Here is a 57,671-nt window from a genome sequence, read left to right as displayed (position 1 = left end):
TTAATCGGAATAAAGAATCTTTCCAGGCCAACCTAAAAGACCCACAAGATCTTGCTTTAGTTAAAAAGCTTATCCTACAAGCTGATGTTATAACCCATAACTTTAGACCTGGAATCATGGATCGGTTGGGTTTGGATTACGAAACCGTGAAAACACTAAATCCGAAACTAATTTATGCCGAAGTCAGTGGGTATGGTACTCAAGGTCCTTGGCGCGATAAACCAGGCCAAGACCTATTAGCGCAAGCCATGTCAGGCTTAACTTGGCTTAGTGGAAATAGCGGTGATGATCCCATTCCATTTGGCGCAGCTGTCGCAGATATGGTATGCGGTTCCAATCTGGCTCAAGCTATTTTAGCGTGTCTGATACGCAAGAGAAAAACCGGCAAAGGCGCAAAAATTGAAGTCAATTTAATCACCTCAATTTTGGACTTCCAATTTGAAGGTCTAACCGCCTACATCAATAACCCTGAACTAAAACCGCGGAGAAGTAGCATTGCAAATGCCCATGCTTATCTTGGCGCTCCTTACGGTATTTACTCAACTCAGAACGGCTACCTAGCCATAGCTATGGGCTCACTGAGTACATTGGCGAGGCTGATAGATTGCAATGCTCTCGCGGATTTTGATCAAGACAATCTCTATTTTTCTAAGCGTGACGAAGCGAAGGCATTGATCGCTGAAGTCATTGCAAAAAACACCAGCCAGCATTGGTTAGATATACTGGAGCCGGCAGGCTACTGGTGCTCAGATGTATACGACTATCATTCTTTAACCCAAAGTAGCGGTTATAAAGCACTCGATATGGAAATGACAATCACCAGAGGTGAGGACGTCAATCTTCGCACAACCCGCTGCCCTATTCGTCTAAACGCAGAGCGTATCTTTTCAGAGCGAGCAGCACCGGTTCTAGGTAGTGCCAATGTTCATATTACCAAGGAGTTTGGCTTATGATTCATCCTTTAGAAGGGTATACCGTTTTGGATTTTACCCAATTACTATCAGGTCCTTGTGCAAGCCTTAGACTTGCAGATCTTGGTGCTCGGGTGATTAAACTTGAGCATCATGAAAAAGGTGACTTATCGCGGACACTTTATGGTGAGTCAATCGATCTTTGTGGTGATTCAGCATTCTTTCAGGCAATAAACCGAAACAAAGAGAGCATCGCGATTGATTTAAAATCTAAAACCGGGAAAGCTTGGGTAAGAGAACTGGTAGCTAAGGTTGATATTGTTGTTCACAATTTTAGACCCGGCGTTATGGAGCGTTTAGGATTTGACTATGCGAGCCTAAAACTACTCAATTCGGATATCGTTTATGGTTGTATATCAGGTTACGGACAAGATGGTCCATGGTCGACTAAGTCAGGTCAAGATTTACTGGTACAAGCATTATCAGGATTTGTGTGGCAAAGCGGTAATGATAAACACGGTCCCCTTCCTGTGGGACTAGCCTTAGCTGATATGTTTGCAGGATCCCAACTCGTACAAGGCATACTGGCAACGTTAGTTAGCGGTGAAAGTGGTTCAGTAGAAGTCAGCATGTTAGAAGCGATGCTCGATTTTCAATTCGAACCGCTAACGCTTTATTATCAAGATTCTGAGTCTGTTGAAAGAGGCAAGGTAAACGGTGCTCATCCGCTTGTAGGTGCACCTTACGGGCTTTACAAAACGAGTTCGGGTTATCTGGTACTAGCGATGGGGTCTATCATCAAACTCGGTGATTTATTAGAAAATGATCAGCTACTAAGCTATAGCGATCCAAAGCAGTGGTATCCCAAACGAGACGAAATAAAACAAATATTATCCGATCAATTGGCAACCGCCAGCTCCCAGCACTGGCTTGATATTCTTGAACCGGCTGATATTTGGTGTGCTGAAGTTCTCGATTGGAAACACATGCTTGAACATGACGGGTTTAAAGTATTAGACATGCTACAAACCGTGCGTTGTGGAAATGGACAAACATATACCACAACAAGTTGTCCAATTCGCATCGATGGAGAGCTATTTAAGTCACCGCAAGGCGCGCCCTTACTAGGGCAACACAATGCTAGTCTTGAGCAAGAGTTTTCACTTGGTTCAGTCTAATAATGTGAGCATAAAGTAATTCGCACTCTAAAGTAGGTGGGCATCGCTAGGCTGCGGGTAGGCTCAACGCCTGCTGCCATTGTTCACCAAACACGACCTTAAGATCATCTCCCCAATCTTCAACGTTGGATTGGGGTCTGATTTAGCATTGTTCACCTTAGAATGTTACATCACCCCAAACTTCTTAAATGCATCAACAGTTGTCATTCCCTGTTGCAACGCTTTTAAGACCAAGCTTTCGGTAGCAGCTTTTTCAAATGCACCTTGAAACGCTTCAATCTCTACCGCTTTGGGAACGATCAGTATTCCATCTCTGTCACCAAATATAATGTCTCCGTTGTTGACTCGCACGCCATCAACTTCAATCGGAATTCTCCAGTCTAGGACTTTACCTCGCACCCCTTGATCTTGAGCGTAACTGCCTATTGAAGCGACCGGAAACCCTAACTTTTCAATTTCGTTACTATCGCGGTGAAACCCGTGAAGCACAGCGCCAGCTGCACCACAATGCATCGCACGAGTTGACATCAAACCTCCCCACAAGGCATACCGATGTGAACTACCGGAGCATATATAGACTTCATCTTGTTTGAGATCGTCCAAAGCTTCAAACATTCGCCCAAAAGGTTGCTCGCTAATCTCAGAATGAGCCGTAAAGTCGCCATAAAAGTCAGCTTCGAGTACCGTCATAGCTCTGCCTATAATTCGCATATCATTTCGCATGGGCTTAAGCTTTGGTGACAAAAATTGATGTTGATAACCTAACTTATCAAGAATATCTCCGACTAAGGCCACAAATAGTTTTTCCTTGGCAAGCGCGAAAAGTTGCTGGTCGTTCTCCCACACAATGGTCATTTTAGTTCCTCACTGAATCGACGATATTGTAGTAGCAGTTTGAATTATTCGATTTTGAGTAAAGCAAAACAACACTAAACGGCAACGACTTTGATATTCGCACAAGCAAAGGTCAAATTTCTGGGGGAGAGTGAACCTTTGTACATCATTCGCTAGCTCTGATAACCATTACAAAATCTCTACACCCATTGCATTTAGCATAATTTGAGATTCAAACTCTGCACAGTATGTATCGCCACAAACCCTAGATACTGCGGCTAAACACCATATATTTGATTAAGTCACAAATGGACATATGTATTCGTAGCTTACTCGGTAAAGCCGCCAAAATTCTTGAATGCTACAAGTAAGAATCTATTGAATATCACGACTTTAGATCTATAAATTTATTTTATGATAACGATGAAAATTGATAATTTCCCACCTTGAGTGTTCGACTGTACTTTGTACCCAACAACATCATTCATTAGCAGTGCACGGCTGAACATCATTGCACGCAAAAACAGTACTGAGGGCATTCCATGAAGTTTCTACATACCATGTTGCGGGTTGTGAACCTTGAACAATCCATTGAGTTCTATACCAACGTTCTGGGTATGACCGTTCTCGAGAAAAGTGAAAACCAGGAATACCGTTACACCTTAGTATTTGTAGGCTACGAAGATAAGGGTACGGCAATTGAGTTGACCTACAACTGGGATACCGACCAATACCAGCTTGGCAACGCTTTTGGCCATATAGCCCTCGGTGTCGATGATATTTATGAAACCTGCGATCGTATCAAAACCTGCGGTGGCAATGTAACTAGAGAACCTGGACCGGTGAAAGGTGGCCGAACTGAAATAGCTTTTGTTACCGACCCAGATGGTTACCAAATTGAACTCATTCAAGTTAACAGTTAAGAGGAATTCCAAATGAAAGACGCATTATTTCAAAGCATTCAGCTCGGTAAGATTTCTCTAAAAAACCGTATTGTTATGCCACCAATGACACGCTCGCGTGCCAGCCAACCTGGTAATGTCGCAAACGCAATGATGGCTCAGTACTATGCACAACGCGCCAGTGCAGGATTGATTGTGGCTGAAGGAACTCAAATCTCAGCAATGGGACAAGGCTATGCTTGGACACCAGGTATTTATTCCCAAGAGCAAATCGCTGGATGGAAGTTAACAACTGACGCAGTTCACGCCAAAGGTGGCACTATTTTCGCCCAGCTTTGGCATGTTGGTCGAGTGACGCATCCAGATAACATTGGAGGCCAACAAGCCATTTCCTCGTCTGCGATTAAAGCTGATGGCGTCAAGGTATTCGTTGACAACGGTAGCGACCAACCCGGTTTTGTTGAGGTTACTCAACCTCGTGAGATGACTAAAGAGGATATTACTCAAGTCATTGGTGAGTACCGACAAGCTGCATTAAACGCCATAGAAGCAGGTTTTGATGGTATTGAACTTCACGCCGCAAATGGGTACTTGATTAATCAATTTATAGATTCTCAAGCAAACAATCGTAGCGACGAATACGGTGGTTCTATCGAGAATAGACTTCGTTTCCTAGGAGAAGTAGTCGCGGCGATGGCAGGTGCTATCGGCGCTGACCGCATTGGTGTTCGTCTTGCCCCATTTACATCGCTCAATGGTACGATTGATGCAACGCCAGTAGAAACCTATACCGCAGCAGCTGCGCTACTGAACACCCTAGATGTGGCGTATATTCACATTGCTGAAGTTGATTGGGAAGATGCCCCTGAAACGCCACAATCGTTTAAAGATGCAGTTCGTCAAGTATATCAAGGTGTACTGATCTATGCGGGTCGCTACGATGCACGCAAAGGGGCTCAAGCAGTTGAAGATGGCGACACCGATATGGTAGGTTTCGGTCGCCCATTTGTAGCAAATCCGGATTTACCAGCGCGGATAAAAAACGACTATCCCTTGGCGAAGCACAATCCAGAAACATTATTCGGTGGTACCGCAGAAGGACTCACTGATTACCCTGAGTTTCTAACACAATAAACCTCAAACGCTTAGCGCCTAGACTAGTTATCTATGATGCTAAGCGATACTCTAGCAGCTTGCACATACAGACCCTAGCTAGATACATTGCGCGTCAAAGTTTGAATGGTCTTTTGTTTAAAGATTTACAACTCAGGACAGATCAAAATGGACCAAGTCAAGGGCCGCGCAGAATTGTATTTACTGCTGGCAACTATGCTCGCTGCTGTAGGTTGGATTGCTTCAAAACTAGTAATACAAGAAATGCCAAGTGACGTATTTATCGCTGCTCGTTTTTTGCTAGCTAGCTTGGTTCTTTTACCGTTTTGCTACCGAGATATTATTAAGCTAAGACTTACACAAATAGCAGCAGTTTCAGCTGTGGGTGTTTTTCTGGCTGGTTCCCTATTAACTTGGATACATGCAGTCTCAATTTCAACCAGCCTTTCTGAAGGTGCTTTCATCATGAGTCTTGCCATGATTATTGCACCAATAACCGCATGGCTGCTATTTCAAAACAAACCCAAAAAAGCATTTTGGATCGCACTTCCCTTGTCCGTTTTAGGAATGGCACTATTGGCTTTGAGTAATGGCTGGCAAGTTGACCTAAGTCAGTGGTACTTCCTTTTGGCCTCAAGTTTGCTTTCAGTGCATTTTGTGCTTAATAAACGCGTCATTCGCAACATCAAACCCTTAAGCTCTATCTGCATTCAACTTTTCATCGTTGGTATCGCCGGTGTTATCGCTGCTTCATTCGTGACAAACGAGCCTTTTGAAATAACGTCACACCTCATCTTTTGGTTTAGCGTTTCCACGCTTGTTGCAACAGCTTTACGCTATCTACTGCAAACATTAGGGCAACATAGTGTAAACATGGAAACGGCTTCTCTCATTATGATACTGGAACCGATTTGGACGCTGCTACTAAGTGTTGTTGTGCTTGCAGAAGTAATACAGCTGCAAAAACTCATCGGCGGCGGGATAATATTATTATCCTTGACTGTGTATATAAAACTTTCAAAACGTTCCGCCAAACTCAATTAGCTGGCAACAGAACCTATCTGTAGCTAGCTAAACTACTACTCCCCATAACATTCCACACGATTGCGACCACGGGACTTAGCCAAATACATCGCTTTATCAGCGTGCTCAATAAGCAGTTCAATTGCTTCATGTTTGGATAATTCAGCCATACCTATACTCACCGTCATTTTGATAGTTTTGGCGTCTTTTGCGAAAGGTGATTCCATTAATTCCTGCCTAACTCGCTCGGCAACTTGTAAGGATTTTTCATAGCTAGTATTAGGCAGAACCACTGCAAATTCTTCGCCGCCGAGTCTGCCAAACAAGTCATGTTCGCGCAGAACATTGCTACATATGTCTGCCATATGCATTAAAGCCGAGTCGCCAAAACTATGCCCATAACTGTCGTTGATATTTTTGAAATGATCAATATCTATCATCAATACACAAAACGGCCGATGATAGCGTTTAGAGACCGAGAATTCTTTGCGAGCCATCTCCATAAAGTATTTTCGATTATGGATCTGCGTAAGTGGATCTCGAGTCGCTTCAAAAAATATTTTGTTCTCGTAGGCTTCTCTATTAGCTTGCTCAAGCGTCAGAATATAGCGACTTACGATAATGGTCCCAAGTAGGAATAAAGACAGCACCATTACGATACTAGGTAATACATCTTTACTAGGAACTTTAGGTGTCCAGCGTACAGAGGCAAGAGTCTCAAGCGGTGAATTTAGGTTTAAGCTACTTTGACTTGGTTTCGAAACCGTATTTATCAATAGTTCAAGGGCTTGAAGCTGGTAGTTTTTGGTAAGCCCTTCCAAATATTCACTATCAATTTTACGCCCAAAAAGTAAAAAAGTATCCGGTCTAATGTCTCCATTATCCTCTTCTATAAAAGGCCCTCCAACCACCAGATAGATTGCGTCTCCAATCCGTAAATAGGTACTTGCAACTTGAGTCTTAGATTCAAGTTCATTAGATAAGAGAACCAATTGATTGATTTCTTTACCTAGAATATCAGAAGCTTGTATTTCCGGCTCAGTCTCTGAACTCGCAAAGAATTTAACTTGATTGTCTTTGCCAAGGGCCAAACTAAAATCAATACCATATGTTTCGAAAAGATAGCTTCCAACGTTTTCGTCAGCCCATACTTTCTCGTCGTCAAAAAAAGTTCCATTATAAGCTTCATCCCAATAGGTGTATTCCACCAATATAGCCAATTCTTGGCGGTTCTCATTCACAAGCGCAAGGCTGACCCGCTCGTGTAATTCCTTTGCTGAAAGTTGATCCAAAGAGCTTAAAAAGTAAATTAGAACCGAAAGCACAACCACAATCATAGAGAAATACAGCCAAGAAATAATAGACATGGCAGAACGAATGGAAATAAATTGCTGCTGGAAAAACTTCCCCATAAAACCCCCAGGGTGCGAACGGATTTAGGAACCTTGTCAGCTGATTACCATTGGTAAAAAATGCGGGTGCTGAATCATCACTATAAATCAATTCGCCAAAACAACAAAAATAACCCTATCAGAACTAAGTGTTAGTTCACTTTTGACAGATCTAAAGCAAGCTACGTTTTTGGGGTTTGGCAGGCACAAAAGAAAAAACCCTAATAAACTAGGGTTTCATATGACGGTTAGCAAAAGCGGGTTAGCTAGGCTCTGGGGAACCAGACTCCCATATCTTGCTCCACTCGGTTTGCCCAAGCGAAGTATGGGATCATCCGCACTTCAACGTCTGACTCTGTAGAACTTTGTGAACGCGAATACAAAGCTGAGCTATGCGGACGTCGTTTAAACTTAGTTCTTAAACCAACCATCTTATATGGGAAGTCCGCCATCACTTCTTCCTCAAAGCTCGCTTGTTCGGGCAAGACCAATTCATCAATTTTTGCTCCTGCACTTATATCCTGGCCTTCAACACAATAAACCACAGGTCCGCGTTTAACCGCAAACATGCCATTAGATTGCTCTAGCATAGGGTGTGAAATATAAAGTTCAGCCTGCATTGGCAATTCGATTGCCAATTGCTGCCCTTGTTTCACTTGCAAGGTGTACACACCGCTTTCACTTCTTTTACCATTGATCGTAGCTTCACTGCACCAGGCGGGAATGCGTAAGCTTAGTTCCATACCATTTTGGGGCGCTTCGATAATTTGAATTGAAACCGATTGGTCCCAAGGGTAATTCGTTTGCATTGACACTTTTACTTGGTCGCCATTATCTAGTTTGGTATCAAGGTCAGCACCCGCAAATAGGTTAATCGATACTCCCTTGTCACTCGTAGAATAAATCCACTTTGGCATTCCAGTAAAAGTACGCAGTAATTGCGGCGGACAACACCAACAATCAAAGGTAAAGAAACGCTCGTTTGGAACATGAGAATACTGACCAAAACTAGGCTCAATATGGTGTTCACAGCGGTGAGCAAGGGGGTTAGCGTAGAAATAACGAGTCATATCTAAGTTAGCACCAGAGATCCCAGCATTAAATAGAATGTTCTCCATCCAATCCCCATATTCAGCTTTAGCCGTTAATTGGTACATGCGTTTAGCCCACATCGCGACAGCGATATTTGCGCAGGTTTCATTATAGGTAACGCGATGCGGTAAGTTGTACTCAGATGCAAAGGCTTCATACAAAGGGTCCCCTCTATCCGAGTAGCCAACATACTGCGGGCCAACGCCACCGGTGATATAAATACGGCGTCGTATTAAGTCGTTCCAAATGCGCTCTAAGGCATCTTTTAAGCTTTGTTCGCCAGTATGAGCATAGACATCGGCTGCGCCCGCATATAAATATGCTCCAGTCACAGCGTGGCCAACCGGTTGTGTTTCATCACGTAGCGGCATCCGGTTTTGATTACAGTCACCACCAATCTCGGGAGATTGTCCGCGCATCGTAACGAAAATATCTGCAAGTTCGAGATATCTTGGCTCATTGGTTAATTGATGTAGTTCAACAAGCCCCATAATTTGACTGGGATTGAAGCCAAAATGTAGTAAAGCTTTAGGCTTAGGCGAAAAGGTAATCCATAAGTAATCCGCACAACGTTTAGCAACATTTAGCAGTCGTTCGTCACCAGTGACTTCATAGTGCACGCAAGCAGCTGTAAATAGATGTCCCATGTTATATAGCTCATGGTATTCGATATCATCCCATCGTTTTCGCTCCGTCAATAGGGTTTGCGTTCCGATGTAACCATCGTCCTCTTGTGAGGCTTCTATCCACGGAATATATTTGTTGATGACATCTAGAATTTTTTGATCTTGTGTGACTGCGTACTGATTAATACAGCCTTCAATGAACTTGTAACAGTCTCCATCAGACCATTCATTCATATGAAATTCACCTTCAACTTCCCCGGCGGCAATACCAAAGTTAAGCATTCGCGCCGCATTTTCTTCGGAAAGTAGAGCGCCTTCTAGATTATCTATAATACTAAGATAGTCATCGACACGGTTGGCCCAAAATCCTTGATTCAGTTTTGCTTCACCAGTTTTGATTGCTTTGAATTGGCTATACTTCGTCATTTATCAATCTACCTTCACCTAATTGGAATATTCGAAAATCGTTTCTCAGATGCGCTCATATTACGGTTTGGAGAAAATAGAATTGTGACGCCCGACAAACTTCCATTTCTGGGACGAATAATCCCACGTTGTGGTACGAGTAAAAAAAAGCCCATGCAGATTGCATGGGCAAAAGTTTGAAAGGAATTCTAGGACTAATTTCGTTTCATGGCCACTGTCATTGCAAAGATGATGATGGCTCCCTTACTCACCAATTGATAGAAGTACGGAACCCCCAACATGTTTTGTCCATTCAGTACTAAGGCAACGATTAAAGTGCCTAGCAAAGTGCCTGCCAGGCGCCCTTCTCCACCTTTCAAGCTGGTACCGCCTAAAATAACGGCAGTTAGTGCGTCGAGCTCATAACCATTGCCTGCGGCAGGGATCCCCGCATAAGTTTGAGCTGCCAGCAATATGCCAGCCAGTCCCGCTAATAGACCCATAATGCAATACACCAAGATCCGCGTTTTGATGACATTGATTCCTGATAGACGAGCTGTTTCTTGGTTATTGCCTATCGCGTAGACATTGCGACCAAATTGGGTGTACTTCATCATAAATGACAAACCGACGAGTACTATAAGCATGACATAGATAGGAATGGGAACGCCTAAAAACGAGCCCGAACCTACAAAGCGGATGATGTCGGAATCAAATGGTTTGGGTTGTCCACCGATAATAATATACGCAATTCCGCGCACCAAACTCATACTACCAAGGGTGATGATAAATGGATTAATGTTCAATACGGAAACAAAAAAACCGTTAAACAAGCCAACCGTAATAGCGCCAACAAAGGTCAAAGCCAAGGCCATGGGTAATCCAAATCCTGCGTTCAAACTGACACACAAAATAACGCTACAAAAAGCAACCACCGAGCCAACGGACAGATCTATGCCATCGCTGATTAACACCATCGTCATGCCGAAGGATATGATCCCAATAACCGCGGTGCCTAGCAAAATGTCCTTAAAGTTAGTGAACGTAAAAAAGTAAGGGCTTGCAAACGATAAAACCGCTATCAGTGCCATGCAGGCAATCGTCAATTTAACCAGATAACTAGAGCTGACTAACCCTATGAGTTTGGATACAAGACTACTGCTTGCACCAGCCTGTTTTAGTGAAATAGCTTTGTCACTAGTGTTCATCGTTAACTCCTGATTGTTCTTCAATTCCGTTCATCGCGAGATAAATCTGATTATGATCGTATTGTGATCTCGAAAATTCTTTAAACATTTGGCCTTGATAAACAACAATAATTCGGTCTGATACATGCATAAGCTCCGTGATATAGGACGAGGTATAAAGGATCCCTTTGCCCTCTTCAGCTATTTGCTGAATCAAAGCATTCACATCACTTTTCGCAGCAACATCGATTCCAGCAGTCGGCTCACACATGATGATGATTTTGGATTGCAGTTGCAGCCACTTAGCAATAATGGCCTTTTGCTGATTCCCACCACTCAAATTTTTTATAAGCTTCTGACTCGATTCGGTCTTAATATTCAATTTTTCGATGTAACTCGCCGCTGCTAGCGTTTCTTCACTGCGATTAATCATCGAGAACAAACGTTTTTTTTGACCACTAGGAATACAAATGTTGTCTTTAACGCTCAACTCGAGAAACTCGCCATTAAGTTGTCTGTCTTCAGAAACAAAGCCTAATCCATGCTTTATTGCATCCATAGGGCTTCGAATGGTGGCATGCTGGTTCTCAATTTCAATATCGCCCGCTTGTTTAGTCTTTAGCCCATAAAGCGACTCAAAGATGTCTTCTACACCTGAACCACCAAGTCCCGCAAAACCCAGTATTTCTCCTTTGTGCAGTTCAAAACTTATGCTTTGCGAGTTGGCAACCTTCAAGCCCTCGGTCCTTAGTAAAACCTCTTGCCCAGCATGGCTAAAGGAACTGTCTGTCACATCGCGTTGGTGTTCAAAATCTGTCGCCGTAATACCGCTCATTTCTTCAACGATACGATCAGGGCTGTATTGAGTACTTGGACCATCACTTACGTTGGCACCATCGCGGATGATGGAAATTCGGTCACTGATTTCTATCACTTCTTTTAGGCGATGTGAAATAAACACCACACTACAACCACGTGATTTAAGAGTTCTCATTAAGGTGAATAAACGGTCAACATCCCCTTGCCGTAGTGCAGTAGTTGGTTCATCCATCAATAGGATCTTGGGGTTTTTAGAGCATGCTTTTACAATTTCTACCAACTGCTTTTCTTCAGCAGATAACTCTTCCACTTTTTTACTACTGTCGATATCAAGACTAAGCATTTTGAGCAGATCTTGTGCATCCTTACTCATCTTTTTGAAATCAACGATGCCATGTTTTTTCGGCATATTGTCAATGAAGATATTTTCGGCAACCGTCATATATGGCATTAAGCGCCGATGCTGGAAGATGATACTAATACCGAGTTCTTGGGCTTTGGTTGGAGATATCTTTTTGACTTGTTCACCGTTGATGAATATATCTCCTGAATCCGGAGCATATGCCCCCCAAATGACGTTAAGCAAGGTTGATTTTCCAGCACCATTGGAGCCAACTAAACCAACAATTTCTCCTTTATTAAAGCTCAACGATAGCCCTTTAAGGGCTTTAATACCGTCGAAGCTTTTGATGATTTTTGAAATTCGTAATGCAGATTGTTCCATGCTGTTACCTCAAAACTTAGAAACACTGGCGCGCCCAAAGCCGCGCCATCGTTGGTTTTAATCGAAGTTTAGGTATTCAAGGTTTGTATCAACATTGTCTTTGGTGACTAAAACACCAGTGGTTTTAACTATGAATGGAACCGGACGGTTGTTATTAAGACGATCAAGTAGGGTCACGGCCAAAGCGCCATAGTTGTATGAGTGCATAGCAAATACACCAGTGATGACATCTCCCTTAGCAAGCTCTTTATAGATACTTGAACTTTCAACCACAGTAACAGACTTGATTTTGCCTTCCATCTTGGCATTTTCAATACCGCGGACAATACCCAGTGCGCTGGTATCTTCAATAGAAATAAAGCCTTTTACATCTGGGTTGGCTTGAATAATAGCCGCGGTCCAGTTCATTGCCTTTATCGTGTCATAACCTGGTCCTGCATCCGCTATAACTTCAATTTCAGGGTATTCAGAAAATGCATTGTAGAAACCTTTAACACGGTCTTCTGATGGTGGGATCGGATCAGGGAATTTATTAATTGCAACTTTACCTTTACCACCAATCGATTCCGCTAAATGTTTAGCGGCGTAGTAACCTGCGGCAACATCATCACCACCAACTTGCCCTTCCGCTTTAGAATTACCTTGAATTGAATCCATGGTAACCACTTTCATACCTAAGGAATGTGCCAACTCGACACCAGCAATTCCGGCTGCTTGAGTCGTTGAGCCCAAGACTAATAGTGTTGCCCCACGTTTTGAGAAGTTACGAATAATCTCAAGTTCTTTTACTGGATCATCATTTGACGAAGCATCCATGAAATCATAACCAAGCGTTTCGGCCATTTCTTCAGCACCTTTTAACATCGCTTGCTGAAACGAATCACTTTGGTTGTGTTGCATCATTCCAATTTTACCGTTAGAAGCAGCAATTGCTTGTGGGGAGCACAAGCTAACCATGCCAACGGTCATTAGAACCTTTAATAGCTTTTTCATTATTATCTTCCTTAACATGTAGGGTGCGTTTTAATGACGCATCTGGGTTTTCATAATTAGTATTGTCTATTTGCCTTTGCTTCAAAATGAACAATATTTGTATTATTTGCACAATCTTTACATCCCAAACTGACTAAGATCCCCCTTTTTCGCACCACCACTAACTCATTGATTTAAAGGTTATATTTTAGGCCATCCCGAGTTCTTCAGCGATACAGTTCTCATTATCTTAGGACTGTTGATGATTTCGACTTAGCTAGGATAGAGTCGCGGCAACAAAAACAAAAAAAGGCAGCTTTTTTAGCTGCCTTTTCGCTTTAAACAAGTTATTTCGAAATAGTTAATCCACTATAGCGTTCGACTGGTACGCGTCAGATACAAATAATCGTCCAAGGCATATTTGGAGCAATCACAACCAATTCCAGATTGCTTAATGCCAACATGCGGTAGATTTATTGCGTATTGCACACCATTGATCTGAATTTCTCCAAACTCGAACTGCGCAGCTACTAGCTGTGCTTTATTTATATCTTCGCTGAATATGTAAGACGCTAATCCGGTGTCAGTATCATTGACTTGCTCAATGACTTTTTGCTCATCACTAAAGCTAATGATGCTGATAACCGGACCGAATATTTCATGTTGATAAATGTCCATGGATTCATCAACATGACTCAGTACTGTCGGCGGATAAAAAGCGCCAACCGCGTCTTCGTCAAAGCTTCCACCAGCCTGTAATTGCGCACCTTGCTCTAAGGCATCAACAACTAACTTGTGTATTCCTGCACGGGCAGATTTACTAATTACCGGCCCCATGGTTGCATCGCTATCGCGGCCAAAGCCTAGTTTTACCTGTTTAGTTTTATCGAGTATTTTGGCCAAAAACTGGGCATGTACCGCTTCATCAACAAATACACGATTTGGAGCGACACAAATTTGTCCTGAGTTCCCATATTTTAAAGCGCATAAGATATCGGCTGCTTTATCTAGATCCGCATCTTTGAAAACCACAAAAGGAGTATTACCTCCAAGCTCCATGGAGTAGCGTTTAATGGAAGTTGCACCTGCTTGCATGATTTTGACACCAGTAGCGATGGAGCCAATCAGCGTCAACATTGATGGTATTTTGGAGCCGGAAATTAAATCACTGACGTCTCTATTACCACCAGCTATAATCGTTACCGCACCTGCTGGCAGGCCGATTTCTTGACAAATGGAACCCACTAAATAGGCCGATAAAGGCGATTGAACTGATGGTTTGAGGATAATCGGGCAACCAGTGGCCATTGCAGGGCCTAGTTTATAGCTTAGATTTAATAGTGGAAAGTTCCAAGACAGGTAAGCAACAACCACACCTACGGGTCGGTAGTTCAAAGTATGCACGGCTTTAGACTGTGTATCTTGTAGTTGACTAGGTTGATAGCGTTGTATTTCTTCCGCATAAAACTCCAAGCTATTCACCAATAGGTCGAAATCCTCTTGAGTGCCATCCCATGTTTTACCGGCTTCGAGGTGCACACACATTCGCAGATCGTCTTCTCGCTCAAGCAATGCCGCGCGGAGTTTTTTCATCCACGATACGCGTTCAGCAATACTTGTTTTAGACCAGCTCTTCTCGGCGGCTTTAGCACTATTGAGCGCCTTTTGGGCAACATCTAAATTTGCGACTTGAATCGCAGCCACAACTTTGTCAGTAGCCGGATTAATAACGTCGCAAGTCTCACCACTTTCAAAGGCTTGACCGTCTAAATACATTTTTTCAATCAACATTGTTGTACACCTAATTTATTAACTACTGGTAAGGGCATGTAGGCCTTTGAACCCTTTTGTCAAAGCTCTACGGGCCTTAGTATTCATCCATAGCAATGGCAATGTTGTGACTTATTCAACGTTTTTCTTTTCGACCAAAAACATCCCGAATAATGGGACGCTTAGTCCGCCTTTAAGCCTTACCACAAGCGGGACTGTTTATTGTCCCCTGTAACTTGCTGCTCCAAACGATCTAAGTTATCGCCTTGTAGCAAGCTATATGAACCACCAAGTCGCGGCTTATCTATTTTGGGAAAATGAACTAAATCAGAAAAAGATGACTTCCACTTAGTAATTTCATCGAGATAGTGGCGTTTGATGTGACTATATTCCGGCACATCAAACAGATTGTTTCTCTCATCTGGATCATCAACTAAATGGTAAAGCTCGCCGAGTACCTCGGCTCCATCAAAAAGAGGGCTCATACGTAAGTAATGATCAACAAAAAGTTTGGACTCTAGTTGTTTTCCGCAGGGGTAGCTGGTGAGTTTCCAGGTCTCATCTTTTACCATGATAGCAGGTTCATCTTGCAGGCCTTGGCAATAGTATTGTGCAAAGACTAAGGACTTATGCTGAGTGGATTGCTTACGAATATATGGCAAAAGACTTTTACCATGTACCGTTGATGAGGACTCAAGGCCAAGTAAATCAAGAATGGTGGGCATAATATCAATAGACTCCACCAGCCCATTTTTACGCGTTCCAGCTCCCTCACCAAAAGGCATTTTTATCAACAATGGAGTGTTGATGACAGGCTCGTACATATGCCCCCACTTTTCCACAAATCCATGCTCTCCCATCATGCTTCCATGGTCTGAGGTAAAAACAATTAGGCTATCGTCATACAGTCCTTGCTTCTTTAAGTTGGAAATAAGCTTACCAACTCGCTCATCAACATGACTTACCGAGCCATAATAGGCGGCCTTCGTTTTGCGATAATCTTGTTCATCAAGCTTGTCAAAACCACGAGCATGATAAAAATAGCGCTGCAACCGCGGCTTGGAATCTAGAGGGTCGGATAAGGAACTAGGCATGTCGATATCACCTGGTTCATACATCGAAGCAAAAGGCTCTGCAGGAAGGTAAGGCGTATGAGGATCCATAATCGACAATTGGGCAAACATTGGCTCTTGCGCCTGTTTACGAATGGCTAAGTCGTCCAAATAGTTTTCAAGTACAATACTATCCAATGTTTTATCTTTGTGGGATGGCCTTTTACCAGAGATAATTAACGAGATCTCGCCATCATTACGTTTGTACTGACTTTTCTCTCGAGTACTTTTGTCTTCGATCCCAAAGCAGCTTATATAGCTCTCTGGAGGGCTAAGATTTGAAGTTCCTGTATTTGAACTATCCATGCCAAAGCGCTCAGGTTCTATATTGCAATGCCACTTGCCGTGGCTGAAGGTTTGATAGCCTTGGGCTTGTAACAAACTAAATAAGGAGGTTTCAGTTGGGCGTGGTTGGAGCATATTGTCAACAGCAGCATGGCTTAGCGCATGTCTACCGGTTGCTAAACTGACGCGTGACGGCACGCACATTGGGGTATTACAAATAGATTTTTCGAACAAAACACTATCCGATGCCAGACTATCGATATGGGGCGTTTTGATTTGCTTGTTTCCCATACAGCCGAGTGCATCTGCGCGTAATTCGTCGCATAAAACAAAGAAGATATTCACGACTGGCCTCTAATTTAGTTGTTCTGAAATCCGCTGGCTATAAGCTCGTATGACCTCAATGAGTTCAACCATGCGTTCATCAGACATAAATGCATGGATACTGGTCACTGAAATGGCAGCGATAATATTTCCGTACTTGTTACGAATTGGTACTGCAACGCAGCGCACTTGCTCTTCGTTATCCTCTAGATCGAAGCTATAGTCTTTACTTGAGTAAACGTCCATTCGAGCTAGAATAGCCGGCGCATCGAGGTGATCTTGCTTGGCAATCAAACGCCGCCATTCAGTTTTTGGCATGTCTATCATTAATGCCTTTCCGATACCGGTTGAAGCCAATGGCAAGTTGTCACCGACCCGAGAACGAAACTCTATCGGGCGATAGCCAGGAATCTTGTCAAGATAGAAAACATCGTCTTCATCTTTAATACCTAGGTGGACTGTATCTCGAGTTTCTTCCGCCAGTTGCTGTAAATAAGGTCTTGCGATGTCTTTAAGCGGCATATTTTGCTGCGCCTTATTACCCAATTGAATCATTTTGGTGCCTAAAACTAAGCCAATGCCTTTGACATCTCGAACGTAACGCGCCTCGATCAAGCCATGGACAATGCGATGCACCGTTGATTTCGGATAACCTAACTGATCGCTAATTTGTTGAAGTTGACTTTGTCCGTCAGCGATTGCATCAATAACTGCTATAGCTTTGTAAAGTGCTTGATTTCCATACCCTGAGCTCATCTTCTCTCCCAAGATTGACAAGTTAGTTGCAATAAATCGATCGGCCACGCTTGTATTAATTAGCCGTCATCTATACCTAGGGACGTTATGACAGGTTTATCACTGCTAAACAATCATAAGACCAGATAACAAATAGACTAAAATACACTCAATATATAGCTACGAGTGCTAACAATTAACCAGAAATAGACAGGACCTTCGATGAACAGCTTGGGAGTTGGAATAGATGAGTAAAAATCCAAAACAATAACGTCCCGTATTGCGGGATTACCTTCTTGTTATTTGAGACTCACTTCACAGTGAAGTGAAGCGACGCCTACCATCGTTATTTCACCAAACGAAAGTGAGCCCCCGAGAGCATAGAGGCATTCTATATTGGTTTTCTAAGTTCAGTATGCTTACCATGGCGATATTCCATCGCTGAAACTCCAACCGTTTTTTTAAATACCCGACTAAAATAATGCACGTTTTCATAGCCGAGTTCTTGGGCAATTTCATACATTTTTTTGTTGCTTCCGCGAATAAGATCTCGGGCATGTTTCATTTTCTGCGCTCTCACATAGTCAACAAAGCACTGTTCATTTACCTCACTAAATAGGCGGCTAAAATAGCTCGAGGACAGGCCCAAGTACTGGCTTATCTGTAACAGGCTTATAGGTTCGTCAATATGCTCATTAACGTAATGTTTAGCGCGAAATATAACACTATGGCTATCACCTCCTTGCTCAAAGTAACGCGCTAGTAGGCTTCTTAATAAGCGTATCCAAGAAATAAACTGCTTAAGATCGTTAATCCGCCCATCGTTTATCCAGCTCTCTTGAATCTCAGCCCACAAGGGGTCATCTTCTTGTTGCTGCGAAACAAAGAAGTCATGGACTAAATAGTTCAATACATAGCGATTACCTAACACCAACTCCACAGGTATATTGCTTGAACGCTGCAATGACACAACGAGACCATCTAAGCTATCGGCGAGCATTAGCCAATCTTTGTTCGCTAGTGCATTGGCAACATCACTAACAAAGCCTTCGAGTTCTTCAACCCGAGCTTGTGTTCCCGACGACTGTACATCAACAAAGTGCATAAGCTGCGAATTACTATTAGCACCGCAGTGAGAAACGGCGAACATAGACTCCAAATATAGTTGCCTGAAATGGGTAAAACAGTTGTGCGTGCTAGAAAGCCCAATACGAGGTTCAAAATTCAACGTGTTTATACTTGCAACTGACACCGCGTGACAAAGTTTGGAAAGATCATATTGAATGCTTTGCTCACTTTGAAATCGATCAAAACTACACACTCCAATAAAGTAACCATTGTCGCAAGTCACCAATTGGGAGGCCTCTAATTGCTTTAGACTTCGTTTAATCAATTCAGAAAAAGTGTACTCAAGGGTGGACTCAGCGTCGTAGTTATCCCGCAGCCGGAACGCAAGCAACACTACCGCATCGGAGTATAGAGTTAGTCCGTATTGCTGTAATTTTTTTGAAATCGTCTTCGCGTCGAGTATTTTTCCATTAAATAGATCGCGCAATAGAACCTGTCGTATAGCGTCCCTATCTTGCTCATGAACGACTAATGTTGCTGCTTTCGAAGTTTGATTGTCTTGTTCTTTTTGAATCTGTTGCTTGAGACTATCCAAGGTTTCAAGTAGGTCTTGTGCTTCCATTTGTAGCTTTAGCACGTAGTCATCCGCACCCGCCTTTAGGGCTCCTTTGACCAAATCAAAGTCGTCGAAAGCACTCAACATTACGAATTTGCTTGCAAGACCAGCTGCCTGTGATTTCTCCACCAGCTCTATACCATTCATTATTGGCATTTGGATATCACTAATAATAATGTCGGGCTCTATACGCAAGGCAATCTCAAGGGCCTGCTGCCCATTCTCGGCTTCAGCTACGATCTCATAACCATAATGATTCCAATCGATAAAAACCTTTAATCCGGATCGAGCTAATAGTTCGTCGTCAACAATCAGTATTCTAAGCATCAAGGTGCTCCCGCATAGGGATACAAATTCGGATACGCGTGTATTCACCTTTCTCACTATCAATACTGAAACAATGATCATCGAGATAACACATTTGTAGGCGTTCTCGTACGCTTTCCAATCCAATACTATTAAATTTGTGTCCAGCATGCCCGCTAGAGTGATTTACTGAGCTTGCGTTCGAATCCATCCCGATTCCATTATCAAATACTTCAAACTCAATCGTATCTGAGTGTTTACGGACACTGACCACAATGGCCCCAAACCCGTCTTTTGGCAAAACACCATGAAAAATTGCGTTTTCAACTAAAGGCTGAAGAAGAAATTTAAAGCACTGAAACGAAAGCGCTTTAAAATCCACGTTGTATTCAACTTTAAAGCGATTGCTATAGGCAAGCTCTTCGATATAGACATAGTCTTTTAGATTTTCAATCTCTTGATCAATCGTGACAAATTGATCCATTTTACGGGTACTGTTACGCAAAAGGCGGGCAAGGACTTCAATCGTTCGTTTTATATTGTCTGCGTTTTGTAAAATCGCCATCCAACGAATTGAATTTAATGTGTTATAGAGAAAATGAGGGTTAATTTGAGCCTGCAGAGCTCGATATTGTGCGTCTTTTTCTCGGCTATTCTGAGCCACAGATTCAGCTAATACTGTATCTACCTTGGCCACCATATAGTTAAAATCACGGGTCAGCTGACCGATTTCGTCCTTTCCATGCGGCGTAATATGCACAGCAAAATTGCCACGTCGTACTTGTTTGGTTGCTGCGCTGAGACGTTTGATAGGTGCCAACAAATACGACACCGCAGCCAACCAGATTATGCTGGCGATAATCAAAAACAGCAAAAACCCCAAGGTAAAATAGCCAAGTAAATCGAGACTACTTTGTCGAAGCTGATTGACGTCAAGCACCCCTACTATTTTCCACTGATAATCAGATAAATAATGCACAAAAAGCCGTTTTTCGCCTCCGATATCAATGGTTTGAGAATAGTCTGAACGCGAATTATCGATAGCTGTGTTAATGGTATCGAGAACAAATTTAGGCACGCTTGTACCTGTTATCGAATTGTCATTTGAATCCAAAACATAAATTCGGCTGTCAGCTAAACCATTGCGTCCATTGACTAGGCTTGAAAACAATTTTGAATCGAGGTTTACATACAACATGGCAACACCTGAGCTATAGCTTCGGTCTTTTACAACTCGAAAAATTGAAATGGAGTCACTAATCCCTGGACCATCAGTATTGCTATGAATACCGGACCAAATAAACCGGTCTGGAAATTCAATCGCTTGTTGATACAAAGGATTATTTAGCACCCAATCATCACTGATCGCTGAACTAAAAACACTGTCCCCAAAGGACATCTTTAATCCATTAAATGCATAAATTTTCACAGTATTCACATTGTTGAAACTGGGAGATATCCGGTAGTTTTCAAATTTGGTTGCAACCCGACGTTGAGCTTTCAAACTACCGGCTCTATCGACTTCGAAATCTGAAATAGCTTGCTTCAAATCAAGGTCTAAATAAACATAGTAGGCACTCATTTTGGTTTGAAAAAGCTCTTCGTCAACTTGTTGGTTTAGGTGCTCAACCGAAAGCGAATAACTATCAGAGGATTTCTCAAGCAATATATTAAGAAACAAGCGCATTGCTGTTAAACCCGCTGCAACTGAAGGTATTGCTACAATCAGTATAAACAGTGCCAAAACTTTGCCAATCAAGCTATGGCGTATACGGGTTCGTCTCAAAGCTGCTCCTAAATTTGGCGAGGTGTAATGTTCAATTCACCTGAATTCCATTTCAAACATTCGGGCAATAGCAATAGATTAGATTAGCGCGCGTTTATTAACCGCGAGGACATTCATAGAAGCACCAAGGTCCCACAATGTGGAACAAACAGGGCTCTCTCCTCTTCTCAAGTTCCACCATCTGGGAATGTCGTCCTCTAATTTGAGAACTTGAGAAAGATCACAATCCCAACAAGGCTCACTGCTATAGTTGCAGCATAATTTTGAACCTATGATATCGAACGCCGCGAGCGTAACCATCATCACATGTGATGCTTTTAAGAGACATTAAATGAAGATTACTAACGTACATGCTCACGCTATTTCAGTTCCCCTTGAAGAAGCTTTTTATTTCTCTCAAGGTTGGGTACATCAGCGAAGCTCACTCATTGTAGAGATTGAGACTGATGCTGGCATTACAGGTTGGGGAGAATGCTTGTGTCATGGCCTTCAACCACCGCAAATTGCCGCTGCATTTATTGAAAACGCATTTAAACCTTTGCTGCTTAACCGTGACCCTTTCGATGTCGAAGTAATCTGGGAGCAAATGTACAACCTCAGTCGTCCCTATGGACAAGGTGGGTCTGCGGTTAACGCTATAAGTGGTATTGATATCGCCATTTGGGACATCATCGGAAAGTCTTTGAACAAACCAATTCATGCGCTTATCGGTGGCGCATTTCGAAGCGAAATCCAACCTTACGCAACCGGGTTTTACCGAACTAAAGCTGGTCATTACCCTCAAGACAGCTATGCCGAAGCACAAGCCTATATAAACAAGGGCTTTAGAGCCATGAAACTAAAAATAGGTTTCGGTGTCGATGAGGACATCGCCTTTATTCACCAAATGCGCGAAAAAGTAGGTCCCGATATTCGATTAATGGCTGATGCGAATGGCGCTTATAGTGTTGGTAGTGCACGTCGAATTATTCGTGAGACAGAATCGGCAAAACCTTATTTCTTAGAAGAACTGTTAGCACCAGAGGACCTAGAAGGATACAAGCAGATCCGTAATCAGGGCTCTACATATATTGCAGCTGGAGAACAAGTTTTCGGCAAACGCGGTTATCAGCCTTGGTTGAGTCAAAATGCCTTGGACATTATCCAGCCAGACCTGTGTTCTTCGGGCGGAATTACCGAGTGCAAGAAAATAGCAGCACTCGCCCAAGCGCATGAAACTAGAATAATTCCCCATGTTTGGGGTTCAGGTATTGGAATCGCAGCCTCGCTCCAGTTTATCGCCTCACTACCACCTTCGCCCCTTGGTTTATTTGCGGAAGAACCGATGCTTGAGTTCGACCAAAGTGACCACCCCTTTAGAAAAGACTTAATTAACGATGGTATTTCGTTTAGCGATGGCATGGTTCAAATATCTAAAGAACCAGGAATTGGCGTTGAAGTAAATCGATCAATCATTGAGAGCTTTAAAATTAATTAATCACAAGGACATGGGTTTGATAAACACACTATCAGCGTCACCCGAATGGATCATTGTCGATTGGGGAACTACAAATTTTCGCGCCTTTATTATGAGTGCGGACAACACTTGTATCGAGCGTATCGAACGAAAAACCGGTCTTCTGCAAGTAAAAGATCGGGCGTTTGAAGATGTTCTTCGAAACAACCTCGCACAATGGTTTGATGCCAGCCCTAACTTGCCGGTGTTTATGGCAGGCATGATTGGTTCAAAACAAGGCTGGCATGAAGCAGACTATATTAGTACTCCTCTATCGCTAACATCATTGAGTGATGCCTGCCTTCGGTTTAATACCACTTGGGGATCGGAGGTGTTAATAGTACCTGGTGTTTGTCACAGCGTGAATGAGTCTAAATTCGACGTGATGCGTGGCGAAGAGGTGCAGCTACTTGGTTTGCTGCAGCTTGGTTTTGATAAAAACTGCTTTGCTATCTTACCCGGTACACACAGTAAGCATGCCCAAATTAGCGATGGCAAACTTCACTCTTTTTCAACGTTTATGACCGGGGAGTTTTTTGCGTTATTAAGCGAGCATTCGATACTGGGTAAAAATTTGAGTGAACAAATTCTCTCTCCTGACGTCTTCGCTAAGGGCGTTATCGATGGTCAAGAGGGTAATCTAATGCACACCGCTTTTATGGCTAGAACCCATCGACTTTTCGGACAAATTGAAGAATCAGAAATCCATGACTACATATCAGGATTACTCATTGGTAAAGAAGTCGCCGATATCGATGATACCACCTACATTATTAGCAACGCGCAACTAGGTAAACGCTATGCGATTGCTTGCGGAATCCTTAACAAAGTAGCCACCACCATCAGCGGCGATGACTGTTTTATAGCAGGAATGAGTGCCTTACGGGAGCAAGTCTTATGTCAGACAACAAACCATTGCCACTAATAGCAATTCTTAGAGGTTTAACACCAGATACCGCCATTCAAAGCTGCGAAGTCTTGATTAATGAAGGCTTTAGTCAGATTGAAGTCCCACTTAACAGCCCTGACGCACTTAAAAGCATTCAACTTTTAGTCGCACGCTTTGGCGATCAGTACTTAATCGGCGCAGGTACCGTTACCACCAAAGTACAAGCGCAAGCGGTTATCGATACAGGCGCTAAGTTAATCGTAAGCCCTAACTATAACTCTGAAGTCATTAAGTTAGGCGTACAAGCCGGATGCACTGTATTACCGGGAGTGTTAACTCCTACAGAAGCATTTGCAGCATTAGCCGATGGTGCCAGTGGATTGAAACTATTCCCAGCAAATGTGGTGGGGTTAGCTGGTTTTAAAGCACTCATGAGCGTATTACCTGCTAATACGGCTTGTTTTCCCGTTGGTGGGATTAGCGCAAGCGTCGAAAGTATGCGGCCTTTTGTAGATGCGGGTGCGGCCGGATTTGGAATTGGGGCATCCTTATACACTCCGCAAATGAGCCTAGAACAAATAGCTAACAATGCCCGCGAGTTTGTCTCCACTTTCAAAAGCCTTAGCTAAGACTTTTGTAAGAAGCATTCCCTTAACTTAGAACAGGGAATGCTTGAAATACATCAAACTATCACATCATTTTCATCAATAGTTATTGCCTTAAAGCTAATGCAATTGTTAATCTATATATCGAAACTGACCAACTTTTTGGTCTATTCATCTATTTTATCTACTTAAGAGGTTAAATTACCCTATAAATGACACTGCTACTGATCTATATTTTTGTCGCAATTGGTGTTTCTTTTATTTGTTCAATCCTAGAAGCGGTTCTGCTTTCAATCACCCCTAGTTACATCGAAGTCGTTCGGAAAAATAAGCCTCTCGCTAGCAAGCAACTTATTCATGCTAAAGAGAATCTAGAACAATCGATTTCAAGCATCCTTATTTTGAATACCTTTTCCCATACCATGGGAGCTGCCGGAGTTGGTGCTCAAGCTATGCATCTTTTTGGAGCAAAATGGGAAAGTCTGGTCGCGTTTTTACTCACCTTAGCCATTTTATATTTTTCAGAGATCATCCCGAAAACCCTTGGGGCAAAATATTGGAAAAGCCTGGCGATTCCTGCAACTCGATTAATCGCGGTTTTGGTCAAGCTAGTCTACCCATTGGTGCTACTTTCTAGTTATATCACTCGTTTATTTGGTGCATCAAAGCTTGAAAAAGTCACACGCGAAGAGATCCAAGCGATTACTTACCTTGGCGGGAAGCACGGCTCCATTAACCAAAAAGAAGTGACATTAATTGAAAACATCATTCGACTTCGCGAATACACCACTGAGCAGATTTTAACGCCTCGCACCGTTGTGTGTGGTTTTGAAAAAGACGAAAAGATAGCTGAGATTCTCACCCAAGAACGCAGCTCCGGGTTTACTCGTTTCCCAGTGTTTGATGAAACCATTGATAAAGTAATTGGATTTGTTACCCATAGAATGATGACAGATGCTTTCCTCAAATCGGAAAGTACGATCAGCGTAGGTGAGCTCGCACAACCAATTCATCGAGTGTCGAACCAACTTCCAGTCCTGAGTTTGATCGATTTATTTGTAGCTCAAAAGGAACACCTTTTTTTAGTCGAAGATAGCTTTGGTCAAACAGCTGGTATTGTCAGCTTAGAAGACGCAATCGAAACTCTTTTGGGTTGTGAAATTGTCGATGAAACAGACCAAACAGAAGACATGCAGTTGCTTGCGAAACAACGTTTTCGCGACCGGATCCGCTTTAACAAGAAAAATCCTAAAACAAATTAAGCCGCAGCTGTCAGTCTAAAACCGGATAGCTGCCAATATTATTGGTGCTATCCTTGTAAACGATTAAGCACTTTGCCCATCTTCAAAGCACATTTTGTGGCCTGCATTCGGACAAAATGGCCACAGTCTTTAGATCTCCAAATTAACTTGGTTATAGCTAGAAGCATTTTTAGGTATCGTTTTATTAGACATAAAGAAAGCAAAAAACTGCAGAAGTCCCCACGCTAATTCCGGAACAAACAAAACCCACAGTATCGACGTAACATTATGTATTAAAAGATAATAGAGCATATTAAAAGAAAACATGAAGCGTGCAAAACTATCATATAATCCGAATATTGCTTGAGGTTTATATAATCTGATCGCTGACCAAACTAAAACAACACTGCCCATAAGATTAACGAAAAATAAGTGCAGCGCTTGGAACTCCGGAACTGAACCAGAAAATCCATATTGGACATGCAAACTTGAAAACAAATCGATATTCCAAACCACAAGAACTGGAAACGCAAAGGCAAAAGTCATCACCACATCATAAATGGCACTATATTTTACGACATTAAGATAAGTCGATTTTTTCATTGGATCTACTTTACTCGCTGAATGAAGGTTCCAGCGAGTATAAACCTTGCCCTATACGACAGAGTCAACCTTACATTTAGATATTTCTAGTTGGTGTTGTAACCGCAGTAGATTGTTATCAATAAGTTTTAGCTTTTCAATTTCCGACTTTATTTGCGCTCGTTTCAGGTGAATCGCGTTTGCAATTACCGATGCAGGTAAGCCCCGTTTGGTGTTTTCCTCACCCATCTGTACTTTAATTTCAGATAGTTTAAAGCCAAAGTCTTGCGCCATTTTTATCTGTTTAACGGTCTCTACATAGGTTTGATCGTAAATCCTATACTTTCCTTTTCTCAAAGGCTCGGGTAACAATCCTAAAGACTCGTAAAACCTAATCGTTTTAGGTGTTGTTCCTGTTAATGCGGCAAATTCACCTATATACATAGTCTACGTGTACTCCAAAAGCATTCGATGAGTTTTCTCAAATAACATCACTAAACGTTCGACTTATTGGATGCTTCAGTGTTCATCATCTTATGCATAGCAACTGACGGCAAAAAGACCACGCAGATGACTATACGAAGCGATTGCTTTACCTACTGATCCCATTTAGACATGGCATCAATACTGCCGCGTACTCATTGAAAGCCCCCCGCGAGTGAATCAGCCCCAATGTACTCATGCGGTTATTTTAAGGTGCCAATCGCTTGAATTACAGCGCCCATACCATGGTGATTAATGCCCTCGTTTACTTCTCGGTCCAATGACTCAAGGTAGCTAAACGAAATCTTTGGTAGCTCTTTAACTAGACTGTCTTTTGAACTCATCATCGACGCATGCGCAGGACCACCGGTTTTATAAGCTAACTGTTCAGGTCTGTAACCCTCTAATAGGAAAACCCCAGACGGTTTAAGCGCGCGTTCTATTCGCTTATATAGATTTTGCCGAAGTGAAGGTGGCAGATGGCAATAAATAGAAACAATACCATCCCATTTATGTTCACCAAGGTCAAAAACGTCTAAGTTGGCACAAATCGTTTCAATCTCCACCTTATTTTCTTTGGCTAGTTTTTCTGCTTTCTTTAGCCCGACACTGGAGAAGTCAACTGCTGTGACTGAGTACCCTAATTTGGCAAGAAAGACTGCGTTTCTACCCTCTCCCTCAGCAAGTAACAGTACTTTCCCTTTGGGTATAGATGCGTAATGACTCTTCAGAAAGTCGTTAGGTAACTTGCCATAAACATATTCTTGCCTATCGTACTCTTTATCCCACATAAGGTATTCTCAGTTGTTTTCGTTACAAGCTAGATTCAATTCAAGCCTTTATTAAAGACCAATTAGCAACGTGCAGCGATAAACCGCTCAAAAAGTCTGCTGTTAATGACACTTGCTTATTCATTGACTTAACACCATAGATTGCATCAGCAAGTTCACCAACACTTACTTTTGCAAGCAGAGTGTGAACGGATAAATATTTGGTGAAAGCTTCACAATCGTCTTGTGTGGTAGAACCATATCGATCACTTAAACAAACGAACAAACCAAAATCCTTTGGTCCATACCTTCACCAAGCAGCAGTGTTCTACTCACAACGAGCTCAAAATTAAGCTAGTAACCCCTGCTAAATAGAACTTTGCCAGTGACACGAAAAAAAAGAGCCACAACATCGTTGTGGCTCAAGGTTTGCCCTACACAAAATCTTGCTTAACGTAGACTCTCCCCTTTGTCATTGAACAAGTGACAGTCTTCGCTATTAAAGCTGACCTCTAATTGCTCTTGGTTAGCAACTGCGGTGTCTCCATTAAGATGAACTTTAAATCCAGTTTCGCCGCCAACACTACCAAATAGATAAGTGCTATTGCCTAAGCGTTCAGTAACATCACAGCTAAAACCTAGCTTTAAGGGAGCGTTATCATCGAGCTGTATATGTTCAGGTCTAATCCCTACCCGTAGCTTTTGGCCTAAAGATGGCTGAGTTGAAAAGTCATTTTCTAACAACAAACTACGTCCGTCTTCGGATTTAAGTTCAATGCTTTTTAAATCTGATTTTTGAACCGTCATATTCAGAAAGTTCATTTTTGGCGAGCCAATGAAACCGGCAACAAACTCATTTTGAGGGCGTCGATATAATTCTAGTGGCGTGCCAACCTGAGAGATTTCCCCATCTTTAAGTACCACAATTTTGTCGGCTAAAGTCATGGCTTCAACTTGGTCATGGGTTACATACACCATGGTATTTTTGAGTTGCTGATGCAGCTTGGCAATTTGAATACGCATCTCAACTCGAAGCTCAGCATCCAGGTTCGAAAGAGGTTCATCAAAGAGGAAAACCTTGGGTTTCCGAACGATTGCTCGCCCAATCGCCACGCGCTGACGCTGCCCCCCTGAAAGCTCTTTTGGCTTGCGGTTTAACAAGGGATCAAGCTGCAAAGATTGCGCGGCAGCAAAAACTTGTTGCTTCACATCCTCTTTGCTTAGCCCAGACATCTTTAGGCCAAAGCCCATGTTTTCTTCAACTGTCATATGTGGATAAAGTGCGTAGCTTTGAAACACCATTGCTACGCCGCGATCAGCGGGGTCTACATGATTTACGACCTGATCTTCTATTGATATTTCGCCGTCACTAATATCTTCCAAACCAGCGATTAGACGTAATAAGGTTGATTTACCACAACCAGAAGGCCCAACGAACACCACGAATTCGCCTTCTTCTATTTGAAGATCTACGCCATGTATCGTTTGAACCTTGCCAAAACGCTTAATGACTTTGTTTAATTCTATTGCAGGCATAACTTTTTCCTTTCAAAAAATCGACTACTTCACTGCACCAGCAGTAACACCTGCCAATATTCTCTTTTGGAATATGACAAACAGTATCAACAGAGGTAAAGAGCCTAATACCGCGGCAGGGAAAAGCATATCGGGTTCAATATTACGGTTGCCGACAAAGCGGTAGACCTCAATCATTACCGTAAATTTGTCTTTGTCTGTGAGTAGCAATAAGGGGTACAAAAAGTCATTCCACACCATGAGCATAACGAATAAAGACAACGTAGCTGCCGCAGGGCCTAGCAAAGGGCGAATGATGTACCAGTAGACTTTCCAGTTGCCACAGTTATCTAGGCGCGCAGCTTCTTCCAATTCTTTAGGGATGCCACTAATAAAACCAGTGAAAAAGAACACTGCAAGCGGTAAGTTCATTGCGGTAAATACGATGATGATTCCAAGATATGTGTCTAGCAAACCGATTTCACGGAACATCACATAAATAGGTGTAATGTTAACGAATCCAGGCATAGCCATAGCCAATGCCACTAGCATAATAAAGAATCGAGAATACCTACCGGTTCTGCGAGCCAATGGATACGCAGCCAACGAACCCAAAAATGAGACGAGTAGAGTGACCGTAAGAGTAATTCCGACAGAATTAGCAACACTGCGCCAGTACCCCATGTTTTCAAAGGTATAGGCGTAATTTCCAAAGTACAGACTTTTAGGAATTGCTAAGGGATCTGCAGCTATTTCGGCGCCAGTTCTAAATGACATCATAATCATATAGAACACCGGTAATAGCATTACCAGTACCATCGCTAATACGAAGGTATTGGCGAGAGCCGATTTTATTTTTTGTAGCGGTAGCATCGCTCTATTAGCCTTTGGTGCGTGAATATTAGCGGTTTGAATTTGTTTCGTATCAGCAATCATACGTTGTTCTCCCGAGCTCTTAAGAAGCGGTTCATAAAGAACACCACCGTCACAATCACTACCGACATAACAATCGACAAGGAACTCGCAAACCCAAATTTGTATTGCCCAAATAGATTATTCATAATTTCTAAACTTAGGGTTCGTGTTGCTCCAGCTGGGCCTCCTCCGGTCATAATAAACGGCAATTCGAAGGTTTTAAGCGTTCCGATAGTTGCCAAGACAATATTGATCGTAATGCTTGGAGCAAGTAAAGGTAGCTCTAGAAAACGAAACCGCTGCCATGATGAGGCACCGTCTAAGCGCCCGGCTTCTTGTATATCCTTGGAGATATTGGCAAAACCGGCCAAAAATATTGCGCAAGAATAGCCGGTGAACATCCAGATATGGGCAGCGGTAATGGCAAATAGTGCGGTACTGGGGTCGTTAAGCCATGGCCGTTGCAACATTTCCAGGCCTAGCGTGCTCAAAATGGCATTTAAACCGCCGTTAAACGGCGAGTAAATGAATTGCCAAACATACCCAACGACTACAAATGACATCATTGAAGGTGTAAATAAGGCTGCTCGACTGAAGTTACGAATCGCAGGAAGTCGATACAATACAGCGGCAAAGAATAAACCGAGTAGGTTTTGAACAGTTACTACAATAAATGAAAAGCTAAAACTAACGCCTAAGGCATCAAAATAACGATCTCGACTGAATATTCTTTCATAGTTTTTAAAACCTACGTCATTTGCAACACCAACACCTTTGAAGTCGGTAAAACTCATCTGAATAGACAAAAAGATGGGGTAAAGAAAAAACACCACCATAACTATCAGTGCCGGTATCGTGAACAGATAAATACTATTTTTATTCTTCATCGATTTTTTCCAATTTCTAAATCTGCCCCCCAAAACAACCATGTTTTGGGGGGAACCGCTTTACATGCTGTCTTCTACTGCTTCATCCCAATACTCGAGAACTTCTTCAGGCCCGTCGCTGGAGTTCAACAAGAACATAGCAACGCCATCATTAAGACCTTGGTTCATAGTTGCAGGCCAATGATTCATAAATACCGGCCACATCACGATATTGCCAGCCGAACGCGCTTCATCGTAGCCTTGCGCCAATTCAGGAAGCCCACTAGGCCCGCCAACATAAGGGTTGTATCCAGAGTCCGCTTTTAGGAATTCGCCCAGGTTTTCTTGGTCGGCAAAGAAGGCCAAAAAGCGTTGTGCAGCTTCTTTATGCTTCGTTGATGAACTAATAGCCCATCCCATACCAAAGGTGTCCAAGGCAATCCCAGTTTCAGCCCCACCGGGTAATGCAGTAAATACGTAATTTAAATTTTCTTGTTTATCAAAGCTGCCAATGTTCCATGCACCTTGCGGCAACATTGCCACATTACCGGAACTAAATTCAGTGAGTGAAGTTCCCCATGGATCAAGCCCCGCTTGTAGCTTAGGTTCAAAGCATTTTGCATCGATCAAAGCTTGTGTCATGGCAAAGCTTTTCTTAAACCCTTCGTCATCCGAAAAACTAGCTTCACCGCTTCCAAGATCCCAAGGCATCACTTCGCTGCCATAAATACCATTGGCGGCAATGATCATTGAACCTGAGAGCTCAGAGGAAAAAAGCATCGGTGAGATCCCAGCTGCATCTAGCTTTTTACAGGCATCGATGAGTTGGTCAATCGTTTTCGGCGGTTGTTCAACCCCAGCCTTTGCTAGCAGATCTAAGTTAACGAAGTTCCCTAAACCTACGATTTCTAGTGGCTGGACGAACACCTCACCGGTTGGTGCCAAAGAGTCACGTACTTGAGGCGTTATTTGGGAGAACCAAGGACTATCGGTGCCTAAGTCTGCCAACATCCCTGCTTCACCCCAGGTTTTAACCAATGGCATATCAACCATCATCACATCTGGTGGATTACTGCCTCCTTGCAATCGCGGCGGAATAACAACATCTGTATCCCCACGAGAGATATAACTAAATTCAACTTTAATATCTGGGTTTTCTGAATGGAACTTTTCTAAAAGTTCCGGCATAGCAGCAGGCTCAGCTTTGTTTCCCTTCCATGCTGTAACATCCAGAGTTACTGTGTCAGCCATCGCCAAATTAGCGCCGAACGCCAAAGACACTGCAAGACTTACTAAACTAGACTTCCTCATCGTAGATACCTTTCAATAACCTAAATTAGAATTTTTTATGACGGCGTGTTGCACCGTTTTCTTAACGCCCTTTCATCATAAACATCTAATCGAAATCTAATAAGAGGCAAAAAATGCTCAAGCTAGCAGTGTTCGAATTATCCCGCCAAATGGGATGCATGAACTAGATAATGGATGTGGGACATCGGTCTTAAAAAATGGGGGGGAAAAATAGGTTTTTTGACACTCAAATAGTCAACTTTATTCAAGACATCAACGAGGCTGAGAAGCGCAAGATAAAAACACCATAACTATTCAAAAGTATTTAAAATCAATAGGCTAAAATATCGTTTCAAACTCAGGCTAGATTTTTTTAAGAGAGCATGAGTGTCTAGGTATTCACCAATGCGTCTTCAATTTTGCAATGCCTATAGCGCTTTGCAAACTAACTAATACGAATCAAAAGTACGGAAAACTAAACATATAACAAGGCTCTTGATTATTGAATTCAAAGCTATCTATCTCTGCGATCCTTTCAATATTTTCCTGCTTTAGATGCTAACGAGATCAACAATAAACGAGTTATCTGATAATACTGTCTTCATTAAGATAACTACAATTGCACAAATCCAGTAATCATAATTGCGAGTTACGACGACCAACTATTTAGTAGGATTGGTATAAACAGAAGCACCATTGGTATGTTTTGAATCTTTCATTTGGGTATCATCGGTAAATTGACTTACCAAAATGTGAGCCTACTTTTTGACTCGACGAATTAACTAACACTATGGCAATAACAATAAAGAACGGACAAGATGATTTAGAACGAGAAAGGAGGAGCTTAAATGGTGCCGACTACCGGAATCGAACTGGTGACCTACTGATTACAAGTCAGTTGCTCTACCTACTGAGCTAAGTCGGCACTGTTTAAGAGCGCGCATATTATGCATCCACTCTTTCAAAAGCAATACAAAATGTTCAAAATGCGATTAAAATCGTATTGATTGAACATTTATCAAACACTGTGTTGAAAAAGTGTATAGAACAAGGTCTTGATTGCACTTCTAAAATACACCCAGTAATCTCGTACTGCTTACTACGGTGTGGTTTGTGTCGCATTAGCAAGTAGCTGTTCTCTCGATAACGCTAGGCCATCTTCGAGAAATAAATGTACTCTATTTCTATCAAAACTAAAGACCATAGACGAACCTTTAGAAACAATCGCATCTCCATCAACTTCAGCTGTCATATTGAAACCTGAGAGCAAACCATATACGAAGGTTGTACCCCCTAGTTTTTCTACGACCTCGACTTCTAGTTCAAGTTCAATATCGCCACCAGCGCCGGTGAAATAATGCTCTGGACGAACACCAAACTCGAGCTTCTGCCCCTCAACCACTTCTGAACCATCGAATTCAAGTTCAACGTTTTGACCATTAGGTAGCTGGACCAAAACCATGCGTGCTGTGCTCTGTACTACGATTACCGGCAAAAAGTTCATTCTAGGTGAACCAATAAACCCAGCAACGAACTTATTAGCAGGATTGTGGTATAGATTTAATGGGGTTCCAACTTGTTCCACTACTCCTTCTCGTAACACAACAATTTTATCTGCCATAGTCATCGCTTCTACCTGATCATGAGTGACGTAGATCATGGTATTTCCAAGCTGGTCATGTAGCTTCGAAATTTCTATGCGCATTTGAACCCGTAACTCTGCATCAAGATTTGACAGTGGTTCGTCGAATAAAAAAACTTTAGGTTTTCTTACGATAGTACGCCCTATCGCAACACGTTGCCTTTGTCCTCCAGACAGTTCACGAGGCTTACGGTCAAGGTAGTCATCTAACTTCAATACACTAGCAGCTTCGGAAACGCGTTCATCAATGAAACTCTGAGATTCACCGGTTACTTCCAATCCAAAACTCATGTTTTCTCGAACTGACATATGTGGGTATAAGGCGTAGGACTGGAAAACCATCGCTATGCCTCTTTTGCTCGGCTGAGTATTGGTGACACAATCACCATCGATATAGATGTCCCCTTCGGTAACTTCTTCCAATCCGGCAATCATTCTCAATAGTGTTGATTTTCCACAGCCTGAGGGCCCAACAAAAACAACGAAATCTCCGCTATCAATTGAAAGGTCAATCCCATGGATAGTTTGCGTTTTACCAAATCGTTTAATAACCGATTTCAAAATTACATCAGCCATGGTCAATATCCTTGTGTGAAATTTGTGAAAAATTCTCTATGCGAGCTACAAGTTCATTGAGCTGCGACACATAATTTAGAAGTTCATCTTCTTCAATGCTCAAATCTGTAAAAGCGATGCCTGCTTTTGCGCCAGCAATACTAAACACAGTTGCGACATTGTAAATGAGGCCATTTTCATCGTATAAGTGAACAAATCCATTTTCCCGGATGTCTCTAATACGTTGTTTTATTGTTGTTTTACGTTCTTCATCCCAGTGTGAAATTCTACGTACAATCTCGTCATCATCACATTGAGCTAATAGAACTTGCCCTATTGATGAGTTATACACATCAAAAATGTTAAACCCTCCCAACCCTTCGGCTGGACTTTGGCCTGCGACGGCGTGGTACATGTAAACAACAGAGTCATTCCACAAAACCCCAACTGCCAAAGTTCGATCGTCATAGTTAGTGTTTAGTGCCACGTGGGTAGCGGCTTTGAGCAAGGCCGAGCTGTGAAAACTTTGCGCAGCTAATAGATGTACAGCAGGGCCTGGCAGGTATTTTTTCTGAGCATTTTGCTCAGCCATACCGACTGACTTCAAGGTACGAAGTAATCTATTCACCTTAACGACATTAATGTTTAGTTTTTCAGCCAATTCCTTGTTACCAAGGGCTGTTTCACTCGTTGTTAACTCTTGAAAACAACGAATTCCATCAATAAGGCTTTGATTGGGTTGTGATGACAAGTCGTACTCCTTATTTAACTGCGCCTGAGGTAACACCACCAATAAACTGCTTTTGCAATATAGCAAATACCATAACTACTGGTGCTGCAGCTAGAAAAGAAGCAGCCATCGCTCCTCCCCAGTCGGCGTTGTTTTCATTGATATACCGAAGCAATAGACCTGGGCCAATCGTTCTGTTCTCTTCTGAGGTTATCAAGGTCATTGAATAGAGCAAATCATTCCAAGACCACATAAAAGCGTATAGCGTTACAGTAATAAATGCTGGCAATGAAATAGGCAATACAATGCGACGGAAAATGGTCATATTGCTTGCACCATCAACCTTGGCAGCTTCTATCAGCTCATTGGGTATTTGTTTAAAATAGCTATACATCATGTAAGTGCTTACCGGAAGCGCAAACACAATATAAGAGATGGTTAGACCCAACTTGGTATCCAATAAATTTACGGCTTGTAGCATCGGATAAATACTGATCAATAACACTCCAAACGGAAACATTTGGGCGGAAAGAATTAATAACATTAACGGTTTTTTAGCCGGGTAATCAAACTTTGCAAAACTGTAGCCAGCCAACGCCGCTAAGCTGGCATTGAGTAGTGCCGAAGATGTCGAGGTTAATAGGCTATTTTTAAGTTGCAGCAAAATATTACCATCAGTAATTGCTGACACAAAATGCCCCCAAAAGAATTCATTTGGAACTAGAGTTGGATCAAGTCGATATAACTCTTGGTTGCTCTTAAAGGCACTAATCAATGCCCAATACACTGGGAAGAAAAGAAAAAATGCAATTGTTAACAAGAGAACTGTAAAACCGAGTTTTGCTTTCCATGAACGAAGTTCAAACATGACTAATCCTCTTTAAACAGACTACGAAGGTAAAAAATGACAATTGGCATCAGCGTGAACACCCACAGTACGCCGATGGCTGATGCCATCCCTAAGTCCCAATTTTCGAAAGCTTGTCTAAAGACTTCAATAGAAAGCACCGAAGTAGCTCTAACAGGTCCACCACCGGTTAAGGCGTAAATAATGTCGAACTGCTGTAAATTCCCTATCATTCCCAGTGCTCCAGTTACTAAGAACACAGGTTTGAGGTGCGGTAAAATAAGGCGTTTTACAATCCGCAAGTTTCCCGCACCATCAATACGAGCCGCCTCGATTTGTTGATAATCCATACCCTGTAATCCCGCGAGAAAGAATGACATAAATAAAGGGATTGAAATCCAGGTTCTAGTCAAAATAACCGCAAGCATCGCGCCAATGTCTTCAGAAAGAAACTGTATCGGTGAGTCAATAAAGCCAGCCCCTAAAAGCATGACATTCACAATTCCATATTTACCATTAAGCATCCACGCCCACACGAAAGCACTAACCGTACTAGGCAAAATCCAAGGCAACAGTGTCAGCGTTCGCATGACCCCACGCCCCTTGAAGTCTTGATACATCAATAAGGCCCAGGCTAGACCTAAAGTCATGGTTAACAGCGTCGTCCCAACTACAAAAATTGCTGTCGTAAGCCAAGAGCCTAAAACATAGGGATCGGTCAGTACTGCAACAAAGTTGTCAAAGCCAATAAAAATGGGCTCTAAATCGTAAATCGTATACTGAAAGAACGACATGGACATAGCATCAAAAAATGGATAGGCGACCATAATTAAGAACGCAGTCATAGCAGGTACTAATATCGCATAAGCGAAACGACGGTCAGATCTTTTAAGACTTCCCTTAGCATTTGTCGGTTGCTGTTTACCTACTGTTTTTCTTGAAGCTATATCCATTTTGGTCCCTTACTTCAACAAACGTTGAATACGTTTTTCCATTTCAGCAGCAGCTTCTTCTGCCGTTTTTTTACCTAAAATAACTGATTGAGTTTCCTCACTTACTACAGCTATGTAATTGGAGCTGTTTTTCAATACCGATAATTCATTACGTAGCGGTAATCCAAGGGATTCATTCCAATCAACTATATACTTCTCTTGCGTTACCAAAGGGTTATTTCGAGCGCTTTGGGTTACTGGAATTGCTCCAGAATTAGTAAAGTAATCAAGTTGAACCGAATCGTTCATGGTTAAACCCGCTACAAATTTAGCTGAAAGGCTTTCCTTACTTAGGCTTCCGTCAACAGTTGAGTTTGGCGTTTTAAGCATAATCAAAAGATGTCCCCATTCCATCGAATGTGACGTCATTTCTTCACTCAATACAGGGGTCTGAACTGGTACCACATATGCGTCGTACTTTTCGCCTTCTCCGCTAAAGTCTCGAGCAAAGCCTCTGGCAACTGGAGCATCAAAATAGAATGCTGTATTTCCTTGACCAAACATGCGACGTGCGGCACCGCGGTCAACGTCTAGTGATGCAAGATCTTCATCTACAAGGTTTTTCATAAAATTGAGTGTATCTATTGTTGCTTTTGAATTAACACTTAGCTTGTCGTTTTCGTCAAAAATTTTGCCACCATGGGCCCACAACCATAGTTGGAAATCACTCGAAATTAAGTTATTTCCTTTCGTCATCATTGCGTAAGGAGTGCTTTCGGGTTGTGCTGTTTTCACAGCTTTGAGCGTTTCGACAAATTCATCAATCGTGGTCGGAGAGTTCTCAATTCCAGCTTGCTGAAGTACCTTGGTATTGGACACTAAACTTATCGATCCAGTATTCCATGGCATTCCATATTGCTTGCCTTTGTATCGGCCTGAGGCTAATACCGCAGGAGAAATTAGGGATTCAAGATATTCCTGCCCATACACTTCATTGAAATCAACCAAGTTGGGTAGCTGAGCAAAGGTCGGTAGCCATTTTGCTGAACTTTGAAAAACATCTAACTCTTGTTTAGTTCTGACCCTTAAGAAGACATTTTTTTGCATATCTCCCCACGAACTAGATAGAACATCGGCTTGCACACCGGTTTGGTCAATCAAACCCTGTACTATCGGTTGATTACTTGGTTCAGCGGTTACCCAGTTCAAAAAGGTAACTTGAGGATCCGCTGCATGCGCGCCAAATATGCTTGCAGCAAAGACTAAGGAAGACAAAACTCTTTTTTTCGTTTTCATTATTATTCCTTTAATTTTTGTAGGGTTACTGAACGCGAATACCAAATAAACTTACCGGATGACCCTGTATATTTGCTAAACGTAGCGATAGCGAATAAATAGATTGATCCTGGGGTAAATCAATACTGATTACAGCTTGGTGATTCGATTGAGTACTGTAAATAATTGAGCCATTGCACGTCACTTCACACTCACTAACAAGCATTGGCATAATTCTATCGTGGTGCTGATACTGAACACTCTCTAATGGATGGTCATAATCACAATCTAAATATAAAAACAATTGCTTGGCTCTCACACCCATGCTCCATTCCAATGACACCACAGGGCTAACATCATCAACACGAGCAACCCAAGCATTAGGGCTGCGAATAGGACGTTGGGCTCCAGTTGTTAAGTTCTCTTGGCTAAATGTATGAATAACATTGCTCGCACGAAACGCCACGTTTTGACCTTTGGGACGACGATCTGGTACCCAAAAATCAAAACTCTCGACCCCCAAACCTGCAGGTGCTATTTGTTTCGACGATGTGCTTACTTTGGCAAGCCCTCCCTGGCGTACGCTTACAATACCGGTGAGTAAGGTATCGCTAAGGGCTATTTCGACCTCGTCGTTCTCGCAAAAACACACAAAAACATACTGGGAAAAATCACCAATATTAAGTTCGATTTCTATTTCGTTCTCGCCGGTATGTAGTTCAAAGTCATATGTTTTGCTTATCAACTCTGGACTGTGATTATCAGGCTTTAGGCTCGTTTTAAGTTGCACAGTAAGTTTCGACGGTTTTTGGGTTCGAGCAAAAAACGTAACTAAGTTTGAATTCGTACTTTGCGGCAATATCTGCGCATAGCTTTGTTTGAGAGATTTCCAATCACCATTCTTTGCAAAGCTTTGAAGCTCTAATTCACTAGACACTTGAATTTGCGCCGAAGAGGCTAAGTTGTTTTTTTCTAAACCATGGAAATTGGGTACATAATGATTTGCTGCTGATAAATTGGACTTTAATGTGGCAAGCATAAGCGGTTGGAGCAAATCACGAGGTGAAAGCTGCTCTTGACAACATAAAGCCGCTGCAGCACCAATAGCCTGACCCACTGTTGATGATGTAGCCATAACGCGCGTACTTCCAAATGCAACGTGCGATGCGGAAATTAAACGACCGTTGATAAACAAGTTCTCAATATTGCGACTATAGAGGCAACGATAAGGGATACCGTAAATTCCCTTGGCATGATATTGGTTGCATCCTCCTTCCGAACCGTAAACGCCGTCTGCTGGATGAAGATCAATGGACCAGCCTCCGTGACAAACATTATCTTCATATTCAACTTGTTCGATAATGTCGCTTTGGCGCAACATATAGTCACCTTCAGCGCGTCGACTTTCACGTTTACCAGGGATCGTACCAACCCACTCTAACGCTAGGTTCGCCGAGTCAGGAAACTCTCCAGAATTTTTAATGTAATCCCAAACTCCGTATACAATTTTTTGTAACTCTTCTTTTATTTCTTCAGATTGATGAATGGTGTCTAAGCGCCCACCCCATTCAATCCACCACAAGGAACAACCATGCTCACTAGATGAGAAGTTTTTATAACGCGGAATTAGTTTGGGGACATCTGTTAGTGCAAATTCAGGAGCGACATAGTCAACTTTGTGGCCTAAGTCTTTGGAATAAAAATAAAGCGAGTGACCGAGTAGCTTTCCATAGTCCTCTCCAGGTGCCATGGGTTCATCAAATTCAGAACTAATCTCTGCGCCCATTCGATAAGCAGCGCCACTTAAATGAGTCAGTATTCCATCGCCGCTAGAGTCAACAAACATCTGAGCACTGAGCGCGTACATGGTACTGTTTTGTGAGTTAAACGCCTGTATCTTCTGAATTTTATGATTGGTTATGTCTGCATGAAAAACACTGGTATTGACTAATACTTCAAGGTTAGATTCACGATAAACCCAGTCTTGTAAAATACTGTCGAGGACTAATGGGCTCCCGCTAGGATTACGAAATAGATTTTCCAGTAAAATCTCGTTAATGATACCGCCTTCACGGGCCCATCGATTATTGTTCCCTCCGTGAGAGGTCGCTCCCAAAATCCATAGCCTTACCTCACTTGAGGCATTCCCACCAAGTACTGGACGGTCTTGAATAAGGACAACTTTGGAACCGCTACGAGCCGCAGATATTGCTGCACAAACGCCCGAAAGTCCTCCGCCAACAACCACCACATCAACAGTTTTGGATACTAGCTTTAAGGGTCTTGGACCTGACGCATGCTCAATTATCATTTTACCTCCGATTTCTATAATAGTAATATCTATTATAGAAATCATGTTTTCAAGATGATATTGCATGAATTGTGATCAGCTTTGTGTTTTTTGTTCTCTGAGGGTACTAAGGCCAAATAAGTCTACGGGTAACTGGAAACTTCATTGACTTACTGAGTAGAAGATAATGAAAGGGGTATAGGCCTTACGGGGATTCAATAAGACGTATCTTTATGAAGTGATTGCGGCAAATGTATCGATACGGATAAGGACAGTTGTTAGCGATCTTTACTATGCAATCAAAAAATAACTAGGACATTGGGATTACGGTTAATTACAGGTCTTTGCTGGTGATCTAGTCATTTAAGCAAGCCCAACAAGCTCGTTCTGAAATAGAAAAGCTAAAATGGTGCCAGTAACTGGCATACCACTGAAGTAACACACCTCCACGTATAACTAGACTCAGCTTTCCACGCAGTTTGTCATTGGGCTTGAGCTACAAAGCCGAAACTATTTTCGACCTTGTATATGTGTTATTGGCCCCGCATTTCTGCTTCCTCTAGCGTCGAATAGGCTGCCCCGCGCTAACTTGTGGATCAAGCTGGCCATCGTTGACCGTTATCGCGCCATTCACCAATACCCAAGACACGCCAACAGCAGGATGGTTAGGATCCTGATAAGTACCAACATCAGCGATCGTATCTGGGTTGAAGACGACGATATCGGCATCCATCCCTGCTTGTATACGGCCCTTTTTCTTCATTTGGGGAACAAAGTTCTCAATGGTTTGGGCTGGCATTAGACTCATTTTCCGTATCGCTTCACTCATTTCTAAAATTCCACGTTCGCGTACATAGCTTCGCAACACTTTTGCAAAAGTCCCATTTGAACGAGGGTGAGAAAATAGCTTTGGTGGGAGCGGCCACTGGTTACCCTCGTAGTTGTCGATGTGCCCATGATCGTCCATCGACATCCAAAACATTTCGTCGGACTCAATGAGTACATTTGGATTGGTTACTGAGGCATCTAAAAGTGCTAAGTCTTTAGGATTTGCTTCATCCAGAAAGTGCCAAACAATGAAAGTACCAGGGCTATTAGATTGATAGTCGGCTAATTGTTCTTCGCTCATTCGTTCGGTCCCTAGTTGGAAGTTATCCGCACTAGAACCCATGCGTTCGCGCCAACCTTCTCCACTAAACATCGCTGCGCCAACTACCGTACTCGCGGCTCCCCACGGGTATGCTCCAACCGTAATATTTACGCCATTATCAATCGCTTGACCAACCATGGGCATAATTGTTTCAATATCTTTAAGTGAGGTACTATTGATATGGCAAATATGCATTTGCGCGCCTGTTATAGCAGCATTAGCAATCAGTTCTTTTATTGCTTCAAACGAGCTTTGAGGTTCAGTATTGCTTGCGTAACGCACATGAGTAAACGTAGCAACATCATGTTTCGCAGCCAACTGGGCTAAGGCAAAATATTCTTTTTGTCCATGCCCCGGTGCATAACCAGCATTAATACCAATTCCCAAGCCTCCTTGCTCTAATCCCTCTTCAACCAGTGACATAATATTTTTTTGCTGAGTTGGATCAGCGATATTCATTTTCCAGTCAGTTAAAGACTGAGCATCTTGAAAGTATTTAGTGGTTGCCTGTGGTGAGGTATCGGTGAACGTTGCAATTCGAGCAAAGGTCCACCCTGCTGCAGCGCCATAGTTGAGTGGTAGATTCTTCTGGCCTTGCGTTGCATACCAATCTTCAATAGGTAAAACTCCCGACTCAAGCTCTAGCATTGTCGTGACCCCTTGCATCGCCTGCATGCGATAGTCACCAATGTTTTGACCGTGGGCATGGATATCGATAAATCCAGGAGCAACCACTTTGTTGCTTGCATCAATCGTTTTAGTACCAGTTATGCTTTTGTCAGTAATCTTTTGGATGGTGTTTCCAGAGATCCCAACATTAGCAATTGCATCAAAATTGGTTTCGGGATCAATGACTCGACCATTCAAAATAACAACATCATAGTCGGATGCATAAACAGCGCTACTACCAGATGCAAGGAGACCCATGCATATTAAGGAATGGAGAAATGTACTTAGTTTCATAATATAACCTAACAAAATCAGTTTGTTGAAAAATATAGAGCACTTGAATTTAGTTAGCATTGCCATCCACAGCCTGCTTACTATCAAATCTAAATTACTTTGCTCAATCGTTTAGGCTGCAAGTGCATCCAATTTGGACATCATGTTGGCAATATCAACTTGGTGACTAGGTGCGATAAAGACGAGTCTAGTACTGGCTAGTTCATCCTTTTCCCAGGCATCCCCTACCGTTAAGTTTGCTCGTTGCCCAGTGCATTGGAAAATGCAACGATGTTCAGGCTTCTGAGTGATATGCAAAATGCCTTTCATTCGATAAACATCTACAGAGAACTGCTGCAATAGTGGGTAAAGCTTCTCTAAATCCAAGGCCTTATTGCTTACAAAACTAAAAGTTTCAAAGCCATGTTTTACATGGTCACAATCATGGCCACTGCAATCATGGTGGGTGCAATCTTGAGTCTCGACTTGGGCTGTTTGAATTAATCGCTCAGGCACATCAAACAAGATCGGTAGATCGACTTCACCAAATTGAATATCAACCAACTTAGCAAATGGTGCTTGGTTTGAGCACCACCGTTTCACCGATTCAAGCTGTTCTGCGTCGACTAAATCGACTTTGTTCACTAACACAATGTCTGCAACTTGAACTTGTTGCTGTGCAAGATCGGCCATCGGTCCCTCTAAATTTAATACATTTTCTGAATCGATAGTGGTGATAATCGCATTTAATGGCGCATGCTGTTGTAGTTCGGGGTCTTCAAATTGCAAAGCGACTTCTTTAGGCTGTGCAATACCGGAGGTCTCTATAATAATATGGTCGGGACGCTCTTCAAGGGCGAGTAGACGCATCACGGATACCACTAAGCCTTCAGCCAAATTGCAGCATATGCAGCCATTTTCAAGACTGATCATGTTCTCGCTTTGCGATTTAACCAACTCGGCATCAACATTAATCGACCCGAAGTCATTGACGATAACCGCCATTTTCATGCCATTGGCATTGCTCAAAATATGGTTTAGTAAAGTGGTTTTACCCGCACCTAAGAAACCGGCTAGTATTGTTACTGGGACAGTAGGCTTTGTCATTTTGATCATCTCTAATTGTTAGTATCGCAATTAAAGGCGATACACAGCGTTTATGTCAGGGCCAGCGATGCTAGCCCTATTCTCTCTTTACGGCTTAAGCGATTACATCTCTTCTTACTGCTTGGCCAGGCATGGCATCCATATGTAGTTCTGCGTTCTCAATTAACGCAATTCCATTAACAATGAGATGTTTAATACCTGTAGAAAGCGCATTCGGCTTGGTGAATGTTGCAACATCTTTGACTTCATCAAGTTTAAATATTGCCAAATCGGCGTCTTTACCAACCTGCACTCGTCCCTTTTGTTTCATTTGCGGGATAGCATCTTCAAGGATGCGACAGGCGTTCAAACTGGTACGTTCCATCGCTTCAACCAAGCTAATAGCTTTGTATTCGTTAACGTATTTATTCACAAAACGTGAAAAACATGCAATTGAACGCGGATGGGCAAATGCATCAGCAGGAATTGGCCAGATATCACCTTCAATTAATTTACCTTTGCTATCCATCCATGGCATAGCATCGGACGCAATTGCTGCTCCAGGAAATAGCACTGAGCGGTCCATTTTATGACGATCGTCTTTACTTTCATCTGGCTTCAAGAAATGCATCACAACAATAGAGCCAGGCGCAGAAGTTTGAAGTTCAGTGATTTTTTCTTGTTTTAATGCCTTGCCATTCATTTCCATGTAGCTTGCGCTTGGAACTCCCCATCGCTCCGTCCAGTCTTCACCTCGAAATACTTCGGCACCAACAGCTGATGAACCAGCACCGTAGGGATAAGCTTCGGTGGTGATCGCTAATCCGTTATCAATAGAACTTTGAACTAGGTCAGCACAGTCTTCGATATCTTGAACCGACGTACTATTTAGGTGGCAGATATGCATATGAGCCCCTGTGGTTGCCGACAAGCTAATCAATTCTTGATAGGCCTCAAAACTCGACTGAGGTTCAGCAGAATTCAAATAGCGGATATGGGTGTAAGTTGGAACCTCGTAACGCTTAGCCAGCTTTGCCAGCTCGTAATACTCTTTATGCCCATAGCCTGGGGCATAACCCGCGTTGATACCGACTCCTAAACCACCTTCTTTTAGACCTTGTTCAACACTAGCCAGGATCTCTTTTAATTCACTTTTAGTCGCTAAACTGTTTTGCCAATTTTTCAACGAAAATGCGTTTTGAAACCAAACTATTGTGCCATCCGCCGGAGCTACATCTTTTTCTTTTGCCATCACCCTAGCGTATGTCCAAGCAACTGAAGCCCCATAGTTGATAGGTCGACCTTCTTTGGCACAGTCGTCATAGAATTTTGCGATTGGTAACAATCCTGACTCCATTTCCAAGGCCGTTGTTACCCCGTCAAAAGCTTGGGCTCTGGCAGCTGGAACTTGCTGGCCATGTGCGTGCATATCAATAAACCCTGGAGCGACAACCAATCCAGAAGCATCGATTACCTTATTGCCTTGTAGTTTTTGGTTGGTAATTGCTGCAATTCGATTACCTTTAATTCCAACATTACGAACGGCATCCAAGTTGGTTTCGGGATCTATAACCCGCCCATTCTCAATGACGGTATCAAACGGCCCCTTCTCATTTGGCAACAATACTAAATTGTCGGTATTTAGCTTTTCAGCCGATGCATGTAAAACACTCGCAAATGGTAACGCTGCAGCGCCAACAGCAAGTTTTGTGAGGGTCGAACGCTTAGAATGATCTACAGTCTCGGTAGAACTATAAGTTGAATTGGTGCCTGTTTTCATGTGAGTTCCTCTGTCGTTTATTGAATTGCAGCTGCACACTTTCTTCATCGCGCAGCGCTGATTGCGTCATGTAAAACAACAATCGATTCGTTCATGTACAGCTTTAGCCAATGCTCAAAAACTATGACTCAGAGCAAACTGTCTACTTACAAGCGATTGTTATTAACTGGGGAGTATAATAATCATCAAACTGACATAAACTAACTCGCAGATGCAGGATCGAACCCTGCAAAAGATCAAAATACCAATATCGCATTTAAGATTTTAATTCCGGTTTATTCTCAACAGACTTAGCACTACAACAATAATCTAAGGGCTAAATTAAACCCGTAGTAGTTACAGGCTTATATGACCGTATTATCAAAATATGCAGGACGCGGCCCTGCATATGCGATTACAAACGAGGTGATGACAGAGATTAAGATGGGGCTATCAAACAACAAATGACTTACGAATAGAGGCACATCATGTCAGCACCTAGAAAAAACAAACTACTTATCCTTGGTTCCGCGCTTGCTGTATCTTCAGTAATGGGAAACGCCGCATCAACGCCAAACACAACTCAGGACATCTTAAAGCAATACATGGCTGTACCTGGCGCAAACGTGACTCTGCCAGTATCGGCTGTAAAGGATGGCTTCAGTCACGAGTTTGCTGAAGCGGCCCACAACGAGTTTAACAACTTCCACTACCAAATGGGGGGCGATCACGCTCTGTATTACAATTCGCGATTGAGTGAAATGTTAGGCACAGCTGTAGCATACCCAGCTTCAAATAATCGACAGTTAGAAATTAACTTAGACCCTAGAATTGGCCAAGTTCGCTTTGATACAACAAACAGCGGCAACATTGCACTGGACGACTATGTTCTTCACCCAAATCACCGTGTACAAGGTGTAATGATGATACACAAAGGAGAAATAGTGTATCAAGCATTCCCGGGCATGAATCCAAGTGACAAACACGTATGGATGTCAGCAGCTAAAGCAACTGTTGGTTTAGTCATCGCGCAACTGGTGGAAGAAGGTAAAGTTGACCTCGATACATCAATAAGTAATTACGTTCCTGAGCTTAAAGGCAGTAATTGGGACGATGTCTCGGTAAAAAATGCACTAAACATGGCAACGGGTTTACAACTAGAGGAGACGCTTGAATCCATACTAGATCCAGAGTCAATAATTGTCCGATTTTTTTCAGCTGAATTTGGTCAAGCTGCACCTGGAAGTGACAAGATTGAGAACTGGTTAGACGTTGTAAAACAAGCCCAGAAAATTGACGGAGAACAACCCGGCGAAGTTAACCGCTATAGCTCTGCAACCACCACTGTACTTAACTACATGGCAGAGCTTATTGAAAACAAACCATGGACCGACATTTTTGAACAAAGAGTGTGGGGGAAACTTGGTGCTGATAAAGGAATAGAATTCAATTTAACACCAGAAGGTACTGCGGTTGCTCATGGCCTAGTCTCTACAACCTTAGAAGATATGGCCAAGTTTGGAACCTTATTTACACCGAGCTGGGACAAAGTTGCTGACGAAGAAATTGTGAGCGCATCAATTATGAACATCATTTATGACAGCGCAAACCCAGATAAAGTCTTTAAGAAAGGTGGAAAATATCAGGGTCTAGTCGGAGATTTTATTGACGCTCCAAAAACCAATAGCTTCCAGTTCGATGCAGTTTTCGCAGATGGTGCCTTGTATAAACATGGCAATCTAGGACAAGGCATCTATATCGACCCGCAACGCGATTTTGTTGGTGTTTATTTTTCAACCAATCCATATATTGCCCCTTACGGCGAAGACAAAATGGCAGGATTCATGCGAGAAGCGGCCAAACTTGTCACTCAATAAACCAAAGCAAAGGATATAAAGCGCCCATTTTGTGCTTTGTATCCTTGATTCCTTTATGCGATGAGCGCTGCCCAAGGCTCTGAAAATTCGCTCATTTAAGCCAAGTTTAGATATTGACCAACTTAACAAAACGCGGAACCAAGATGCTCTCTGTCCTTCAACAAAATAAACATGATGAAGTGTTAAGCTTTGCTGACAAGCTTCATCAGTCTGGCTGTGCTCCCTATGCTGTAGGTCTGTACACCGATAAATACGCAACTAATCTCGGACTGGATATATCTATTGATGTAACGCCAACTAAAATAAATACCCTATTCGAAGGCCCGACTCAAAAGCTTGTAATGCAACACAAAACGCCACCTTCTGTAAACTTACGTCAAATGAGTCAAAGCCTTAGAGACTTAATTAATAACCAAGGTGTTCGGCAAGCACCATCTTACCCATGGCCCATTTTGTGTATTGCCAACCTATTGCTTCCTCCTTGCTACCTCATGCTCGTCGGAAGTACGTATTTAGCTGTCGGAATTTCTGTCCTACTTGGATTCATCACTTGGCTTGGACAAATACTTTTGCGCGATGACCGCTCTATTATGCTTGAGTTTATCGTATCCTTGTGCGCTAGCTTCATGGTAGGCGTATTGGCTAGTCAGGTCTCGCAACTCCCAGTGTTAGCGCTGTGTATATCTTCTATCGTGTTATTTATTCCGGGCTTAACCGTAACCAACGCTTTGTCCAGTTTAGCGTTAAACGATTTTCGCTCTGGTATGGAGTTAGGTGCACAAAGTGCCTTAATCGTGTTGAAAATATTCATTGGCGTCATTCTTGGTTTAAGCCTTTCCGACCTAGTGGTGGGAACCCTCCCCGTAACTCCATTTATCAACGAAATAGCATTACCACTTCATATATTGGCATTGGTGGGTATATCTGTGGGTATTGGGCTAATTTTCAATGCCAGCGTAATCGATATCTTAATAGGGCTACCCGCAGCGGCGATCGGTATGTGGGGACCGCACTGGTTTACCTCAGACTGGGTTGTGGGCACATGGATAAGCACCATTTTAATAACCTTGTATGGTATTTTTGTTGGACGACTTCGCCAGGTACCGGCTCCAGTCTATGTTTTACAGGGTATTATTATACTCGTTCCGGGAAGCCGCATCATTGTCGGTGCAAGTGAATCCTATTTCGCTACTGCAATTTTACCTATTCCAAACATAGGGCTTTCGGCGCTGTTAATGTTTAGCGCCATTGTTGCAGGACAAATCATGGTTTATTCAATTTTTAGCGAGCGTTTTTTTGCTCAAAAGCTGCTGAAATAAACACAAAGCGGCTAAGTGTTAGCCGCTAATACTTTTAACCCGATTGACGTATGACTCAATGGCCTTAATAACTGACTTTTTAATACCAACAACTTGTTTGGCGTGCGGACACCACAAGGCAATCCCAAACTTCATCCCTTCTTTTAACTCATCAACTGTAATTGGCTCAATATTGGCATTTCCATAAACAGAATCGGTCAGGGCTTTGGGTAGCCAAGCCCAGCCAAGATCAGCTTCGACCATTTTTATCACCAAGGCTAGTTGATCAACTTCTTCGTGCTCTGCTGAAACTAACAATTTACCTTTCATATCTTCATCAGCAAATGACTTGAGTAGAAACTGCCGGGTATTTCTAAGGCCAAGCAATACTTCGTCCGATGACTGTTTGGACAATGACGACCCCTTTTTAACAAAAGGGACGAATTCGATATGCCCCAAGAATGTCGAATCAAAACTATGCATTGCCGTACTATCATGAACGTTTACCGCTCCGAAATGAAACTCACCACTTTGTATACCCTGTTTAATTTCGGACTTATTTCTAACTAAGTAATTCACTCGCATCATCGGAAAGTCTAGAGATAGCTGGGTTCGAATCTCAGACATGACGCCAGGGGGAACCATGCTTGGATAGGCGAAATTAATGCTTTCCATACCGCCAAAAGAAAGGCTTAGCGCGACTTTGTCGAAAACCCGAGCTTGTTCGAGGGCCTGCTTAGCATAGTGATATAGTAGATGGCCATCTTCAGTTGGGATAACAGCCCGCCCGACCCGCTCAAAAAGCGTGACTGCCAATTGATCTTCTAAATTAGTCACGACTTGTCCGATCGTTGTGCGATGTTTGCCTAACTTCGCAGCTGCCTTACTAAACGAAAGCTGTTCGAATACGGTCACAAACGCCAGTAGTTGTTCTAAGCTAAAATTCATTCTCTACCCTGCCTCAAAAATTGATATAGCTTCGCCAAAGCAAAGCTGCCTGCAGTTGATGGACTTGATCCTTCATAAGCGATTTATCGTTGCATACCTTCCACTATATTCTAAACCTACGCCTAAACCTATCGAACAAAGTGATGATGTGATGCCGCATGAACTAGTTATTGGAGACGTTTATCTCAGCCCGTATTTGCTGGTATTCGTTCTATCCTACCTAATGACAAGCCTGACCAATTGGGTAATAGCCATGACCGGGACTCATCAATACTTTGCGGCCCCTGCACTAGCGCAGTTAAGCCTTCTGATTATTTTTGGCAGTCTAGTTAGCCATTTTATGACTCTTGTTTAAGCGAGCGCACCTATGAAAATACGATATTTAACCACCAGTGCTTTGGTGTTCATTGCTTGCTACTTACTGCTAATTCAGTATCAAGGCTATAAGGCTAACCCATGGACTCGAGACGCGCAGGTGCGTGCTCATATTGTAGAGATTACACCTCAGGTTACTGGGCAAGTCATCAGGGTGTTAATCGATGACAATCAACGAGTACAAAAAGGTGATTTGCTATTCGAAATTGATAGTAGTGTTTACGAAACAAAATATCGAAAACTCCAAGCGGCTGTTCGTCAAGCACAAGTTCAGCTAGACAAAGCAAGTAACGAATCGCAACGCGCGCAAAGCCTTGAGAAAAGAACCCCAAGTTCAGTATCACAATTAAACCTAAATAATCTTAGCAACGCCGTCAAAGCGGCCAGCGCAAATCTACAAGCTCAGCAAGCTGGTGCGAAAGAAGCGCAACTTAATCTTCAATTTACCAAGATCTATGCCCCCGTTGACGGTTTCATTACCAATCTACGTCTGAGAAAAGGATCACAAGTTGTTGCCAATACGCCGGTGGTCGCACTAATCGATGAGCATAGCTTTTGGGTTGAAGGTTTTTTTAAAGAAACTGAACTCAGAGCAGTTACCATCCATGACCGCGCACAAGTAACTCTGCTTATGCACAATGATTTAGTACTCGAAGCAGAGGTGAGCAGCATCGGTTATGGCATAGCTAAGCAAGATGGTGCTACCGGTAATGACTTACTCCCAAATGTGAATCCGAACTTCCAATGGATACGTTTAGCTCAACGAATTCCACTAAAGATAAGCTTGCGTGACCTCCCCGAGTCACTGCAGCTTCGCGTTGGCATGAGCGCTTCGGTTAAGATTTTTGGCCCGTCAGTTAAGCCCTAGAGCGAGAATTACACATGCTAAGTCACTACAATAAAGAAGCAATAAAAGTAGGCTTATCGGTTTCGCTAGCCCTATCAATCGCACTATGGTTTGGCTGGGACAAACCCTACTGGGCGGTTATCTGTGTGTTTATTATAGCGGCCAGTGAAAGCTATAATCACGCACTCAGAAAAGGGCAAAATAGGTTAATCGGCACCCTCATTGGCTGCGCTTTTGCAATATTATTAATCAGTCATTTGTCTCAAGACCATTTGCTTTTTCTTATCAGTTACGCCGGGTTCCTAGCTTTTTGTGTCTATTTCTCGTCGCATAAACGCTATGGGTACGCATTTACCATTGCTGCGGTAGTGTGCGCAATAATAGCCAGTATCGGTGGTTTCGAAAGTGCCAAAATTTTTGACATTACAGTACTTCGAATTCAGGAAACGATATTGGGGATGCTGGTGTACAGCGCTGTTTTTCGTATCGTTTGGCCGCAAAAAACTGAAGACATTTTTTTTGATTTACTGTCTACGACCTTCGCCCAGCTAAGGCAAAACCATGCATTAATTCTAGATTACGGAACTAGTGCTGAGCTAACTTCAGTAAGAAGCGATCTCGGAAAGCTTAGCATGACTATGGATTTACCTTTGAATGATAGCTTCCGCTTACGCCATGAGAAACGCAATTGGCGGCTAGTAATTATAGCCATGCAGCAATTAGACTACTTACAAAGCTTATTTATCGAAGACAAGCTCGAGGACCTGTCCTTACTCACTACTGGACAATTGCGAATACTTGAGAGCATTGAATCGATAAAAAGTAAGCCACAAGCGCTTAGCGATTGGCTTATGATAGATTGTCTACACTACCCCTTGCCTAAACAAAGTCAGTCTAGTTTTTCAATATCCAACGCCAAGCGGCTCAAGAATGTTGCGAAAGCGCTTGGTATATTGCTCACGTGTTTTGCCATCTGGATCTATCTTCCACTACCTGGCGACTTTATTTTTCCAATGATTGCGTCCATTTTTGCCAGCGTCTTAGTTACCTTACCTGATAACGCCCTCAAACATGCCGCTGTAGGTTGCTTGCTCTGGGGTACTTTGTTCCTAGCCCAGTATGTTTTCGTGTTACCGATCTTCACCGAACTATGGCAGTTGGCCGGGCTTTATTTTTTGAACGCTATTATTATTTGGAAGGTCTGTGAAGCGCCATCGATGGGGATTCAAAAAGTATTAGCAGGTAATCTTAGTGTTGTTTTGTGTATGAGCGCTCTACAAATTACGCCCAGCTACAATATTGAAATGCCAATCAGTATGCTGATGTTAGTATTCGTTTGTCTAAGCGTTGCCAGTTTTTACACCAAGCTATTTCAAGACCGTAAAGCTTTTTAGTCGTCTTAGGCCTAGGTCACTTCCACATCTATGAGTAAGCGGTGAAGCACATAGTTTTCCACCGCTTGCCATGCTAGTTCATATTAACAACACGTACATTGCAATGCGCTGCTGTAGCTAAGTTTATCTGTATGCAAAGCCTAACAAGAAAAAATTAGATTAGTCTATTTCGAATCTGGATTACCACCGCTTCAGCCACAATAACGACAACAAAAATACTTACCAATATCATCGATACCTTCTGCCACTCAAAAAGGTTTTGCGCATCGTTAAGAACGACTCCGATCCCCCCGGCACCAACTAAGCCTAATACCGCTGATTCGCGTACATTAATGTCCCAACGAAACAACACAATTGAGTAAAAAGCCGGCATGACTTGAGGCCAATATCCTTTCACCAAAATGCTGCCCCACGACGCACCTGTAGCCCGTAGCGCTTCGATAGTGCCCATGTTTACTTCGGCTATCGCTTCAGCTAATAGCTTACCGACAAATCCAATACTGCGAATCGCAATCGCCATAATTCCTGCAAGAACGCCGGGACCAAACAAAGCGATAAACAACAAGGCCCATACTAGTGAGTTGACTGATCGCGATGACACTAAAAAGAATTGGGCTATCCAGTTCAGGGTTTTACTTGGGGTGATATTTGGCGCATTAAGCAGTGCTAATGGAATCGCCAGAACCAAGGTAAATAGAGTGCCTAAGGTTGCAATATGCAAAGTCTCAATCATGGCCCCATGAATACTGATAGGGTAAGAGGTGTAGTCAAGTGGCACCATTCGCTCAAACATATCCATAAATTGCGAGGGGGCGTCGTATAAAAACTCAGGTATTACTTCTACGGTTTGCCAAGACCAAACAATCGCAGATACAAGACACAGGTATACCGCAAATCGGGCTAAACGTTCGCTAAAGGTAAAACGTTGCCACTGCTCGTCTATCATTTGCGTTGTCATCAGAAAACTCTCCTAACGATATTGGATAAGAACTCGCCAACTAAAATTAGCGCAATGATCGTCATTAGAATTGCGGCAACAAAATCATAATCAAAGCGTTGAAAAGCCGAGAATAAAGTTCCGCCAATACCACCAGCCCCAACAATGCCAACCATGGTTGAATTCCTTAAATTTGAATCCAACTGATAGCTTGCAAAGCCTATGAAACGGGTGAAAACCTGTGGCATAACCGCATACACGATCACGCTGACAAAACTTGCCCCGGTTGCGCGTATCGCCTCTACTTGTTTGAACGAAATCTCTTCAATTGCCTCAGCAAACAACTTGGCGATAAAGCCGATGGATGCGAACACTAAGGTCAAAATTCCCGCTAAGGCGCCAAACCCGACTGCCTTAACAAACAAAATGGCAATAATCACCGGGTGGAATGAGCGGCACAATGCGATAAAACCTCGCACCGGAATTGATACGATTGAAGGCATTAGATTGCGCGCTGCTAGTAGCCCTAAAAACAAGGAGATAACAATGCCAAAAAAACTTGAGATAATGGCAATCTGCAGACTTTCGGCAATCCCACTCAACAATAATCCACTACGCGAAAAATCCGGTGGAAACATGCGCGATAAAAGTCTGTCACTTTCACCAAAACCGATGAGCAATCGCTCGAAGGTTAATCCCAAGGTTGAGAAGCTATAAATAAGGTAAGCGACAATCACAGCAATAATCGCTCGACTAGTCCAAGACGATTTAAACGGGTTTTCGGTTTTTGATGGCAAGCCCTGAGTTAATCCAGCCATGATTCGCCCCCATAGATGATTTTAAGGTCTTCCTCGGTAATCCCTTCCGGACTGCCGTCGTAATGAACCTTGCCATCGCTCATTCCGATAATTCGCTTCGCGTAACGCTTGGCCAAGTTCACATCATGGATATTAACCAGCACAGGAATATTCTTCTGCTTGGCAAAGGTTTCCATAAGCTCCATAATTTCAACCGCTGTTTTTGGATCAAGCGAAGAGGTTGGTTCATCTGCGAGTAAAATATAGGGGTCTTGCATAACAGCGCGCGCAATACCCACCCGCTGTCGTTGTCCGCCGGAAAGACTATCAGCACGTTGGTTGGCAAAATCTTGTAAGCCAACAAAGTTTAAAAGCTCAAAGGCTTTAGCTAGATCATCCGAGCCATATTGCCGACGCCATGCTTTCCAAGAGCTCATGTAACCCAGTCGCCCACACATCACGTTTTCCAACACCGTTAAACGCTCAACTAAGTTGTATTCTTGAAAAACCATACCAATGTGACGGCGTTGTTTTCGAAGCGCTTGCCCTTTTAATTGGGTTAAATCTAATCCGCCAAATAATATTTCACCTTGGCTTGGGTCATTCAGTCGATTAATACAGCGTAACAAGGTGCTTTTACCGGTGCCGGAAGGACCAATAATGGCGATAATGCCTTGCTCTGAAATATCAATGTTAATGTCTTTAAGGATTGGCTTGCCAGCCACATATTCATGATAAAGATGATTTATCTTTAATCCATCATAGCTTTCTACGGCCATACTGCATTTCCTTGTGCAATCTAAGGTGTTCAATGCCCTACTCATGAGAGCATTGAATCACTTGTCACTTTATTTGAGAGTTCGTTTTGATTTGGACTGCAAGTTGTCCGTAAATCGAGGACTACTGCGTCGCCGCTTGCTTAGCCAGCTCGGCTGCTTTTTTCTTAGCGCGTTTGGCTGCATCTTTTTCAGCTAGTTTCTTCAAACCAGATTTAGTGTACGCCGTACCCGTCGCATGAGCGATGTCGCGAATAACAGCCCATTCTTCTTGGTAAGTAATCGGTGAGAAACGATCAGCGCCCTTAAATGATGCACTCATTTCCTCTGTAAATCGGTAGCTGAAAAATGCTTCTTCGATTTTCGCAGCTAGTTCTGGTTTCAGGTTATGAGCATAACCAAAGGCCGAGGTTGGGAAGCGCGGACTGCGGTATATTATTTCAAGTACAGAACCATCAACACGACCAGCAGCAACCATACGATCATAAACATCAGAAGCTACGGGAGCCGCATCATAATCGCCATTAAACACTCCTAAAATAGACTGATCATGCTTACCTGAATAAAGCACTTTATAATCTTCGTCAGGAACTAGGCCCAAATCTGGGAACAATGCGCGCGGTGCTAAGTTACCAGAATTTGATGATGCAGACGTGTGGGCAATTTTCTTCCCTTTAAGGTCTTCCATCGTCTTAATGCCACTGTCTTTACGAACAATCGTAATTAGGTTGTAGCCTTGAAAGCCTGACTCGTCGCCTTTAACAGCAATTGGAACATAGCCGGCTAGGTTGACGGCATAGCCAGTAGGTCCAGTAGAGAATCCAGCGACATGCAATCGACCAGATCGCATCGCTTCAACCTGTGCAGAGTTCGAATGAACGGTGTAGTAGATAACGCGCTTTCCGGTAACTTTACTTAAATGCGCTTGAAAGTCTGCAAATGCGTCTTTATATAAGGCTGGGTCTTCGACAGGTGTGTAGGTGAACACCAGCGTACTCGGGTCTATCCACTCTTCTGAGTCTTTGGGAGCATCAGCGACCATATCTTGGTTCTCATCGCAATATCTATCGTCTAAAACGCCGCGGCTTTCACAGTCACTTGCGATAGCCATCGTTGGTAGTAGAAATGAGCTAGCGATTAACAATCCTTTAACACTAATTTTCATCTTGAAACCTTATCGTTACTTTTATTGGAAGTCAGCCTTTGATTGCACGCTTTATGCCACGATTAATATGTATACATTTCAAATGGTTATATTCCAGCCCTCATCTTTATAAAACATTTGGGTCAGATGTGACCACGGCGAAAGACTAAATTTGGGTCACAACTGTCCACCCCATTCTTTCGACAAAAAAGAGCCCTAAGGCTCTTTGATACGTCTGAATGACACAGTTAAGTCTGCTTTTCCATACAATTTGCGTAATAAGTCACGGTTGCAGGCCAATCACTAAAGACACCTAGCACGCCCACATCTTTAGCGAGTACGTCTAGCACAGTCATCATGTCTCCATCATTATTGATAGCTTGCTTGACGCTTTGGTAATACCAACCACCACCTTGATCCAACGGACCCGATCGCTCTAAAGTCCAGGCAATCATGTCAATGCCAGCAGCTTTAGCTAATTTCGCATAGTTTGAGGCAACAATTTCATTGCTATCATTAAGTTCAACGAGCGCAAACAACGGAGGAGCAATGATTTTCACGCCCACATCGCTCAGCTCTTTCATATTTTCTGCACTTGCTGAAAATTTGCTTGGATCATAAACCCGATCATCAAGGTAGACCGCTTGCTTTCCAAATTCAGGCGCAGCTTTAAGCCAATATTTCACGTCATCTAGATTGAAAGACTGAAGGTAGGTATCTTCGGGTTCAAATCCAGCTGCCTTAAGTTCGTCGACTAGCTTTTGAGCATACATTGCCTGGGTAAACCCATTAAATGGCATCTCAACTGTTGCTGATTTTAGCTCCGGGGTTACTTTCACGCCGTGGGCCTTAAATAATTCTGCACTTTGTGCATGCGTCATCAAGGTTCCACTTTGGCTATATAAGTCCGTGCGCCAGCCCGCGGTGCCGTCCATGTATTCTTCAACGCTTGTGGCTTTGGGGTTAGCACCGTCCATTTTTCCTTTTAAGGTTTGGAACTCAGCTAAGGTGAAGTCGGAGGTTCGGCATTCGGCCTTGGCATCTTCCCCGGTTTCAAGGTTTGCAGGTGTAAATGGAATAGTACATTTTTGGGCAAGTTCGGGATGCGCTAACACGTCCGTAGTTGTATGAAGGTCACTTTGAGAATGTCGACAAACTAATTGTTTATCTTTGGTAAACGTAACATCACATTCAACGATACCCGCACCCATTTGTATCGCCGCTAAATAAGACTCTTTGGTATGTTCTGGGAACTGCATGGCGGCCCCGCGGTGCCCGATAGAAAAATCACTGCGATGAAAAGGCCCTTCGCTACAACTTAACAAGCTTGTTTTAAGAGGCCCTTCATCCATGTTGTTTACCACAAATAGTGGGCGAGGCCCCAAATTTGCGGAGGCCTGATCCGCGTACGATGATATTGAAATCCCCCCTAATACCAACGCAACCGTTCCTTTAAAGATTTGCTTCATTTTGTATCCCCTTGCACAAGCAATTTGTCTGCTACTTTCCATAGTTGGGCTAACTCGGCTATTCTCGACAACGATACAAACGAGCGGCTAGTCATTGAGTTAGTTAAATGTGAACGTATGTCACAAGCACTGGATTGCACGCTCTATGCCAACAAAAATAAGATAATATATACAAGGTGTTACAGAGTTTCATCGTCCTTAGGTCAAGTGGATGGGTCATTACTGTCTTAGTCCTGCATCATGGATATAGAATAATAAAACAACCTTATTACGTCTTGAAGTTTTCTTTGTCCAATTGATGTTTCTTCATTTTTCGATACAAGGTTTTACGCGGAATATTGAGTTTGCTAGACACTTTATTAATATTGCCAGCCGTTACGATTAGTGCTTCGGTAAGAACATTTCTTTCATAGTGTTCCATTTGCGCTTCAAAGGCGAAGTCTTCGGCGCTTGGTTCACCACTTGGTGAGTTCAAATTAAAACCATCGCCAATTATCCCAAGTAGAAACCGCTCTGCGACATTACGCAGCTCACGCACATTGCCTGGCCACTGGTGACGGCTTAGTTGCTGGATTTGCTCAGGATAGATCGTCGATGGTCGCGTTTTGTATTTGAGACCAGCTTGTACGACAAAGTGGCGAAATAACATTTGAATATCTTCTTTGCGCTGACGCAGCGCCGGTAAGCTTACACTGGCAATATTTAGCCGATAGAATAAATCAGCTCTAAACTCACCGCTTTCACTCATAGCAACTAAATCAGCTTTTGTAG

48 protein-coding genes and 1 tRNA gene (2 of these 49 running past the window's edge) are annotated in these 57,671 nt (G+C 42.8%); 14 read left to right on the top strand and 35 right to left on the bottom strand.

Going from position 1 to position 57,671, the window contains the following annotated elements; all coding sequences use genetic code 11:
* Together DBZ36_RS11845 and DBZ36_RS11840 are read left to right on the top strand one after the other, a co-directional pair.
* On the top strand, window positions 1-953 hold the 3' portion of the coding sequence (locus tag DBZ36_RS11845; protein ID WP_120355161.1) for a CaiB/BaiF CoA transferase family protein. Its footprint begins 193 nt before the window's first position; 953 of the gene's 1,146 nt are visible here — the last part of the coding sequence; its start codon lies off the left edge, out of view; its stop codon occupies window positions 951-953.
* Window positions 950-2,089 (top strand): CaiB/BaiF CoA transferase family protein, encoded by a 1,140-nt coding sequence (locus DBZ36_RS11840; RefSeq protein ID WP_120355160.1) that lies wholly within the window; start codon window positions 950-952, stop codon window positions 2,087-2,089. The genes DBZ36_RS11845 and DBZ36_RS11840 overlap by 4 nt, the downstream gene beginning before the upstream one ends.
* 165 nt (window positions 2,090-2,254) lie before the next feature.
* On the opposite strand, the gene DBZ36_RS11835 is transcribed toward DBZ36_RS11840, so the two are convergent.
* Window positions 2,255-2,944: an RraA family protein gene (locus DBZ36_RS11835; RefSeq protein ID WP_120355159.1), complete on the bottom strand. Its 690-nt coding sequence runs from the start codon at window positions 2,942-2,944 to the stop codon at window positions 2,255-2,257.
* Window positions 2,945-3,465: 521 nt separating this feature from the next.
* Here DBZ36_RS11835 and gloA point away from each other — a divergent pair.
* From gloA to DBZ36_RS11820, 3 genes are all read left to right on the top strand, one after another.
* Window positions 3,466-3,846, top strand: a complete 381-nt coding sequence (gloA, locus tag DBZ36_RS11830; protein WP_120355158.1) for a lactoylglutathione lyase — start codon at window positions 3,466-3,468, stop codon at window positions 3,844-3,846.
* 12 nt (window positions 3,847-3,858) lie between these two features.
* The gene (locus DBZ36_RS11825; protein WP_120355157.1) at window positions 3,859-4,959 is read left to right on the top strand and encodes an alkene reductase; all 1,101 of its coding nucleotides are present in this window, start codon (window positions 3,859-3,861) and stop codon (window positions 4,957-4,959) included.
* Between the two features lie 147 nt (window positions 4,960-5,106).
* A complete protein-coding gene (locus tag DBZ36_RS11820) occupies window positions 5,107-5,982 on the top strand; it encodes a DMT family transporter (protein ID WP_120355156.1) in 876 nt (291 codons plus the stop codon).
* Window positions 5,983-6,017: 35 nt separating this feature from the next.
* On the opposite strand, the gene DBZ36_RS11815 is transcribed toward DBZ36_RS11820, so the two are convergent.
* From DBZ36_RS11815 to DBZ36_RS11770, 10 genes are all read right to left on the bottom strand, one after another.
* Window positions 6,018-7,373, bottom strand: a complete 1,356-nt coding sequence (locus DBZ36_RS11815) for a sensor domain-containing diguanylate cyclase (protein ID WP_120355155.1) — start codon at window positions 7,371-7,373, stop codon at window positions 6,018-6,020.
* A gap of 245 nt (window positions 7,374-7,618) precedes the next feature.
* Entirely contained in the window at window positions 7,619-9,496 is a 1,878-nt protein-coding gene (locus DBZ36_RS11810; RefSeq protein WP_120355154.1) for a glycoside hydrolase family 127 protein, read from the bottom strand.
* A 194-nt stretch (window positions 9,497-9,690) separates the two neighbouring features.
* Window positions 9,691-10,683, bottom strand: a complete 993-nt coding sequence (locus DBZ36_RS11805; RefSeq protein ID WP_120355153.1) for an ABC transporter permease — start codon at window positions 10,681-10,683, stop codon at window positions 9,691-9,693.
* Window positions 10,673-12,205, bottom strand: coding sequence for a sugar ABC transporter ATP-binding protein (locus DBZ36_RS11800; RefSeq protein ID WP_120355152.1), 1,533 nt, complete (start codon window positions 12,203-12,205; stop codon window positions 10,673-10,675). Before DBZ36_RS11800 ends, DBZ36_RS11805 begins: the two co-directional genes overlap by 11 nt.
* A gap of 57 nt (window positions 12,206-12,262) precedes the next feature.
* The gene (locus DBZ36_RS11795; protein ID WP_158589089.1) at window positions 12,263-13,198 is read right to left on the bottom strand and encodes a sugar ABC transporter substrate-binding protein; all 936 of its coding nucleotides are present in this window, start codon (window positions 13,196-13,198) and stop codon (window positions 12,263-12,265) included.
* Between the two features lie 348 nt (window positions 13,199-13,546).
* A complete protein-coding gene (locus DBZ36_RS11790) occupies window positions 13,547-14,968 on the bottom strand; it encodes an aldehyde dehydrogenase family protein (protein WP_120355150.1) in 1,422 nt (473 codons plus the stop codon).
* Window positions 14,969-15,147: 179 nt separating this feature from the next.
* Entirely contained in the window at window positions 15,148-16,689 is a 1,542-nt protein-coding gene (locus tag DBZ36_RS11785) for a sulfatase family protein (RefSeq protein WP_120355149.1), read from the bottom strand.
* Between the two features lie 9 nt (window positions 16,690-16,698).
* Window positions 16,699-17,424 (bottom strand): IclR family transcriptional regulator, encoded by a 726-nt coding sequence (locus DBZ36_RS11780; RefSeq protein WP_120355148.1) that lies wholly within the window; start codon window positions 17,422-17,424, stop codon window positions 16,699-16,701.
* Between the two features lie 370 nt (window positions 17,425-17,794).
* Window positions 17,795-19,414, bottom strand: coding sequence for a response regulator transcription factor (locus DBZ36_RS11775; protein ID WP_158589088.1), 1,620 nt, complete (start codon window positions 19,412-19,414; stop codon window positions 17,795-17,797).
* Window positions 19,407-21,179 carry a sensor histidine kinase gene (locus DBZ36_RS11770; protein ID WP_120355146.1) on the bottom strand — a complete coding sequence of 591 codons (1,773 nt, stop codon included), beginning with the start codon at window positions 21,177-21,179 and terminating at the stop codon, window positions 19,407-19,409. The genes DBZ36_RS11775 and DBZ36_RS11770 overlap by 8 nt, the downstream gene beginning before the upstream one ends.
* A gap of 331 nt (window positions 21,180-21,510) precedes the next feature.
* On the opposite strand from DBZ36_RS11770, the gene DBZ36_RS11765 reads away from it, so the two are divergent.
* The 4 genes from DBZ36_RS11765 to DBZ36_RS11750 all read left to right on the top strand — a co-directional run bounded on the left by DBZ36_RS11765 (window position 21,511) and on the right by DBZ36_RS11750 (window position 25,430).
* Window positions 21,511-22,656: a mandelate racemase/muconate lactonizing enzyme family protein gene (locus DBZ36_RS11765; protein WP_120355145.1), complete on the top strand. Its 1,146-nt coding sequence runs from the start codon at window positions 21,511-21,513 to the stop codon at window positions 22,654-22,656.
* A gap of 16 nt (window positions 22,657-22,672) precedes the next feature.
* Window positions 22,673-23,599: a 2-dehydro-3-deoxygalactonokinase gene (locus DBZ36_RS11760; protein ID WP_158589087.1), complete on the top strand. Its 927-nt coding sequence runs from the start codon at window positions 22,673-22,675 to the stop codon at window positions 23,597-23,599.
* A complete protein-coding gene (locus DBZ36_RS11755; protein WP_120355143.1) occupies window positions 23,572-24,192 on the top strand; it encodes a 2-dehydro-3-deoxy-6-phosphogalactonate aldolase in 621 nt (206 codons plus the stop codon). The genes DBZ36_RS11760 and DBZ36_RS11755 overlap by 28 nt, the downstream gene beginning before the upstream one ends.
* A 188-nt stretch (window positions 24,193-24,380) precedes the next feature.
* Complete coding sequence (locus DBZ36_RS11750; protein WP_120355142.1) at window positions 24,381-25,430, top strand: CNNM domain-containing protein; 1,050 nt, start codon at window positions 24,381-24,383, stop codon at window positions 25,428-25,430.
* Between the two features lie 129 nt (window positions 25,431-25,559).
* Here DBZ36_RS11750 and DBZ36_RS11745 read toward each other — a convergent pair whose 3' ends face one another.
* The 17 genes from DBZ36_RS11745 to DBZ36_RS11660 form a co-directional block, all read right to left on the bottom strand.
* Window positions 25,560-26,012, bottom strand: coding sequence for a hypothetical protein (locus DBZ36_RS11745; RefSeq protein ID WP_120355141.1), 453 nt, complete (start codon window positions 26,010-26,012; stop codon window positions 25,560-25,562).
* A 51-nt stretch (window positions 26,013-26,063) separates the two neighbouring features.
* Window positions 26,064-26,435 (bottom strand): MerR family transcriptional regulator, encoded by a 372-nt coding sequence (locus DBZ36_RS11740; protein WP_120355140.1) that lies wholly within the window; start codon window positions 26,433-26,435, stop codon window positions 26,064-26,066.
* Window positions 26,436-26,677: 242 nt separating this feature from the next.
* Complete coding sequence (locus DBZ36_RS11735; RefSeq protein ID WP_120355139.1) at window positions 26,678-27,265, bottom strand: class I SAM-dependent methyltransferase; 588 nt, start codon at window positions 27,263-27,265, stop codon at window positions 26,678-26,680.
* Window positions 27,266-27,694: 429 nt separating this feature from the next.
* Window positions 27,695-28,780 carry an ABC transporter ATP-binding protein gene (locus DBZ36_RS11725; RefSeq protein WP_120355137.1) on the bottom strand — a complete coding sequence of 362 codons (1,086 nt, stop codon included), beginning with the start codon at window positions 28,778-28,780 and terminating at the stop codon, window positions 27,695-27,697.
* 24 nt (window positions 28,781-28,804) lie between these two features.
* Window positions 28,805-29,695, bottom strand: a complete 891-nt coding sequence (locus tag DBZ36_RS11720) for a carbohydrate ABC transporter permease (protein WP_199711847.1) — start codon at window positions 29,693-29,695, stop codon at window positions 28,805-28,807.
* Window positions 29,692-30,561 (bottom strand): carbohydrate ABC transporter permease, encoded by an 870-nt coding sequence (locus DBZ36_RS11715; protein WP_199711846.1) that lies wholly within the window; start codon window positions 30,559-30,561, stop codon window positions 29,692-29,694. The genes DBZ36_RS11720 and DBZ36_RS11715 overlap by 4 nt, the downstream gene beginning before the upstream one ends.
* Window positions 30,562-30,621: 60 nt before the next feature.
* A complete protein-coding gene (locus DBZ36_RS11710; RefSeq protein WP_120355136.1) occupies window positions 30,622-31,851 on the bottom strand; it encodes an ABC transporter substrate-binding protein in 1,230 nt (409 codons plus the stop codon).
* Between the two features lie 828 nt (window positions 31,852-32,679).
* Window positions 32,680-32,755 (bottom strand) — tRNA-Thr (locus DBZ36_RS11705).
* Between the two features lie 174 nt (window positions 32,756-32,929).
* A complete protein-coding gene (locus DBZ36_RS11700) occupies window positions 32,930-34,048 on the bottom strand; it encodes an ABC transporter ATP-binding protein (protein ID WP_120355135.1) in 1,119 nt (372 codons plus the stop codon).
* Window positions 34,041-34,778 (bottom strand): IclR family transcriptional regulator, encoded by a 738-nt coding sequence (locus tag DBZ36_RS11695; RefSeq protein WP_120355134.1) that lies wholly within the window; start codon window positions 34,776-34,778, stop codon window positions 34,041-34,043. The genes DBZ36_RS11700 and DBZ36_RS11695 overlap by 8 nt, the downstream gene beginning before the upstream one ends.
* A gap of 10 nt (window positions 34,779-34,788) precedes the next feature.
* Window positions 34,789-35,625 (bottom strand): carbohydrate ABC transporter permease, encoded by an 837-nt coding sequence (locus DBZ36_RS11690; RefSeq protein WP_120355133.1) that lies wholly within the window; start codon window positions 35,623-35,625, stop codon window positions 34,789-34,791.
* Window positions 35,626-35,627: 2 nt separating this feature from the next.
* The gene (locus DBZ36_RS11685) at window positions 35,628-36,557 is read right to left on the bottom strand and encodes a carbohydrate ABC transporter permease (RefSeq protein WP_120355132.1); all 930 of its coding nucleotides are present in this window, start codon (window positions 36,555-36,557) and stop codon (window positions 35,628-35,630) included.
* Window positions 36,558-36,566: 9 nt separating this feature from the next.
* The gene (locus DBZ36_RS11680; RefSeq protein WP_120355131.1) at window positions 36,567-37,832 is read right to left on the bottom strand and encodes an ABC transporter substrate-binding protein; all 1,266 of its coding nucleotides are present in this window, start codon (window positions 37,830-37,832) and stop codon (window positions 36,567-36,569) included.
* Window positions 37,833-37,857: 25 nt separating this feature from the next.
* On the bottom strand, window positions 37,858-40,122 hold the full coding sequence (locus tag DBZ36_RS11675; protein ID WP_120355130.1) for an FAD-dependent oxidoreductase: 2,265 nt from the start codon (window positions 40,120-40,122) through the stop codon (window positions 37,858-37,860).
* 538 nt (window positions 40,123-40,660) lie between these two features.
* On the bottom strand, window positions 40,661-42,214 hold the full coding sequence (locus DBZ36_RS11670) for an amidohydrolase family protein (protein ID WP_199711844.1): 1,554 nt from the start codon (window positions 42,212-42,214) through the stop codon (window positions 40,661-40,663).
* Between the two features lie 111 nt (window positions 42,215-42,325).
* A complete protein-coding gene (locus DBZ36_RS11665) occupies window positions 42,326-43,300 on the bottom strand; it encodes a CobW family GTP-binding protein (protein WP_120355129.1) in 975 nt (324 codons plus the stop codon).
* Window positions 43,301-43,394: 94 nt separating this feature from the next.
* Window positions 43,395-45,059, bottom strand: a complete 1,665-nt coding sequence (locus DBZ36_RS11660) for an amidohydrolase family protein (protein WP_120355128.1) — start codon at window positions 45,057-45,059, stop codon at window positions 43,395-43,397.
* 467 nt (window positions 45,060-45,526) lie between these two features.
* Here DBZ36_RS11660 and DBZ36_RS11655 point away from each other — a divergent pair, with 467 nt between their 5' ends.
* Window positions 45,527-46,915, top strand: a complete 1,389-nt coding sequence (locus DBZ36_RS11655) for a serine hydrolase domain-containing protein (RefSeq protein WP_120355127.1) — start codon at window positions 45,527-45,529, stop codon at window positions 46,913-46,915.
* Window positions 46,916-47,058: 143 nt separating this feature from the next.
* Window positions 47,059-48,234: a threonine/serine exporter family protein gene (locus DBZ36_RS11650; protein ID WP_120355126.1), complete on the top strand. Its 1,176-nt coding sequence runs from the start codon at window positions 47,059-47,061 to the stop codon at window positions 48,232-48,234.
* Window positions 48,235-48,252: 18 nt separating this feature from the next.
* On the opposite strand, the gene DBZ36_RS11645 is transcribed toward DBZ36_RS11650, so the two are convergent.
* Entirely contained in the window at window positions 48,253-49,161 is a 909-nt protein-coding gene (locus DBZ36_RS11645; protein WP_120355125.1) for a LysR family transcriptional regulator, read from the bottom strand.
* A gap of 58 nt (window positions 49,162-49,219) precedes the next feature.
* On the opposite strand from DBZ36_RS11645, the gene DBZ36_RS11640 reads away from it, so the two are divergent.
* The 3 genes from DBZ36_RS11640 to DBZ36_RS11630 are packed head-to-tail and all read left to right on the top strand — an operon-like array spanning window position 49,220 to window position 51,777.
* Window positions 49,220-49,516 carry a DUF1656 domain-containing protein gene (locus DBZ36_RS11640; protein ID WP_120355124.1) on the top strand — a complete coding sequence of 99 codons (297 nt, stop codon included), beginning with the start codon at window positions 49,220-49,222 and terminating at the stop codon, window positions 49,514-49,516.
* 12 nt (window positions 49,517-49,528) lie between these two features.
* Window positions 49,529-50,404 carry an HlyD family secretion protein gene (locus tag DBZ36_RS11635; protein WP_120355123.1) on the top strand — a complete coding sequence of 292 codons (876 nt, stop codon included), beginning with the start codon at window positions 49,529-49,531 and terminating at the stop codon, window positions 50,402-50,404.
* Window positions 50,405-50,418: 14 nt separating this feature from the next.
* Window positions 50,419-51,777: an FUSC family protein gene (locus DBZ36_RS11630; protein WP_120355122.1), complete on the top strand. Its 1,359-nt coding sequence runs from the start codon at window positions 50,419-50,421 to the stop codon at window positions 51,775-51,777.
* Window positions 51,778-51,931: 154 nt separating this feature from the next.
* Here DBZ36_RS11630 and phnE (DBZ36_RS11625) read toward each other — a convergent pair whose 3' ends face one another.
* The 6 genes from phnE (DBZ36_RS11625) to DBZ36_RS11600 all read right to left on the bottom strand — a co-directional run.
* Entirely contained in the window at window positions 51,932-52,735 is an 804-nt protein-coding gene (gene phnE, locus DBZ36_RS11625) for a phosphonate ABC transporter, permease protein PhnE (protein WP_120355121.1), read from the bottom strand.
* Complete coding sequence (phnE, locus tag DBZ36_RS11620) at window positions 52,735-53,532, bottom strand: phosphonate ABC transporter, permease protein PhnE (RefSeq protein ID WP_120355120.1); 798 nt, start codon at window positions 53,530-53,532, stop codon at window positions 52,735-52,737. The genes phnE (DBZ36_RS11625) and phnE (DBZ36_RS11620) overlap by 1 nt, the downstream gene beginning before the upstream one ends.
* Complete coding sequence (gene phnC / locus DBZ36_RS11615) at window positions 53,520-54,290, bottom strand: phosphonate ABC transporter ATP-binding protein (RefSeq protein ID WP_120355119.1); 771 nt, start codon at window positions 54,288-54,290, stop codon at window positions 53,520-53,522. Before phnC ends, phnE (DBZ36_RS11620) begins: the two co-directional genes overlap by 13 nt.
* Before the next feature lie 121 nt (window positions 54,291-54,411).
* Window positions 54,412-55,452, bottom strand: a complete 1,041-nt coding sequence (gene phnD / locus DBZ36_RS11610) for a phosphate/phosphite/phosphonate ABC transporter substrate-binding protein (RefSeq protein ID WP_120355118.1) — start codon at window positions 55,450-55,452, stop codon at window positions 54,412-54,414.
* A 227-nt stretch (window positions 55,453-55,679) separates the two neighbouring features.
* Entirely contained in the window at window positions 55,680-56,900 is a 1,221-nt protein-coding gene (locus DBZ36_RS11605; RefSeq protein ID WP_120355117.1) for a glycerophosphodiester phosphodiesterase family protein, read from the bottom strand.
* Between the two features lie 268 nt (window positions 56,901-57,168).
* On the bottom strand, window positions 57,169-57,671 hold the 3' portion of the coding sequence (locus DBZ36_RS11600; RefSeq protein WP_120355116.1) for a sigma-54-dependent transcriptional regulator. Its footprint extends 850 nt past the window's final position; only the last 503 of its 1,353 coding nucleotides appear in the window; its start codon lies off the right edge, out of view; the stop codon is at window positions 57,169-57,171.

Origin of the sequence: Alginatibacterium sediminis, assembly GCF_003610775.1 — a bacterium.
Taxonomy (GTDB): domain Bacteria; phylum Pseudomonadota; class Gammaproteobacteria; order Enterobacterales; family Celerinatantimonadaceae; genus Alginatibacterium; species Alginatibacterium sediminis.
This window is presented reverse-complemented; position numbering and strand designations above follow the sequence as displayed.

What these genes read in the sequence shown, in the direction of transcription:
- DBZ36_RS11840 (WP_120355160.1), top strand. Translation starts at nt 950, where the DNA reads ATGATTCATCCTTTAGAAGGGTATACCGTTTTGGATTTTACCCAATTA.
- DBZ36_RS11835 (WP_120355159.1), bottom strand. Translation starts at nt 2,944, where the DNA reads ATGACCATTGTGTGGGAGAACGACCAGCAACTTTTCGCGCTTGCCAAG.
- gloA (WP_120355158.1), top strand. Translation starts at nt 3,466, where the DNA reads ATGAAGTTTCTACATACCATGTTGCGGGTTGTGAACCTTGAACAATCC.
- DBZ36_RS11825 (WP_120355157.1), top strand. Translation starts at nt 3,859, where the DNA reads ATGAAAGACGCATTATTTCAAAGCATTCAGCTCGGTAAGATTTCTCTA.
- DBZ36_RS11820 (WP_120355156.1), top strand. Translation starts at nt 5,107, where the DNA reads ATGGACCAAGTCAAGGGCCGCGCAGAATTGTATTTACTGCTGGCAACT.
- DBZ36_RS11815 (WP_120355155.1), bottom strand. Translation starts at nt 7,373, where the DNA reads ATGGGGAAGTTTTTCCAGCAGCAATTTATTTCCATTCGTTCTGCCATG.
- DBZ36_RS11810 (WP_120355154.1), bottom strand. Translation starts at nt 9,496, where the DNA reads ATGACGAAGTATAGCCAATTCAAAGCAATCAAAACTGGTGAAGCAAAA.
- DBZ36_RS11805 (WP_120355153.1), bottom strand. Translation starts at nt 10,683, where the DNA reads ATGAACACTAGTGACAAAGCTATTTCACTAAAACAGGCTGGTGCAAGC.
- DBZ36_RS11800 (WP_120355152.1), bottom strand. Translation starts at nt 12,205, where the DNA reads ATGGAACAATCTGCATTACGAATTTCAAAAATCATCAAAAGCTTCGAC.
- DBZ36_RS11795 (WP_158589089.1), bottom strand. Translation starts at nt 13,198, where the DNA reads ATGAAAAAGCTATTAAAGGTTCTAATGACCGTTGGCATGGTTAGCTTG.
- DBZ36_RS11790 (WP_120355150.1), bottom strand. Translation starts at nt 14,968, where the DNA reads ATGTTGATTGAAAAAATGTATTTAGACGGTCAAGCCTTTGAAAGTGGT.
- DBZ36_RS11780 (WP_120355148.1), bottom strand. Translation starts at nt 17,424, where the DNA reads ATGAGCTCAGGGTATGGAAATCAAGCACTTTACAAAGCTATAGCAGTT.
- DBZ36_RS11775 (WP_158589088.1), bottom strand. Translation starts at nt 19,414, where the DNA reads ATGCTTAGAATACTGATTGTTGACGACGAACTATTAGCTCGATCCGGA.
- DBZ36_RS11765 (WP_120355145.1), top strand. Translation starts at nt 21,511, where the DNA reads ATGAAGATTACTAACGTACATGCTCACGCTATTTCAGTTCCCCTTGAA.
- DBZ36_RS11755 (WP_120355143.1), top strand. Translation starts at nt 23,572, where the DNA reads ATGTCAGACAACAAACCATTGCCACTAATAGCAATTCTTAGAGGTTTA.
- DBZ36_RS11750 (WP_120355142.1), top strand. Translation starts at nt 24,381, where the DNA reads ATGACACTGCTACTGATCTATATTTTTGTCGCAATTGGTGTTTCTTTT.
- DBZ36_RS11745 (WP_120355141.1), bottom strand. Translation starts at nt 26,012, where the DNA reads ATGAAAAAATCGACTTATCTTAATGTCGTAAAATATAGTGCCATTTAT.
- DBZ36_RS11740 (WP_120355140.1), bottom strand. Translation starts at nt 26,435, where the DNA reads ATGTATATAGGTGAATTTGCCGCATTAACAGGAACAACACCTAAAACG.
- DBZ36_RS11735 (WP_120355139.1), bottom strand. Translation starts at nt 27,265, where the DNA reads ATGTGGGATAAAGAGTACGATAGGCAAGAATATGTTTATGGCAAGTTA.
- DBZ36_RS11725 (WP_120355137.1), bottom strand. Translation starts at nt 28,780, where the DNA reads ATGCCTGCAATAGAATTAAACAAAGTCATTAAGCGTTTTGGCAAGGTT.
- DBZ36_RS11720 (WP_199711847.1), bottom strand. Translation starts at nt 29,695, where the DNA reads ATGATTGCTGATACGAAACAAATTCAAACCGCTAATATTCACGCACCA.
- DBZ36_RS11715 (WP_199711846.1), bottom strand. Translation starts at nt 30,561, where the DNA reads ATGAAGAATAAAAATAGTATTTATCTGTTCACGATACCGGCACTGATA.
- DBZ36_RS11710 (WP_120355136.1), bottom strand. Translation starts at nt 31,851, where the DNA reads ATGAGGAAGTCTAGTTTAGTAAGTCTTGCAGTGTCTTTGGCGTTCGGC.
- DBZ36_RS11700 (WP_120355135.1), bottom strand. Translation starts at nt 34,048, where the DNA reads ATGGCTGATGTAATTTTGAAATCGGTTATTAAACGATTTGGTAAAACG.
- DBZ36_RS11690 (WP_120355133.1), bottom strand. Translation starts at nt 35,625, where the DNA reads ATGTTTGAACTTCGTTCATGGAAAGCAAAACTCGGTTTTACAGTTCTC.
- DBZ36_RS11685 (WP_120355132.1), bottom strand. Translation starts at nt 36,557, where the DNA reads ATGGATATAGCTTCAAGAAAAACAGTAGGTAAACAGCAACCGACAAAT.
- DBZ36_RS11680 (WP_120355131.1), bottom strand. Translation starts at nt 37,832, where the DNA reads ATGAAAACGAAAAAAAGAGTTTTGTCTTCCTTAGTCTTTGCTGCAAGC.
- DBZ36_RS11675 (WP_120355130.1), bottom strand. Translation starts at nt 40,122, where the DNA reads ATGATAATTGAGCATGCGTCAGGTCCAAGACCCTTAAAGCTAGTATCC.
- DBZ36_RS11670 (WP_199711844.1), bottom strand. Translation starts at nt 42,214, where the DNA reads ATGAAACTAAGTACATTTCTCCATTCCTTAATATGCATGGGTCTCCTT.
- DBZ36_RS11665 (WP_120355129.1), bottom strand. Translation starts at nt 43,300, where the DNA reads ATGACAAAGCCTACTGTCCCAGTAACAATACTAGCCGGTTTCTTAGGT.
- DBZ36_RS11660 (WP_120355128.1), bottom strand. Translation starts at nt 45,059, where the DNA reads ATGAAAACAGGCACCAATTCAACTTATAGTTCTACCGAGACTGTAGAT.
- DBZ36_RS11655 (WP_120355127.1), top strand. Translation starts at nt 45,527, where the DNA reads ATGTCAGCACCTAGAAAAAACAAACTACTTATCCTTGGTTCCGCGCTT.
- DBZ36_RS11650 (WP_120355126.1), top strand. Translation starts at nt 47,059, where the DNA reads ATGCTCTCTGTCCTTCAACAAAATAAACATGATGAAGTGTTAAGCTTT.
- DBZ36_RS11645 (WP_120355125.1), bottom strand. Translation starts at nt 49,161, where the DNA reads ATGAATTTTAGCTTAGAACAACTACTGGCGTTTGTGACCGTATTCGAA.
- DBZ36_RS11640 (WP_120355124.1), top strand. Translation starts at nt 49,220, where the DNA reads ATGGACTTGATCCTTCATAAGCGATTTATCGTTGCATACCTTCCACTA.
- DBZ36_RS11635 (WP_120355123.1), top strand. Translation starts at nt 49,529, where the DNA reads ATGAAAATACGATATTTAACCACCAGTGCTTTGGTGTTCATTGCTTGC.
- DBZ36_RS11630 (WP_120355122.1), top strand. Translation starts at nt 50,419, where the DNA reads ATGCTAAGTCACTACAATAAAGAAGCAATAAAAGTAGGCTTATCGGTT.
- phnE (WP_120355121.1), bottom strand. Translation starts at nt 52,735, where the DNA reads ATGACAACGCAAATGATAGACGAGCAGTGGCAACGTTTTACCTTTAGC.
- phnE (WP_120355120.1), bottom strand. Translation starts at nt 53,532, where the DNA reads ATGGCTGGATTAACTCAGGGCTTGCCATCAAAAACCGAAAACCCGTTT.
- phnC (WP_120355119.1), bottom strand. Translation starts at nt 54,290, where the DNA reads ATGGCCGTAGAAAGCTATGATGGATTAAAGATAAATCATCTTTATCAT.
- phnD (WP_120355118.1), bottom strand. Translation starts at nt 55,452, where the DNA reads ATGAAAATTAGTGTTAAAGGATTGTTAATCGCTAGCTCATTTCTACTA.
- DBZ36_RS11605 (WP_120355117.1), bottom strand. Translation starts at nt 56,900, where the DNA reads ATGAAGCAAATCTTTAAAGGAACGGTTGCGTTGGTATTAGGGGGGATT.